The following is a 57,140-nucleotide window of genomic DNA, read 5'->3' on the forward strand; positions in this document are numbered from 1 at the left end:
TCGGTTCCGGCTGGCGCCAGGCCGGCTTCCAGTTGACGTTGCCCGTCAGCGCGTTCTTAACGATGGAGAATGCCGAATAACGCATGCCAGTCCCAGTTCCACCCATCCTGTTGCAGTGCAATCGCAGCTCTACCGCACCAGCGCAAAAGACACAGTGCCAAATGCGGCACAGTCGGCAAAATTTCACGCGCGAATCTTGAAAAGACCGGTAAGGAATGCGGATGTATGATGCGCGTTCCGGACGTTGAAATTCAACGTCCGTGAAAAACTCGGAGACGATAGCCGTGGATGGCTGCAAGGCACAGGAAGCACAGATGCTCGACATTCTGGAAGGAGCGGCGGTGGCTGCGGGGAAAGCGATCCTCGACGTCTATCACGCCGGACCGGAAGTCAGCTACAAGGCCGACAGTTCCCCCGTCACCGATGCCGACGAGAGCGCCGAAAAGATCATCCTCGACATTTTGGCAGCCGCCTTCCCCGATATCCCCGTCGTGGCCGAGGAGGCCGTCGCTGCGGGCCACGTCCCCGATATCGAAGGAAAATCCTTCTTCCTGGTTGATCCACTCGACGGCACCAAGGAATTTGTCTGCCGCAATGACGATTTCACCGTCAACATCGCCCTGATCGAAAAAGGCGAACCGGTTGCCGGTGTCGTCTATGCACCCGCGCTCGGCATTCTCTATGCAGCCAACCGCAACAAGGCTAAAAAGGCCGTCGTTACCGGCCAAAACGATATCGGTCCGCCAACGATCATTGGCTGCCGCAGCCGTGGTGACCGGCTGGTGGCACTGGCAAGCAAGCATCACAATAGCCAGGAAACCGTCTCCTACCTGACCGAGCATGGCATCACCGATTATGAAGCGATCGGCTCTTCGCTGAAATTCTGTCTTCTCGCCGAAGGACTGGCCGATATCTATCCGCGGCTGAGCCGGACGATGGAATGGGATACCGCTGCAGGTGACGCCGTCCTGCGCGCCGCCGGCGGCGAAACCGTGACCATGGATGGCAATCCGCTCACCTACGGCAAACGCAACCAAGCATCCGACGCCGATTTCGCCAATCCGCATTTTGTCTCGCGCGGCAAGGACTGACTCCTGCCAGCGGCCCCTGTGGGGAATTGGCGGGCATACGCGGCCTTAATCTCCCTTTTAAAACAACGATACGGCAGCCTCCGCATCCCCTGCATTCCATCAGCGGCTACCCTTCTCCTCACCGCAAAGGAGAACGGACCCGATGAGCGAAACAACCGTCAACCTGGAACTGCCCTATATCCTGCCGTCGCAGGCTCAAAAGCACGTCACCCATAATGAAGCCCTGCAGCGCCTCGATGCGCTGACACAACTGACGATCATCGCTTCGCTCTCGACCCCGCCCTCGGATCCGCAGGAGGGAACGTGTTTCAATGTCACGGCATCACCCACGGCAGCGTGGGCCGGAAAGAGCGGCAAGCTTGCCTTCCGCCAGGATGGCGACTGGATTTTCATCACGCCGAAGGATGGCTGGCGCGGCTGGTTTACGGCCGAAGACAAGCTGAAGATTCACAACGGCACCGACTGGGCAACCTTCGACGCGATCGGCACGCCCGCGTTTCTCGGCATCAACACCGCCGCCGACAGCACCAACCGGCTCGCTGTCGCAGCCGCTGCCACACTGCTGACCCATAACGGCAACGGACATCAGGTGAAGGTCAACAAGGCGGCGGCGTTCGACACGGCAAGCCTGCTGTTCCAGTCGGGCTGGTCCGGCCGGGCGGAAATGGGGCTTGCCGGATCGGACGAGTTTGCCATCAAAGTCAGTCCTGATGGATCCACCTGGAAATCGGCGCTGGTGATCACCGGTCACGGACAGGTCAGCATGCCGCAGCGGCCATTGGCGCGTGCCACGCTCGGCGGCGGTCTGCAGATGCCGGCTTCCGGTTCGCAAACCGGCTTTTCCATCCTGAACATCAATCAGGGCGGCTTCACCCTCGGCGCCGCCGCCACGGGTAGCGGCAATCGGCTCGTCGTGCCTGTTTCAGGCCCCTATCTCATTTGCCTCGGCGTCGAGGCCAATCCGGCGGGCACCTTTTCCGTAACCGTTAAGGTCAACGGCACGACGGTTGTCGCCAGCATCAACGACAACGATGCGGCTGCCTCATCCTACGGCAACTGCGCCATCGGTATGGCGATCCTCAACGCCGGCGACTGGCTGGTGCTGGAACATACGGGAACCACACCGCTCGATTTTGCCTATGACAAGACCGAGCTGACGGTGGTGATGCTGTAAAACGCCTAGACCGGAACAGCATCATCCGTGGTCGCGACCGCCGATCCTTCCAGCGTGACTTCCTCGGTCTTTTCCGGCGGCTTGATGCGGAACCAGGCGAGGTAGAGCGCTGGCAGGAACAGCAGTGTCAGAACGGTACCGACGATGATGCCGCCCATCATGGCGTAAGCCATCGGCCCCCAGAAGATTTCCCGGGCAATCGGGATCAGCGCCAGGCTGGCGGCAGCCGCCGTCAGCATGATCGGCCGCATCCGGTGCTCGGTCGCCTCCTGCACCGCCTGCCAGGGCACAACGCCCTCGGTGCGCAGATGTTCGATCTGTACCACAAGAATGACCGAGTTTCGTATGAGGATGCCGATTAGCGCCAGAATGCCGAGAATGGCGACGAAACCCATCGGCGAATTGCTGGATAGCAGGGCGGCGACGACCCCGATCAGCGCCAGCGGCGCCACGGCGAAGACCAGGAATAGCCGTGAAAAACTCTGCAACTGGATCATCAGGATCGTCGCCATGACGAACAGCATCAAGGGCACGACGGCGGCAATCGGCGCCTGGCTCTTGCCGCTCTCCTCGACGCTGCCGCCGACATCGATCTTGTATCCGGGCGGCAGTTTTTCCGCGAACGCGTTCACCTCCTTGGAGAGTTGCGCGACGATCGTCGCCGGCTGTGTCGCATCGAGAATACCCGCCTTGACGGTGAGCGTCGGCAGACGCGAGCGGCGCCAGACGACTGGTTGCTCCATCTCGTAGCGGAAGCTTGCAACGGCGGCGAGCGGCACGGAGTTGCCACTCGCACCGGGAAGCTGCAGGTCGCGCAGCAGCTCGATCGATTGCCGCTCGGACGCCTTGGCGCGGGCAACGACATTGATCAGGTAGATATCGTCACGGACCTGCGTCACGGTCGTTCCGCCGACGATGCCGTTGAGTGCTGAGGCGATATCCTGCGAGGTGACGCCCAGTTGGCGCGCCTTGTCCTGCAAGACATCCACCTTGATGACACGTGCCGGTTCGTTCCAGTCATAGACGACATCGCCAAGCAGCGGATTGCGGCCGAGAACGCTGCCGAGTTCAAGTGCATGCTCGCGCACCTTGCCGATATCCGGGCCGCTCAACCGGTACTGTACCGGGCGGCCAACCGGCGGCCCGATATCCAGCAGTTTCACGTAGGCATCCGTGCCGACGAAGGTTTCCTTCAGGTACTTCTGCAGGTCGGCACGCAGCTTGTCACGAACCTCAAGGCTCTTCGTCACGATGATCGTCTGGCCAAACGACGTATCCGGCGGCTGGACATCGAAGGACAGAACGAAGCGCACGGCGCCCTGCCCGACATAGGTGGACCAGCGCTCGACATCGGGATTGCCGACCAGCTTGTCCTGCTCGAACTTCGCCATCTGTGCATTGGTATCGGTAATCGACGCATTCTGTGGCAATGACCAGTCGACGATGAGCTCAAGCCGGTCCGACGACGGAAAGAACTGCTGCTGGACCTTGGTCATGCCGAACAGCGACAGGCCGAAGACGGCTATCGTCAGCGCAATCGTCGTCCATTTCCAGCGCATGCACCAGCCAAGAACGCTGGAAAAAAGCCGCGCCAGACGGCCCTTTTGCTCATGGTGCTGTTTCATGGTTTTCGGCAGGATGGTGACGCCAAGCAGCGGCGCAAATACCACCGCGACGATCCAGGACACCACCAGCGAAACAGCGATGACGACGAACAGCGTGAAGGTGAATTCGCCGGCGGCGCTGTTGTTGAGGCCAACCGGAATGAAGCTGGCAACGGTGACCAGCGTGCCGGTCAGCATCGGAAACGCCGTCGACGTATAGACATAGGTCGCCGCCTTGCGCAGCGAGTCGCCCTCCTCCAGCCGCGCCACCATCATCTCCACGGCAATCATCGCGTCATCGACGAGGAGACCGAGCGCGATAATCAGGGCGCCGAGCGAAATCCGCTGCAGCGAAATGTCGAAATAGGACATAACGACGAAGGTAATGGCCAGCGTCAGCGGGATCGACAAGGCAACCACCAGCCCAGCACGGACCCCGAGGCTGACGAAGCTGACGAGAAGAACGATGATGACGGCCTCCGCCAGACCGCGGGTAAAACCGGAGACGGCCTCCTCGACGATCAGCGGCTGATCGGAAACCAGGTGAACACCAACGCCGACCGGCAGCTCCGCCTCGACCTGCTTTATCTTTTCCTCGACGTGATCGCCGAATTCCAGAAGATTGGCGCCCTGCTTCATGCCGATGGCAAGGCCGATCGCCGACTGGCCGTTGTAGCGGAACAGCGCCGATGGCGGATCGGTATAGCCCCTTGTGACGGTAGCAATATCGGTGAGGCGGAAGAAACGGTTGTTGACCTGCAGATTGACGGCGCGCAGGCTGTCTTCTGAGGAGAACTGACCGTTGACGCGAACGCTGACGCGCTCACCCTTCGCCTGTACGACGCCTGAAGGCGCAATCGCGTTCTGGGCCTGCAGCGTGGCAACGACATCATTCTGGTTGATGCCGAGTGCTGCCAGTTGCCGTGTCGAGAATTCGAGATAGATCACCTCGTCCTGCGCCCCGACGATATCGACTTTGCCGATATTCGGAACCGTCAGGATTTCGCGGCGCGCAGTCTCGACATAATCGCGCAATTGCCGCTGGGTCAGCCCGTCTGAGGTAAACGCGTAGATGTTGCCAAACACGTCGCCGAAGCGGTCGTTGAAGGAAGGCCCGACAACGCCGGACGGGAACTGGCCGTGAATATCGCCGATCATGTTGCGGACCGTCACCCAGATCGACGCAACATCCCGGGCCTTCGTCGTGTCCTTCAAATTGACAAAGACGAGTGTTTGCCCCGGCGTGGTGATGCTGCGCGTGTAGTCCAGCGATTCCAGTTCCTCGAGCTTGCGCTCGATCCGTTCCGTCACCTGGCGGGTGGTTTCCTCGACCGAAGCGCCCGGCCATTGCGCCGAGATCGTCATGGTCTTGATGGTAAAGGATGGATCTTCCTCGCGGCCAAGGCTCAGGTAGGAGAAGAAACCAAGCAAGCCGAAGACGATCATGAAATACCAGACCATCGATGCGTGATCGAGCGCCCAGTCGGACAGGTTGAATTTCTTCATGACTGCGCCTCGTCTTCAATCTTGATCTTCTGGCCGTCCTCCAGGCTATGGACCCCTGCCGTTACCACACGCATGCCGGCATCGATGCCGGAGGTGATGACGACCACATTGCCCGTCTGCGGCCCGGTGACCACTTCGCGGGTCTCGACCGTTACGCCGCCCTCATCGACCACCCAGACATAGGATTTTCCGTCACGCACGAGGATGGCGGTTGCTGGCAGCACCAGTTGCTCGACAATAGCTTCTTTGAGCGTGGCGGTGATCGTGGTGCCAAGCCGGAAAGCTGCCGGTGGATTTTCAAGCGCGATCTTGACGCGGCGCGTGCGTGTTGCCGGATCTGCTGCCGGTGCGACCTCACGGACAAGGCCGCTAACCGTTATCGCTGGATCGATCTGCAGGGAAACAAGGAATGGCGTCCCCACATGCAAAAGCGCATTGCCGTCTGGAACGTCCACCACCGCATCCCGGGCATCCGGCCGGGCAACAGTCACGACTGCCGCACCGGCGGCGACCACTTGGCCCACCTCCGCCCCGGTCTCGGTCACCACGCCGTCGAAGGCGGCCTTCACCTGTGCATAGGAGAGTTGCTCCTCAGCTTTCAGCAGCGCCGCACGCGACTGGACAACCGACGCTTCCGCCGCGGCACTCGCCTGTTCGGTACTTTCCACCGACGCTTGGGTTTCCGTACCGATCTTGAACAGCGCCCTCGTGCGCCGCTCGACCGAAACGGCATTGGCAAGCGTCGCTTCCGCATTTGCCAGATCGGCACGGGCCGACCCGACGGCAAGCTCAAGCGCTGTTGGATCGAGCGCGGCCAGAAGCTGGCCCTGCGTCACGGTATCACCGGTATCGACATCCCGGGCAACCAGCAGGCCCGTCACGCGAGGGCCGAAGTTGGTCTGGACCTTTGGCTGCACGGTGCCCGCGAAGCTGGGAGCAGGCAGCCGTTGCAGCACAACGATTTGCGAAAGCACCGGGCGGATTGCCGGTTCAGCCTGCTCTTCCTTTTCCTGGCAACCGGCAAGTATTAGAAATGCGCATGGCGCAACGAGCAGGCCGAGGGATATCCGGTTCATTTCGCCCGCTCCTTGATCACATAGACGGTCTGGCCGGGGCGCAGCATCTTTCCGCCTTCGGTCACCACGGCCTCCCCGTTGGACAGGCCTTCCGCAACAAGCACGCGGCCTGTCTCGTAAGATGCCACCTTCACAGGCTTGCGGCTAACCGTGTTGTCCTTGTCATTGACCACCCAGACGGCCGGTTTTCCATCCAGCGAGGACAGCGATGTCCATGGCAGCACGACCAGCTTTGACGGCTTGGAGCTGGCAAATCCGGTCACCGGCGCGCCGAGCGTCATGCGATCAGGCGTCGTGTCCATGGCAATCTTGACGCGAACGGTTCCCGTTGCCGTATCGATCGTCGGCGAGATCTCACTGATCGTTCCCTCAGTTTTGACGGAAGGATCACTGACGAGCGCCAGCTGGATTTTCGGCTCCGCGGGCTTTTCGAACAGCAGCGATTCATAAACGTCGAATATTGCATCGCGGGGACCATCCCTTGCGACGGAAAACATCGTTTGCGCGGCCTGAACCACCTGACCCGTCTCGGCATTGCGTGCCGTGACGATCCCATCCGCATCAGCCTTCAGTTCGGTATAGGAGAGCGCGTCCCGGGACGTGCCGAGCAGCGCTTTCGAAGATTCAAGCGATCCTTGCGCCGTCTGCAAAGCGGTCTGTGCCTGATCAAAGGCTTCCTGCGTGGTGGAATTCTTCGCCAGCAGCGATTTTTGCCGTTCAAACGCAGCGGAAGCCTGCCGAACCTGCGCTTCGGCAGCCCTCACAGCAGCCTCCGCGGCCTCGACATCGGCCTTCTGTTCGCTCGGATCGATGCGCGCCAAAACCTCGCCGGCGGAGACATGCGAGCCGACATCCGCGAGCCATTCCGTTATCTGGCCACTGACGCGGAACGAAAGATTGGTCTGGACATGAGCGACAACCTCGCCGGTCAGCGTCACTGTCTGCCGGTGATCGGCAAATTCGGCAGTCTGCACCCGGACAGTGATTTTTGCCGCTTCCGGCTGTTTCGTTTCGCCCTCGCAGGATGTCAGGGCCAAGGCTGCGAACGATGCCAACCACCATCCGGATCGGCGGAGTTTTCGTTTCTCACTCATCTGCGCCCGCTCATTCCGATATTCAAGCTGAACCATTTATTGTGGCCCCTCAATATACGCGACCCACCCCAATGACAAGCGGATGGGATCGACGGAAATCATTCGTTACAAGATGAGCAAGCATGCTCCTCGCTGCATTGACGGCAGTAGGGAGGCTATGCGGATTTTTTACATAAGCATAGCGAAAACCGCAGGTTGAGACCCAAGGGGAATGGCTATGCGGGAAAATGCTTGCCGGGGGGAAAGGTCTAGCGCCGGTTGGCCAGTCCCGCGCCGAGAAGACCAGCCACGGAGCTCTCGTTGAAAGGCTTGGTAATGCGGGATATGTCGCGCAGTTCGGGGGGAAAGACGAAGTCGTCGCCGTAACCGCTGACAAAACCGAAGTCTATGGCCCGCTCGATGAGGATCGTGGCGAAGTCGAAGCTTGTTTGAGTACCCAGATTGACGTCGAGAAGCGCAAAATCGAAAGACTTCTCCTCGATCAGCGCCTGCGCCTCGGCAACATTTCCAGCAATGTCGACATGCTCAATGCCGATCGACTTTAAAACATCCTCGGCGTCCATGGCGATAATGAAGTTGTCTTCGAGCACCAATACACGCTTGATCGAGACTGGAATTTCCGTGAGCGTCACCGATAAGTCCCTGTCCGCGAATCGCCTGCACCATTCGAGCGCAAGCCCTGAAACCAACACGTATGACAACGAAGCGGTCACGGCATTTAAATAAGACACGTACCGACGCAATTGGGCAACACCCCACTCAGATAAACGGGCGGTGCTGCTCACGATACCCCTCCCAGCCCGAAATCTTCATCAGCCCGTCGTCGTCCAGAATATCACAGCCGCGGTCGGCCCAGCGGATGAGCTTGCGCTCGCCGAGCTTCTTCAGCGTCTTGTTGGTGTGAACGATGGAAAGCCCGAGTGTATCGGCCACATGCTGCTGCGTGATCGGAATGGAAACACGTTCGCCCTTGAACAGGTTGCTTGCCTTGGCGCGTTGATAGAGGAAGGCCAGCAAATAGGCGGCCCGTTCGAGCGCTGACCGCCGGCCGATGCTCAGCAGATTTTCGTCGAGGATTCGTTCTTCCTGCGCAGCAATCCAGGTCAGGTCGTAGGCAAGATCCGGATAGTTGCGGTAGAGTGCACCAAGCTTGTCACGCTCGAAAACGCACAGAGTGACTGGCGAAAGCGCCTCGACCGAATGCTGCATTTCGCCCATCAGGCTACCCTGCAGGCCGATCAGGTCTCCCGGCATCATATAGTTGAGGATCTGGCGGCGGCCATCATCGAGCATCTTGTAGCGAAAACCCCAACCGGACAGAACCGTAAACAGATGAGCGCTATGCGACCCTTCCACCAGGATGGTGGTTCCCGCGTCGACCGCCAGTTCTCCAGTCTTGAAGTTGGAAACGAATTCCAGTTCATCCGGCTTGAATTCGCGGAAATGCGGAAGCGCCCGCAAAGGACATTGTTCGCAAGGCGTCTGCCGGCTGTTCCGGGTCTTCGATGTGGCCATTGGGTTCCTCTGCGCAACGCCCGGACGGAAAATCAGGGCAGTGAATTCCTGTAAAAATTAGGGCCGCCTGTCCTTCCGGCAAGAGGACGGCCCACGGCAATGGTGGACTTATCCCGCCAGCTTGCCTAGTTTTCCATCCATGACCATACCCTCGAAAACGAGATGGAAGCGATGAATCATCCAGCCTTTGCCAATCACCATGTTGCCGTCGTGACCGGAGCGGCGTCCGGGATCGGCCTGGCGGCTGCCAGGCGCTTTGCCGGACTTGGCATGAACGTTGTTCTCGCTGATCTACCGGGTGAGCGTCTGGACAAGGCCGCCCGGGAAGCAGCAGCCCTTTCCCCGCATGGGGCCGGAAGTGTCATTGCGATCGCGACGGACGTATCGAGCATCGACTCTCTCAAGGCGCTGGAAGCCGGAGCCATTGAACGCTTCGGCCGTGTACATGTGCTGATGAACAATGCAGGCATCCAACCCGGCAGCGCAATTTTGGGTGCACAGGATGCGTGGGAAAAGGTCTTCGCGGTCAATCTCTGGGGCGTTATCAACGGCTCGCGCGTCTTTGCTCCCGCCATGATCGCCCACGGCCAGACGGGCCTGATCATCAATACCGGCTCCAAGCAGGGCATCACCACTCCGCCTGGCGACCCCGCCTACAATGTTGCGAAAGCCGGCGTCAAAGCCTTCACCGAAGCGCTCCAGCACGATCTGCGCAACACGCCCGAGTGCCACATCACTGCCCATCTGCTGATCCCCGGCTTCGTCTATACCGGACTGACCGCAAACGGCCGCACCGAAAAGCCGGACGCAGCTTGGACGTCCCAGGAGACGGTCGACTTCATGATGCAAAGCCTTGAGGGCGGCGATTTCTACATTCTCTGCCCGGACAATGACGTGGCGCGCCCCACCGATGAAAAACGCATTCTCTGGGCGGCCGGGGATATCATCGAAAACCGCCCTCCACTATCGCGTTGGCATCCGGACTATGCTGACGCCTTCAAGGCCTTCCTTGTAAAGGACAGACCTGGAATCAGCTAAGACGGCTGCGATAGGTGCCCTTTTGGACGCCCATTCGGTGGACAATGTGTTTACGCAGAAGCGCTGGCACCGCACTCTGTTTGCTGCTTTTGTGCAGCCAAAGCAATGGATTGGAAGATATGACAAGCGGCATCCACCACATCACCCTGATCACGCGCAAAGTACAGCCGAATGTCGATTTTTATGCAGGATTCCTTGGCCTTCGCCTCGTCAAGCGCACAGCCGGGTTTGAGGACGCAGCACAACTTCATCTGCTTTACGGTGACGAGACTGGTTCGCCGGGATCGCTGGTCACATTTCTCGTCTGGGAGGACGGCGCACCCGGCCGCGTCGGCTATGGCCAGCCGAGCGAGATCGCCTTTGTCATTGCGCCGGAAAGCCTCGGCTTCTGGCTGACACGGGCGCTTCGGTACAATGTGGCGGCAACTGGCCCGACACATGAATTCGGCGAACCGGTCATCCGGCTGAAGGATCCCGACGGCGTCATCGTCAAGCTCGTCGGCAGCGATGCCGTGACCAGCCCCTCTCCGCATGTAACGGCCGATATTCCGCAGGAAGACGCGATCCGGCGGCTGCGCGGCGCAACCATCCTGACAGCCACGCCCGATGGCACAGCCGCTTTCGTGACGCGGCATTTCGGCTATGCCGAAGCGGACCGAACGGACGCGATCCAACGCCTTGTCTCCGATTCCGGCGATATCATCGATGTCCGCGATGCCGGCGGCTTCTGGACGGCGGCCCCCGGCACCGGCACCATCGACCATATCGCCTTCCGCGCCTCAAGCGTGGCGGCTGTCAAGGAGCTGCGCATGCAGCTTGAGGCGGAAGATGCGGGCGAAATCAACGCCCATAACCGCAAGTATTTCTATTCGCTCTATGTCCGCGAACCTGGCGGCACGCTGTTCGAATTTGCCACCGACACGCCAGGCATGACGGTGGATGAAAGTCTTGAGACCTTGGGAACGAAACTGTTCGTGCCCGAGCATTTTGGCGGAAATCTGCAGGACAACCTCGTCATGCTGCCGCAATTCGGCCTGCCCGGCGAGGAACGTTTCACGGAACGCGACCTGCCGTTCATTCACCGCCTGCACCAGGCGGATGATCCCGATGGCACGACATTGGTGCTCTTGCACGGCAGCGGCGCCAACGAAACCAGCCTTCTGCCGCTCGGCCGCCAGATCGCGCCGAACGCGCTGCTTCTCAGCCTGCGCGGCCGCAGCACCGAGGAAGGACACCCCCGGTTCTTCCGCCGGATCACGCCCTTCACCTTTGATCAGAAGGACATCGCCTCGGAAGCCGAAGCCTTCGTGGCGATGATCGAAGGGGCTGTTTCGGGCTACGGCCTTGATCGCGACAAGATGGTTTTCGTCGGCTATTCTAACGGCGCCAACATGCTGATCGCTACCATGCTGTTGCACCCCGGACTGATCCGCAAAGCGGCGCTGCTGCGCATGATGAACCCGTTGGAAACAGTACCGGAAGTGAATCTATCCGGCACTGAGATCCTGCTGGTAACGGGAAAGACCGATGGCTATTCCCGCTATGCCACACCGCTGGAGGGCGTGTTGCGCGACGCGGGCGCAACACTTGCAACCGTCACCCTGGATGCCGGCCACGAGATTGGTCCGATGGACGCAGACGCGGTTCGCGATTGGCTGAAAACGATCGGGGGCTGACGCCCCCGCACGGCCTTACTTCGATTTTTCTGCAACATAGCTGGCGAAGGCCTCAACAAAAGCCTTCAGCCTCGCCTTCGCCTCATCATCGGTCAGATGGCCTTCCTTGTCGAACAGCGACGCCGCCTTCGGCAGTATCAATCGCTTGCCGGACCAGAGATCCGCACCAAGTGTGCGCAACACGGACAGCCACGCGTTCTGGCTGAGCAGCGTCCCAAAAGGTCCAGGTGACGTCCCGGCAATGGCAAAAGCGCGTCCGGCAAACACATTCGGCGCACCGGTCATCGACGAACTGACCCAGTCGATGGCGTTCTTGAACACGCCGGGCATCGAATTGTTGTATTCCGGCGTGAACAGGATGACACCATCTGAAGCGGCGATCTGATCCTTCAGCAATTGCACGGCCTCCGGCACGCCTTCACGCTCGACATCGGCATTGTAGAGCGGAATGCCTTCGATGGTGCCGGATGTAAACGCCACACCATCAGGCGCAAGCGTCAGAGCCGATTTCAAGAGAGCAGTGTTGAACGACGCCTTTCTCAGGCTTCCGGAAATGCCGATCAGTTTTGTCATGCGGGAGAATCCTTCCATACTTTGCCGGAAGAATGCTGCGAAATGCAGAAAAGTACAGACAAAAAAGCCGGGAGTTTTGCTCCCGGCTTTTGTTGTCGTTAGACCAGCGGCTTCAGCCGGGCCTCGATCTGGACACGCTTGTGCTCCAGGAACGGCGGTAGCGACAGGCCTTCGCCCAATGTTTCCATCGGCTCGTCCACGGCGAAGCCGGGGCCGTCGGTGGCGATCTCGAACAGGATGCCGTTCGGCTCGCGGAAATAGAGCGAGCGGAAGTAGAACCGTTCGACCTCGCCGCTCGACGGAAGGCGGAAGCCCTCGAGACGTTCGGTCCATGCGTGCAGCGCAGCCTCGTCCGGTGCGCGGAACGCGACGTGGTGAACGGCACCGGCTCCCTGGCGGGCCGTCGGCAGGCCGGGCTGAACAGCAACATGCAGTTCGGCGGCCGGGCCGCCTTCGCCCATCGAAAACACATGCACCTCGCCATTGCCATCCGGCGACGGGTACTGGCGCTGCTTCGTCATGTTCATCACCTGCTCCAGCACCAGTTGCGTATTGGTGATATCCGGAACGCTCATGGTGATTGGGCCAAGACCCTTGATCTGGTGTTCGGCTGGAACCGGGCTGCGATCCCAGGGATGCGACGGCGCAAGCCCACCATCGTCGATCAGGCGGAACCGCTGGCCCTCGCCGTCTTCAAAATCAAGCGACAGGCGGCCGTCGATCTCGATGACATCGCCGGACGCGACGCTCAGTTCGCCGAAGCGGGCCTTCCACCATTCGATGCTCTCCGGGCTGCCGACACGAAGACCGGTGCGCGAAACACTGTGAGTACCGCGGGTTTCGCGATTGACGGGCCAATCGAAGAACGTCAGGTCGGTACCCGGCGTTGCCTCACCATCGGCATAGAACAGATGATAGGCGGTGGTATCGTCCTGGTTCACGGTCTTCTTGACCAGACGCATGCCGAGGACATGCGTATAGAAACGCACGTTTTCCTTGACGTTCGCAGTGATCGCGGTGAGGTGATGAATTCCTGTCAGTTGCAAGCTCATGGCTGCCTCCATTCGTTATGTCTGGAGCGAATATCGGCTGCATGAGCTGTTTTATAAAGATGCCCTGCGCGGACAGAACGTTCACAATATGTGAACGATGATTTGGGCCTTGCTGCATCAAGCCGGTTTGGACAGGTGTCAGGCTTTTAACCCTGAGCCAAAACATCAGTCGCCGGATCAGGCGCGATGCGTGAGGTCGGTGAGATAGGTATTTTCGGTTTTCGAGACCTGAAAATCGGCAGGGTTGATGCTCGTGAGCATCAAGGCCTCGCCGTGTGGAAGTGCCTTTGCCAGCAGACTGCCATCGGGTGCTGCGATCCGCGACGATCCGGCGAATGTAAATCGGTCATCCGCACCGTGATGATTGATGTAGGCGACGAAAACCTGATTTTCGAAGGCGCGTGTCTGGATCATGTGATCGGCAATGAAGGTACCGGAGTAACCGGCCGGCAACGCCGTCGGCACCAGCACCGCATCCGCCCCCGCCAAGGCAAGACGGCGGACATTTTCCGGGAACTCGACATCGTAGCAGATCAGCATGCCGCATTTGACACCACGGTGATCGAACAGGACGGTGCCCGGTTCGGGAGCCGCAAACAGCCCCCGCTCGTAATCACCATAAAGATTGGACTTGCGATAGATGACGGGGGCCGCCGGACCATCCACATAAACGGCACTGTTGAAGACCGTGCCCTCTGCCCTCTCGGCGAAACCTGCAATGATCGCGATGCCAAGCTCCGTCGAGATCGACTGCAACCGCCGTACCAGAGGTCCGTCCACCGGCTCCGCCAGTTCGCGAATTATATCACCGGCGCCGTAGCCGGTAAGCCCGAGTTCGGGCGTGATCAGCAGGCTTGCACCTTTGGCCGCCGCGTCCCGCGCCGCCTGTTCGATGCGGGTGAGATTGGCGGCGATATCGCCGCTTTCCGATTTCATCTGCAAAGCGGCGATGGTGATCATGTGTCGTCCGATGACATGGCGCCGAGCAGTTTTGGCAGATCGCCGAACCGCGCGACAAGGGAGAAGATGATGGCGGCGGTCGCCACGAACAGGATCGTCACGGATGCCATGGTCGGCGTGTAGCCATAGCGCAGGGCATTAAAGATCTTGATCGGCAGCGTTTCCATGGTGAAGCCGACGGTCATGTAGGCAACGATATATTCGTTGAGCGACAGCACGAAGGCAAAGGCATAACCCGACACGATATAGGGCAGGATCAGCGGCAGCACGACCGTGCGGAAGATCGTCTTGTCATCGGCGCCCATGGTTGCGGCGGCCTCGACCAGCGAGCGGTCGATCGCGGTAAAACCGAGCGACAAGGTCACCAGCGGCAGCGTCACGAAGAAGATCGCGTGGCTGACGACGGCCGTCCACGGCTGGCCGTAAAAACCGGTCGTCGCCCAGAACGTCAAAAGGCCAAGGGCTGTGATCACAGGCGGCAGCGTAAACGGCGCGATGCCAAGAAGCTGAAAGATGTTCGCCCAAGGCGCGATCCGCCGCCAGAGAAACCAGGCGAGCGGCAAGGCGATCGCAACGGCCAGAGCCGCCGACAGGATGGCGAGCGTCAGCGAGGCAAACAGGGCGTTGCGCCACTCCGGATTGAGGAAGATTTCGCCGTACCAGGACAACGAAAACCCCTTCGGCGGGAAGGCCAGCGTCTGCTTGGCGTTCACCGACACACCGGCAACGACGATCATCGGCAAGGCCAGAAACAGGCCGATCAGGAAGAAATAGACTTTGCTGAGCGCACCGGTCATGCGGCTTCTCCCTTGCGTCCGGCAAGAACCGTTAACGCAACAAGGCCGAGCGTCACCAGCACCAGGAACACCGCCATTGCTGCCGCAAAGGGCATGTTCGACTGGTAGATCGCCTGATCGGTGATCAGCACCGACAGCGTCCAGTGCTGCGGCCGGCCGAGAAGCTGCGGCAGGAGGTAAGACCCGAGCGCGAAGATGAAGACCATGATCAGTGTTGCGGTAATGGTGTTGCGCAGCGCCGGAACGACGACCGTGAAGAACGCCTTGATTGGCGAAGCGCCCAGCGTGCGGGCCGCTTCGGTCAGGGTCGGGTCAAGCCGCACGAGGGCCGGATACAGCACCAGGACGGTGTAGGGAAAGGCCTGATAGACCATGCCGGTCAACACCGCTCCGAAACTCGGCAAAAGAGCTTTCGCCTCGCTCATGATACCCGCCATGACGAGCAGGTTGGTAATCCCGGCAGTCCGCGAAAACAGCGTCGACCACGCAAAGCCGATGATGACTTCCGACAGCGACAGAACCGAGAGCAAAGCCACCAGCCAGACGATCTGCACTTTCCGCGTCATGCGGGTCAGAAGATAGGTGAAGGGAACGGCAAGCAAGACGCAGCAGATCGCCACCGTCACCGCCAGCATCAGCGAGAAGCCGAGCACGTTGGCAAAGAACAGGCTGAGAAAGCGCTCATAATTGGCGAACTGGAAGGCAGGTACATAGAAGCCGCCCTGCTGGCGCTGGAAGAACGAGACGGCAATCATCGTCGCGAACGGCACGACGAAAAAAACGATCAGCATCATCGCCGGGAAGAACAACGGGCCGTAATCGCTAAGTTTTTGCGGGGCTTCGCGTCTCATTTGGCCAGCACCACGCAGACGTCCGGCAAAAGCACCACGCCGACCGGCTGACCGACGGTGACATCGGGGCGGGCGCGCGGCGTCGAGACTGCAACGAGCTGACGGCCGGCAATATCCACAAAGGTTTCGATCGTGCCGCCGAGATCGCGCACGAAGGTGACGGTGCCGGACAGCGCGCCATTGCCGGGTGCCGTCAGATGCACGTCTTCCGGCCGGATCGACAGCGTCGCTTTGCGGACACCTCCCCCGAGAGAAACGCCGGACACCGGCTGGCCAAGAACGGTGACGCCACCAGTGCTGTCGGCTTCCGCCTCGAGAAGATTGGTCGAGCCGATGAAGTCGGCAACGAACGTGTCGGCCGGACGGCGATAGATCTCGATGGGCGAAGCGGCCTGGCGGATTTCGCCGCCCTTCATGACGACCACCGTATCGGCCATGGTCATCGCTTCGCGCTGGTCATGGGTGACGACGATGGTGGTGATGCCGAGCTTCTGCTGCAGCTGGCGCAATTCTACCTGCATCGCTTCGCGCAGCTTAGCGTCGAGCGCCGACAGCGGCTCGTCGAGCAGGAAGAGTTTGGGCGAGATCGACAGTGCCCGGGCGATCGCGACGCGCTGGCGCTGGCCACCGGAGAGTTTTGCTACCGGCCGGTCGGCATAGCCGGAAAGGTGGATCATCGACAGAAGCTCATCGACACGCTTCTTCTGATCTTCCTTCGGCACGCCGCGAATGCGCAAGGGGTAAGCGATGTTCTCGCCGACGGTCAGGTGCGGAAACAACGCCAGCGACTGGAACACCATGCCGAGATTGCGCTTGTGCGTTGGAACATGGGTGATGTCTTCGCCGTCAAGCCGGATCGCGCCGCCGGTCGGCAGGTCGAGGCCGGCGATCATCCTGAGCAGCGTGGTCTTGCCGCACCCGGACGGTCCGAGCATGCAGACGAACGTGCCATGCGGCACCGTCAACTCGACATTGTTGACCGCGGTGAAAGTCCCGAATTCCTTCGTGACATTGTTGAGGGCGAGGCCTGACATTGTTTTTGCTTCTCAAACATGGTGGTTAGAAAAGCCCCTCACCTAACCCTCTCCCCGCAGGCGGGGAGAGGGGATGACGGAGCACTCCGCATATCCCTTCTCCCCGTAAACGGGGAGAAGGTGGCCGAAGGCCGGATAAGGGGCTTTCCCCCTTCAACCGACGATCAGTTCGGTCCATTTCTGGTTCAGCCAATCCGACTTCGTCTGGTAGAGATCGTAGCGCGGAATGATCGGCTCGATGTCGGACGAAACGGCTGCGAATTCCGCATCCGTCAGGTCCATCAGCTCGCGCTTCACCGTCGGCGACGTGCCGACCTTGCGCGACAGCAATGCCTGGATCGATGGCTGGCTCATGTAATCGATGAAGACATGTGCTTCCTCGACCTTCGTCGATGCGCGCGACAGCGCCCAGCAACCCGAGTCCTGAATGCCGCCTTCCTTCGGGAAGGTCGAGCGGACAGGATTGCCATCGGCAGCGGCAAGGCCGGTGACGTCATGGTAATACTGGCCCATCGGGATTTCGCCCGATTTCAGCGCCTGCTCGAACTGGGCTTCATCACGATACCAGAGGCGAACGTTCGGCTTGACCTCGGCCAGCTTGTCGAACGCCTTCTGCACGCCTTCTTCGGTATCGAGCGCATTGGTGCCGCCGAAGAACGTCTTCGCCGTCACTTCGAGCAGGAACGAGTTGGACACGAGCGCAAGAAGGCCGAGCTTGTCGGCGTTTGCCGGGTCCCAGAATGCCTGCCAGGATGTCGGGGCTTCCTTGTAGACGTCGGTATTGGTGACAAGCGTGATGTACCAGGAAACGGCACCGATACCGGCAACACGGCCGTCTGGATACTTGTTGACAAAGCGGTCGATCAGGTTGGAGCCGTTCTTGATCTTGGCCATGTCGAGCGGCGCCCAGAGATCGGTCGCCTGGCCCTTCAACATCGCCACCTGCGACATCATCGAGACGTCGGCCGGAGCCTGACCCGCCTTGGCGGCCTGGTCCAGCTGAACCAGCCAGGCTTCACCGGTCGGCTCGGCAATCGCTTCAACGGCAATGCCGGTTGCCTTGGTGAAGTCCGGGAAGATGTTCTTGTCGAACGAATCCTTGAAATAACCGCCGTAGACGCCGACCTTCAGCGACTTGTCCTGCGCACGCAGGATCGACGGCATCGCCAGCATCGATGCACCGGCAAGACCGGCGCCGAGTACGGCACGCCGGCCGATGGGCTGCTTGAGAAAATCTGTCATCATGGTTCTCCTGTTTATGCCGGTGCCGCTTTTGTGGCTTCCGGTCTGTTCCCAAGTTTTGGTCCGGCTTGCAAGCCCCGGACCATGGTTTGATCAGTGTTTTAAAGCACGAAGTTCGAGCATCTTTGCGTAACGCGTCAGCGGAAAGCACAATGCGAAATAGATCAGCGCCACAAAGCCATAAACCTTGAACGGTTCGAAGGTCGCATTGTTGATCGCATTCGACGTTCTGACCAGCTCCTCAAAGCCGATAATCGATGTCAGCGCGGTGCTCTTGATCAGCTGCACCAAAAAACCGACCGTCGGCGCCCGCGTCATCGCAAAGGCCTGCGGCAGGATGATCAGCCGCAATTGCTTCAGATAATGCAGGCCAAGGCTGCCTCCGGCATCCCATTGCCCGACCGGCACCGCCTGCACACCCCCACGCCAGATTTCCGCCAGGAACGCGCTTGCGCAGAGTGTCAGGCCCAGCACCGCCGCCGTCCAGGGTTCGATACGCAAGCCCAGCAGCGGCAGGCCAAAAAACAGCAGGAACAGCTGCATCAGAAGCGGCGTGCCTTGAAACAGGCCGATGTAATATTCGGCAAACCGCTGCACCCAGAGCCGCTTGGAAATGCGCATGAACAGGATCAGCAAGCCGACGATGGTGCCGCCTGCGAAGGCAACGGCGGACAACAGGATCGTCCAGCGCGCCGCCAGCAGAAGATTGCGGATGATGTCCCAGAGGGTGAATTCAATCACGACACGCCTCCGGAGAGGAAGCGGTTACCGCCGGCGACAAGCAGGCGGCGAAGGCCGATACTCATGGCGAGATAAACCAGCGTGATGACGAAATAGGTCTCGAACGCGCGGAATGTCCGGGCTTGCAGCAGATCCGCCTCATAGGTCAGTTCGCGCACGGCGATCTGCGAGACCACGGCCGATTCCAGCATCATGATGACGATCTGGCTGGTCAGCGCCGGATAGATCACCTTCAGCGCCTGCGGCAGCACGATCTTGATGAACACCAGGCGCGGCCGCAGACCGAGCGCAAGTGCCGCCTCGCGCTGCCCTTTCGGTACCGCGTCAAGACCGGCACCGACGATCTCCGTCGTATAGGCCGTCATGTTCAAGGTCATCGCAAGAATGGCGGCGGCTACCGGATCAAGGCGAATGCCAAGACTTGGCAGCCCGAAGAAGATGAAGAACAATTGCACCAGAAACGGCGTGTTGCGGATGAGCTCGACATAACCGGCGATCGCGCGGCGCAGCCACGCATGACGGCTGCGACGTCCTGCGGCACCCAAAACGCTGAGCACGATGCCGGCAACAGCCGACACCGCGATCAGGAAAAGCGTCATGGCCGCGCCGCTGGCGATCAGCGAAACCGCATCGCCCAGCCAGCCAAAATCGAGCACATAGCCCAAAGGATCAATCCTTCAGGTTTTCAGGATTGAGCGGCACTTTCAGCCATGCTTCCGAACTTGCATTCAGCTTGCCGTCGGCCAGCATCTTGGCAACCGCATCGTTGATCGCCGTCTTCAGGCGGTCTTCGCCCTTGTTCAGCGCCAGATGCGAGGGCGAGGTCAGAAGCTGAAACTTCTGTTCCGGCTTCAGGGCTTCCTGACGGGCCAAAACCTGGGCACCGACGTCATTGCCGACCACCATCAGTTCGGTCTGGCCGGAGATGAAGGCCTGGATCACCGAGTTATAGTTGTCGAAACGCTTGATATCGGCATCCTTGGGGGCTGCTTCCGTCAGCGAGGTGTCTTCCAGCGTGCCGCGGTTGACCGCGATGCTCTTGCCGGCAAGATCTTCCTTGCCTTTCACTTCCGTTGCAGCCGGGCCGATCACGGCGATGTAGTATGGCGCATAGGCGGCTGCGAAATCGATGACTTCGGCGCGTTCCTTGCTGAAGCCGACGCTGACCAGCATATCGACGCGCTTTTCGGTGAGGTACGGAATGCGGTTCTGACCGGTGACCGGCACCGGATTGAGCTTCACTTTCAGGCTGTCGGCGATGTATTGCGCGACGTCGATATCATAGCCCTTGAGGCTCATATCGGCGCTGGCCGAGGAAAAAGGCGGGAAATCGGCGAAGACACCGACGTTGAGCACGCCAGCTTTGGTGATGTCGTCGATGGCATCGGCATTGGCAGCCGATGCGAAGCCGAGAACAGCGCCGCTGAGCATCAGGGCGGCGGTCAGGCCGGATTTGAAAGTCGAGAGTTTGGCCATTGTATTCCCCTTTGTGATTTTTGTTTGCAATAGGCACGGCTGAGTGTGTGGCGTCTGCCCCTCACCCCATAATCGGGACGAGGGAAATGTTGGTTGCTGCCTCTTCTCCCCAGCGGGGAGAAGTGCCGAGCGTATGCGAGGCGATGAGGGGCCGCGCATCGAGTATCGAGCGGGCCGCCCCCTCATCCGGCCCTTTGGGCCACCTTCTCCCCGCAGGGGAGAAGGGAAACGTCTCTAATCCCGCGTGCCGTTGACGAACGGGCTGAACACCATCAGGCTCAGGATCTCGAACAGGACCTGCGAGCCAACATGCGCGGTATTGGTGGTCGAATCGTATTGCGGCGCCACCTCGACGACATCGCCGCCGACCAGATTGAGACCCTTCAAGCCACGGATCAGCTCCAGCACTTCGCGGGTGGTGAGACCACCGATCTCCGGCGTACCGGTGCCCGGCGCAAAACTCGGATCGACGCTGTCGATGTCGAAGGAGAGATAAGTCGGACCATCGCCGACGATCTTCTTCGCCTTCTCGATGATCGCCGGAATGCCCATGCCGGTCACTTCCTCGGCATGAACAACGGTCATGCCGGACTCGTAGGAGAACTCCCACAGATATTCCGAGGAACCACGGATACCGATCTGGATCGTCCGGGTCGGATCGAGCACTCCGTCGAGCACTGCGTTGCGGAACGGCCCACCATGGTGGAACTTGGTCAGATCGTAGGCGCCGCCGGTGTCGCAATGAGCGTCGATATGAATCATGCCGACCGGGCGCTTCTTGCCGACGGCCTTCAGGATCGGATGACTGACCGAATGGTCGCCGCCGACAGAAAGAGGAACCACACCGGCATCGACGATCTGGTTGATGCGCTTTTCGATGTCGTCATGGCTGAGTTCCAGCCGGTAGCGGCTCTGGAACGGCACGTCGCCAATATCGGCGACGCGCAGGTCATGCACCGGCGCGCAGCCGAGAACGTGGTTGTAAGGACCGATGCGCTCGATCGTGCGCATGGCGCGCGGCCCGAAACGCGAACCCGGACGATTGGTGACACCGAGATCCATCGGCACGCCGACGATGGCGACCTGAAGATTGCCGAAATCCGGCTCATTGGCATCAACAGGCATATGCGGCGCCATCAGGAAGGTCGGAACGCCCGAGTAAGGCGCAAGACGGGTGCCGTTCTTGGAGAAGATCTTGTCGGCCACCTTGCGGAAGGTCGGATCGAACATCTCGCCGCCATGGGCTTCGCCGTACTTCGCCTTCAGTTCGTTGAGCTTGCTGTCATCCCACGCCATGTCCGCTTGACCTTCTGTTGGGCCTGGAAGACGTGCGATTTTTGGGCGAGTTGGCGAGCGTAAAATGAGACTGCTCGTGGCGCCTAAAGCCGGAAAACCGCCGTTGTTTGCCAGCGATGGTACCGGATGCATGTTCCCCAGGCTTTTGCCTTTGTTGATCTCATTAGGAAACAAATTGATTGGAAAATCAATTGACATTGTTATAGCTTTTGATGTGAGAAAAACTAACATCGATTTCGATGCCGTGGAGCGCATTTTTGTCCAGCCGCCTGCCCCCGTTGAACCCCTTGCGCGCTTTTGAAGCGACTGCCCGGCGTGGTTCGGTTTCGGCAGCAGCCCGCGAGCTCAACGTTACGCATGGTGCGATCAGCCATCAGATAAGAGCGCTGGAACTGTCCTTCAACGCCGCTTTGTTCGAGCGCGGCGGCAAGCGGTTGAAACTGACCTCGCAAGGTGCGCTGCTTTTGCCCGCCGTCACCCATGCCTTCGAGGGCATTGCCGCCGCCACCGCCGCGATGACCCGGCCGACCACCAGCGGCGAGCTGCGCATCGTCTGCGTGCCCGCACTTTTGTCCTTCTGGATGATCCCGCGCCTGCACCAGTTCACCGAACAGTTTCCGGACGTGCAGCTGACGCTGATCGCCTCCAATGACGCCGCTAATCTGTTCTCCGCCGATGTCGATATCTGCCTGCTCTATGGCGACGGCAACTGGCCGGACTGCTGGGCGCGGCTGTGGAGCCGGCTGGAACTGTTTCCAGTGGTCAGCCCCACGCTTCTCAACATGCGGCCGTTGCGGTCGCTACGCGACCTGCGCGATCACGTCATCCTGCACGGTGACGACGGGCGCGAATGGAACACCTGGCTTGCAGCAGCCAACGGCATCGATATCCAGCGTGGCCGCCAGCATTTCATGAGCGACGCCCGGCTTTCGACCGAGGCCGCCCTGCATAATCAAGGCGTAGCGCTCGGCGATACGATTACCGCCGGCAGCCTGATTGCCAAGGGTGAACTGATCGCCCCGTTCGATCTCACCGTTCCGGCCAACGATGCCTTCTATGTCGCCTGCCGCAACGAGGTGCGCGCGGCCCCGATCGTCAAGGTCTTCATCGACTGGTTGTTTTCCGCTCTTGAAAACGACCCGATGCCGGAGTTACAGACCTCGGCACGCACCATCATCCGCGCCCGCACCCACAAGGTCAGTGCGCCGGAACGACAATCCGCCAAGGACAGCTTTCAGCCGGTATCCTCTCCCGCCCGCAACAGGCGTCCGGAACCCGCGCCGAAACGCCGCGCCAAATCTTAAGAATAGCCAAGCCTTATAACCACAGGACAAGCCGATGCCGCATTTCAACCCGCTGATCGCCAAGCTCTCGCCGCCACCGGTGCCATCCGTGCTTGCCTGGGCCAAGGAATATGATGGGTCGCGCGGACCGCTGATCGATCTCAGCCAAGCCGTTCCCGGTTATCCCGCTCATCCGGACATGTTGAACTGGCTGGGTGAAGCCGCCGCCTCCCCCGCATTCACCGGCTATGGCGCGATCGAAGGCGAACAGGTTTTGCGCAGCGCCTATGCGGAACATGTTTCCGGCCTCTACAATGCCAAAGTCAGCGCTGGTAACATCCACATCACCTCCGGCTGCAACCAGGCCTTCATCTGCACGGCCATGGCGATTGCCGGTGCGGGCGATACGATCCTGATGACCAACCCCTTCTATTTCAACCAGCAGACGACGCTGGCGATGCTCGGCATCGGTATTGAACTGGTGCCTTGCGACGCAGGCAGCGGTTTCCTGCCAGATGTCGATGCCATTGCCGCAGCGTTGAAGCCTGGCATTCGCGCGCTGGCGCTGGTGACGCCAAACAACCCGACCGGCGCCGTCTATCCACCCGCGCTGCTGCGCCGAATCTATGACCTTTGCCGCGCCAACCGCACATGGCTGATCCTCGACGAGACCTATCGCGACTTCCTGCCGGAAGGCAGCGATGCACCGCACGATCTTCTGTCTGTCAAGGGGTGGCAAAACAGTCTCGTCTGCCTCTACAGCTTCTCCAAATCATTCTGCATCCCCGGCCATCGGCTTGGCGCCATCACTGCCGGACCGGCCATGGTCGAGCAGGTTGCCAAGATCATGGACAATCTACAGATCTGCGCTCCGCGCTCGGCCCAGGCAGCCGTTGCCAAGGCCATTCCCGCACTTGGCGAATGGAGAGCGGGCAACCGCGCCGAGATCGCCACCCGCGCCGATGCGCTGAAAGAGGTGATGAGCAAGCTCAAAGGCTGGAAGCTGCAGGCGATCGGCGCCTATTTCGCTTACATCCGCCATCCCTATCCGGATATCCGTTCGGAATTCGTCGCCGAAAAACTGGCGAAGATCGCTGGCGTCGTCTGCTTGCCGGGTGATTATTTCGGCGAAGGCCAGGAAGGCTATCTGCGCTTCGCCTTCGCCAATGCCGATGCGCCGACCATCCTGAAACTCGAGGAACGGCTGTCGGGCTTCAACCTGCCGGGAATCTGATCAGCGGAAAATCAGCCCCGGCGGGCGATGAGGATACCGGCAAGCACCACCGCTCCGCCGATGGCCTGCATCAGCCCGACCGGCTCGCTGAGCAACAGCCACGCGAGTATTGCCGCCACGACCGGCTGTAACAGCAGCGTCAGCGATGAAAACGCCGGCGGCAGGAAGGCCAGCGCATAGATGATCAGCCCCTGCCCGCCCGCATGGCTGATGAAGGCAAGGCCAAACAGGATCGCCCAGCCGAACAATGCGGTCGGCATGAAACTCGCCTCGAAGAAGAACGCGATCGGAAGCATGCAGACGGCGGCCGATCCCGTGCTCCAGATCATGATCCGGTTGGTGGAGAAGCGGCTGCGCAGACGGCCGATCGACAGGATATAGCCGGCATAGAAGACCGCAGCCAATGCCGCCGTCGCATCACCCGCCAGTTGGCCGTCACCGAGCGCTGCCGGCCCGCCCTTCAAGATGACGACACCCGCGAGCGCTGTCGCAAGACCCGCAATGAACACACCACTGACATGGGCGCGAAACAAAAGCCATGAGCCGAGCGTGACAAAGATCGGGGCCAGATTGGCAAGCAACGTCGCATTGGCAACCGATGTCATGTGCAGCGCCAGATGCCAGGCGGCGAGATCGACAGCGAGAAAGACACCCGGCAACACAAGCAGAGCGTAATCCGCCAGTCCGGCGGGACGTTGATCGGTCACCGTATTCCCGGCCGTCCTCGACCAGATCACAAGCGGCAGAAGCGCCAGCGCCACTCGCCAGAACGCCGTCGCCATCGGCCCGACTTCCGAAAGGCGCACGAAGATGGGCGAACCGCCGATCGCAGCGCCACCGATCAGAAGGGCAATCAGTGCAAGCCGGTTGGCAGATGGCGAGGCCGTGGAGGATACGGGAAGTGCGGTGTCTGACACGAAAGCTGTCCAATAAAACGGGCGCAGCACGTGCCACACCATAGGGCCCCGAAACTATCAGAACGGTTCGCGGGGAAACAGCAACTTCCATACATGGAATGATCAGAAACGGTGAACTTAGGCCCGCAGACGCTGCGTCTGCGGGCATCGGCTCAAATCAGACGAACGGTCTCAGGCCGCATCCGGCCGGTGAACCGTCTTCACCTCGAGGAAATCCTCCAGCCCGAACATGCCACCTTCGCGGCCATTACCGGATTGCTTGTAGCCGCCGAACGGGCTGCCATAGCGATGCGGCCCACCGTTGATATGGACCATGCCTGCGCGAAGCCGCGAGGCGACGCGCTCGGCACGCTTGGGGTCACCCGTCTGGACATAGGCGGCAAGACCGTAATTGGTATCGTTGGCAATCTCGATCGCTTCTTCTTCTGTCTCGAACGGCATGATGGCCAGCACCGGACCAAACACCTCTTCGCGGGCGATGCGCATGCCATTGTTGACATCGGCAAAGATCGTCGGCTTGACGAAATAGCCGGTCTCAAAACCTTCCGGCTTTCCGGCACCGCCGACGAGAACGCGCGCGCCTTCGGCGATGCCCGCCTCGATCAGCGCCTGCACCCGGCCGAACTGAACGTCGCTGACCAGCGGCCCGATATGGCTGCCTTCCTTGGTCGGATCGCCGACTTTGGCTTCTTTACCCACCCGCGTGGCGATTTCGACAGCCTTGTCATAGACCGACTTCTGGACGAGCAGGCGGGTCGGCGCATCGCAGGACTGGCCGGAATTGTTGAAGCATTCCAGCACGCTGCCTGCAACGCGGTCTTCGAGATCGGCGTCTTCGAAAACGATGTTCGGCGACTTGCCGCCCAGCTCCAGCGTCACGCGCTTGACCGTTTCGGCCGCATCCTTACTGACGGCGATGCCGGCGCGGGTCGAGCCCGTGAACGACATCATGTCGACGTCCTTGTGCTTGGAAAGGGCCGCACCGACATTCAGGCCATCGCCATTGACGAGATTGAAGCTACCGGCCGGGAAGCCAGCCTCATGCACCATCTCGGCATAGAGCATCGCGTTCAGCGGCGTGAATTCGGACGGTTTCAACACGCAGGTCGAGCCGGTCGCAAGGGCGGGAACGACCTTCAGCGCAATCTGGTTGATCGGCCAGTTCCATGGTGTGATCAGCCCGCAAACGCCGATCGGCTCGCGCAGCATGACGTCGCCGTTCGGCAGCACTTCGCGCGTATGCAGACGCTTCAGGGCATCGATGAAGCCCTGGAGATGGCCAACGCCAACATCGGCCTGCTGCTCGGTGCTCATGGTGATCGGCGCGCCGAGTTCCATGGTGATGGTCTGCGCCATCTCTTCATAGCGGCGCTTGTAGATGGCCAGCAGCTTTTCCAGAAGTACCAGCCGCTCTTCCGTCGTCGTCCGGCTATAGGTGGCAAACGCCTTCTTGGCGGCGGCTACAGCGCGATCGATATCGCCTGCCGTTCCCATGGAAATAACCGCAACCGGCTTTTCGGTTGCAGGGTTCAGAACCTCGAGATCATTGGCAACCAGCGGAGCGACCCATTCGCCGTTGATGTAGAACTTGCGTTTATCGAGCATGCTTCTTGTCCTTCCCGTCAGATCGTCTTCTGTTTTTCGTTGAGCCAATCGCTGATCAATTGGCGGTAGCGTTCACCGCTGAAGCTTGGAAAATGACCGCCATGCACAATGCGGACGGGGATTTTCAACAGGCGCTCCATCGAGGAGAGATAGTCTCCGGCGTCGGAATGATAGGTATCCTCGATCAACGGGCCGTCGTAGAGAATATCGCCGGAGAACAGAATTTCGGTCGCCTTCTCGTAAAGCGCAATCCCCCCGGGCGAATGACCGGGCGTATGAATGACCTCGAAAACCCGGTCGCCGAGATCGATCACATCGCCATCTTCAAGGATGCGCGTCGCCGGCGCTTTCTTCACCGCATAGCATTTCGAGCAATACGGCTCCGGCGGCAGCGCATCGAAGATTTCGTCGGTGACATAGGGATCGGCAAGCGTGTTTTCCCGCGTCGGATTGGCGAGCAGCCCGGCCTCGGCCGAGTGCACGGCGCGGCATTCGAACTCGTGATGGCAACCGATATGGTCGAAATGCGTGTGGCTCGCGACAGCGATCAGATCGCGCCCTGTGACCAACGGCACATGTTCCCTGAGCGAGACGACGCCCATGCCGCTATCGACCAGCATGTCGCGGTCCCGGCCGCGCACATGCCAGATGTTACAACGGTAGAATTCCTGGATGAACGGCTCGGAAATGGCGGTGACATCGTCATCGAGACGCTTCACCTGATACCATTTGTCCGCGCTGATGCGTTGCATGTTCAATTCCTGCTCTGGGGCAAGGCTACGATATCGGCGAGACTGACCGCAAGGGGGACGATCTGGCCGTCAGCCACCGCTGCGGATTGCGGCATATGCGCCACGATGGACAGATCCGGAGCCTTCGCCGGTTTCAGATGGCAGCGGTAATGCGTGCCGAAAAAGGCACTGCCGGTGACCTTGGCCTCCCCCAGCGGCACGACCGGATCGTCGGCCTCCCCCGCCCGGCGAAAATGTTCCGGCCGGATACAGAGCACCACCCGCTGGCTGGAAACCAGCACTGAAGCCGTAAAGCTAGTGATCGGCAGCGCTATCGAGCCAACCGCCGTTTCGACGAGAGCAGACGCCGCATCGACGCTTTTCACTTGGCCCGGGATGAAATTCACCTCCCCCATGAAACCTGCGGAAAAGACCGAACGCGGCCGCATGTAGATATCGGCGGGCGGGCCAAAGTCCTCGATCCGGCCCTGGTTCATGACAACGATCCGGTCGGCGATCGCCATCGCCTCTTCCTGATCGTGGGTCACATGCACGAAGGTGGTGCCGACCCGCTTCTGGATCGCCTTCAATTCATCCTGCATCTGCCGGCGCAGTTTCAGATCAAGCGCCCCCAGCGGCTCATCGAGCAGCAGCACATCGGGATCGACGGCAAGTGCGCGGGCTAGGGCGACGCGCTGGCGCTGGCCGCCTGAAAGCTCATGCGGCTTCTTGTCGGCGGATGATTTCAGGCCGACAAGATCGAGAAAGCCGAGCGCCTTTTCGTCCCTCTGCGCCCTTGCCACGCCGCGCATCCTGAGCCCAAAGCCGACATTGTCGCGCAACTTCATGTGTGGAAACAGCGCATAATCCTGAAACATCGTCGTCGTCGGGCGCTTTGCCGGCGGCACGCTGGTCATGTCCTTGCCACCGATCATCACCTTGCCTCTGGTCGGAGACTGGAAGCCACCAAGGATCGACAGCAATGTGGTCTTGCCGCAGCCCGACGGGCCGAGCAGGACAATAAACTCACCGGCCTTGATATCGAGCGAAACGTCATTCAGCGCGGTGAAGGCGCCAAACGTCTTGGTGGCGTTATGAACCGAAACCGCAGCGGTCATGATTTTTTCGTCCTTCCGAACAGGGTCAGTTCCAACACCGCCAGCACCGCGACGGATACAAGGAAGACCAGCGAGCCGATGGCGTTGGTTTTGGGGTTAAGACCGGAGCGTAGCAGGCTCCAGATTTCAACTGGCAGCGTCACGTCGAAGCGCGACAACAGGAACGCGATGATGAACTCATCCCAGCTGAAGGTGACCGACAGGAAGAATGCAGCAAGGATCGACGGCATCAGCATCGGCGCGGTCACCAGCACCATCACCTTGATATCGCTGGCGCTGAGGTCTCGTGCAGCGCGCTCGATGTTGATGTGATGATCGCCCATCGAGGAATAGATGATGGCAAAGCAGAGCGGCAGGTTGATCACCACATGGCCGATCCCGACAGTCCATAGCGACAGTCTGATGCCGAATGTATTGAGCACCGTCAGGAGCCCGAGCGCGATGATCAGATAGCTGACGGTCATCGGCGCTATCAGCAGACCGCGCTGCAACGCCGAACCCGGCAGCTTGTAACGAGCGAGCGCATAGGCCGCGAGAAAACCCAGCAGGCAGGCGATCAGCGACGAGACGATGGCGACAATGAAGGAGTTTCCGAGCGCCGCCATCAGCTTGCGATCGGCAAAGACAGCCTCGTACCATTGCAGCGAAAAGCCGTTGAACGGCGGCACCGGCAGGCGGCCATCCTGAAAGGAGAACAGCACCAGCACCGCAACCGGAAGGAAGATGAAGCCGTAGATCAGGCCAGCATAGGCATATGAGGCGATCCTGGTCATCATATCGCGCATCTCAAGCCCTTTCGATCTTCAGCCAACGGGCGCAGAGCACATAAGCTGCGGTTACGGCCAGCATCAAGATGATCGACAGCGCCGCCGCCATCGGGAAATCCGCCCGGCGGCCAAGCTGCAGCATGACGATCTGCGGCAAGACCAGCTCGTTGTTGCCGCCAAGAATCTGCGGCGTGACATAGTCACCGATGCAAAGGACGAAGGTCAAAAACGCACCGGTCATGATCCCCGGCAATGTCAGCGGCAGGATGACATGCCAGAAGGTCTGCAGCCCATTCGCGCCGAGATCGGCCGCCGCCCGGCGATAGTTCGGCGAGAGCTGGATCAGATTGGCGTAGATCGTCAGCGTCAGCAGCATGACGAAGAAATGCACGAAGCCGATCACCGTTGCCGTCCGGTTGCTGGCGATCTCCAGCGGTTCGGCCACAACACCAAGCGTCATCAGCGTCTGGTTGATCACACCGTTCTTCGACAGCACCAAGAGCCAGGAATAGGACCGCACCACATAGGACGTCCAGAACGGTAAAACCGCCATGATCAGCGCCAAACGTTGAAACCGTTTCGGCACCCGCTCGGCGATGATCCAGGCGAGCGGGTAGGCAAGAAGCACCGACAGCACCGTGACGATCAGGGTGATTTCGAGCGAATTCATAAGTCCCTTGAACAGTGAATCCTTGGCAAAAAAGGCGATGTAGTTGTCGAGATTCCAGGCGCGGACGATCTGTCCGCTCTCCCGCGACCACAGGCTCATCGCCGCCATGAACAGGAACGGCAAGACGAAGAAGGCGATCGTCCACAAGAGTGCCGGCGCGACAAAACCCCAGGCCTTGCGGCGTTCGGTATCTTCGAGGGTGATGGTGGACATGATAATAGCTCCAGTGCCGGAATAGCCCCTCATCCGGCCTGCCGGCCACCTTCTCCCCGTCAACGGGGAGAAGGGAGATGCCGAAATCTCTGTCGTCCCCTCTCCCCGCAAGCGGGGAGAGGGCTAGGGTGAGGGGCAATGCTTGCGCAGTCTTGTTACTGCTGCATCATGTCCGTCCAGGCATCCTGCATCTTCTGGTCAAGCTCGGCGCTCGGGATCGGATAAAGCTGCGTCTTCTTCAGATATTCGGCCTGGTCGTTCCAGCGCAGCGCCGCTTTCTGGGCGTCGGTCAGGTGCTCGCCGGCCTTCATGTTGGCGGGCATTGCCCAGTAGCAGGACGAGGTCGCCAGCCGCGCCTGCCCTTCGGGGCTGACAATATACTGGACGAATTTCAGCGCCAGATCCTGTTTCTTCGATGCCTTCATCACGCCAATCGATTGTGCCCAACGGACCGCGCCCTGATCCGGCACCGTCCAGTCGAGGTTGGGCTTTTCGCCCGAGAGTGCAGCGGTAATCCATTCGCCACCGCCGACGAGAATATCGACCTCACCGGTTGCCAGCGCCGTCTGCGACGAGACGACGTCGCTCACTTGCTTGGAGACTTTCTTCATCTCCGACAGCTTTTCGGTGATAGCCGGCATGTCCGCGTCGGACAGCTCGGCGGTCTTCTTGCCAAGGCCAAGCGCCACAAGGCCGATCATCGGGAGATAATAATCATAGAGCGCGATACGGCCCTTGTACTTGTCTGACCAGATGACCGAGAGGTCCTTCATGTCGGCGGGATCGACCTTGGTCTTGTCAAAGGAGATCGTGTTGTAGCCAAATTTTTCGGTGACGGCGTAGGTCTTGCCGTCCTTCATATTGTTGGCTTCCATCCGCACTTCCGGGAAGATATCGGCCGTCGGCAGCTTGTCGGCGGGAATTTCGGCAAGAAGATCAAGACCGACGGCGCGCTGGACATCGACGCCGTCGATGACGAGCACATCCCAGTCACCTGGCTGCGACTGTTCGAGGATCGACAATGCCGCGCCGGTTCCCTCGTAGTCCTTGAGGTTGACCTTGACATCATTGGCCTTTTCGAACGGCTCGACCAGCGCCGGGTCCGTATGATCGCACCAGACCAGGGCATTCAGTTCTTCGGTCGCAAACGCCGGTGCAGGCGCGGTGACGGTGGAGACGGCAGCGAGCGAGACCGCAGCCACGGAAGAGAAAAATCGACGCGCGAAAGCGCCATTCACGGAAGTGATCATCGCGTTGCCCTCTGGTTTACAGCGCTCATTGCGGCGCCTTCACAAAAAGATTGAATGAATTCAATTTTTAAGTCAATGTCATTTTTGAGGACATTCAAAAAAAGGAAAAAGGCGGCATGACCGGGCTTCGTGCACGACAGAAAGCCGATAGGAACCGGCGCATTTTGCAGGCAGCGACAATCCTTTTTCGGGAAGTTGGTTATGACAGCGCCCGCATCGAAGATATCGCCGAGCGCGCGGAAGTCTCGGTGGGCACGTTCTACAATTACTATCAGAACAAGGGCGATATCCTGGTCGCCGCCGTGTCCATGGAAGTCGAGGAAGTGCTTGCAGCCGGTAAAGCGATCGTTGACAGCCCGCCCGAGACCGTTGGCGAGGCGCTGAAAGTCCTGATTGGTCAATATTACGATCATTCCCTTGTCTATCTCAGCAAGGAAATGTGGCGCACCGCCATGGCGATCTCGATCCAGCAGCCGGAGAGCCCGTTCAGCCGGCGTTATACGGAGCTCGACGGCCGGCTCTGCGACCAGGTCTCGACGCTGATTGCCAAATTGCAGCGGCGTGGCGGTGTCATGCCGGGTATCGACACGGCCGCCACCGGCCAGATGTTCTTCAACAATCTCAACATGATGTTCATCGAATTCGTCAAGGACGAGGCGATGACGCTCGACGCACTGAAAGACATCGTCAGCAGGCAGAACCGGCCGCTGGCAACACTGATCAGTAGTCCGAAACTACAATAACAATCAGGATATCAGGGATGGAACATACAGACACTGCGGTCCTTACAGCTGCCGACAGCCTCGTCGAGGCCTTCTCGAAACATGACCGCGATCGCTATTTCGCGGCCTTTTCAAAGGACGCGACCTTCATCTTCCACAATCTCGATCGCCCGTTGAGAAGCCGCGCGGATTATGAAGCGGAATGGGCGCTCTGGGAACGCGACGGTTTCAAGGTTCTCTCCTGCACCTCCAGTGATCGCAACCTCCAGATGCTCGGGAGCGTAGCGATTTTCACCCATGATGTTGAAACCCGGGCGGAATTCGGCGGTAAAACCATCACAAGTCAGGAACGGGAAACGATCATTTTCGAAAGACAGCCGGACGGCAAATGGCTCGCCGTCCACGAGCACCTTTCCCGCGCCTCCTGAAAATCCAAAGCCCCTGCATCCAGAGGGATCAGGGGCTTGATACAAACATCGATGTTATGCTGTCTGTTAAACTCAGATCGCGCCGCAGACCATTGCGGTCACAAACAGGAAGGCAGCGGCCAATGCAGTGGCCTGCGCTGCCATCGTCCAGGATAAATGCGGCGCAGAATGCGCGCCAAAGCTCACCGGACTTTTCTGCATGACTGGTTTCGAACCTTGCATATTGTCCTCCACGAGAGTGTTGCAGATGTCTGCCGCCATCACGGCCGCAGCGCCATACGTTTTCTCCGTTATTTTACACCAAGTTTATAGATATTATTTTCTGCTTTTGGCGCCCCGCAGGAAAAAACCAACCCAAAGGCCCGTCTCCACCGGATGAAAGCCACCGCGTTCTCAATGTCCCCTCTCAAGCGCCCTCTGCTGGACAAGCCGGGACCAGCGTTCGCTGAACCACGGCGTCAAAAGGGAAACATCCGCCTGACTGTGCGGTTTGGTCAACGCACCGTCCGTCTCGGTGGATGTCCATACCTTGAAGGTCGTCAACTCATGCTTGCCGAATGTCTGGATCAACGGGATATCGGCTGCATCGCGGCCGCGCGCCACGGCAATACGGCCAATACGCGGCACATTGTGGCGGGCATCGAACGTATACCAGCGATCATCGAGAAACACCTCGAACCACGCATTGAAGTCCATCGGTGCCGGATTGTCCGTTGCGCCAATATCGCCCATGTAACCGTTGACGTAACGCGCCGGCATGTTCATGGAGCGGCAGAGCGTCACGGCAAGGTGCGCATAGTCGCGGCACACCCCTGCCCTTTCCTCATGTGCTTCCATCGCGGTGCGTAGCGTTGCCGTGTAGCCGTAACTGAAGGTCAGGCGCTGATGCACGTAGTCGCATATCGCCTGAACACGCGCCCAACCGGGCTCGATTTCACCGAAAAGGCGCCAGGCAAGCGCACCGAAACGGTCGGTTTCGCAATAACGGCTGGCTGACAGGTAGGGCAGGCATTCGGGTGGCAGTTTTTCGACCGGCACAGCCTGAGCCCCTCGGTTCACGGAATCTGGCCACCCGCTATCCTTGATTACTGCATCATAGGTCAAGCGCAGGCCGCCTGCGGGAACAACCATCCGCATACAGACATTTCCGAAGGGGTCGGTAACCTCTCCCATTTTTATCACCGGATCGGAAATCGGCCCGCACTCGCTGACGATATCGTGCCGCCTTGTGCGATCCACAGACAAAAAGGTCATCATAGGGGTCGGTTGACTGCAATTGATGCCTATTTCGTAACCCAACCGAATAAACATGTGCCACCTCCACCACACGGCAGGAACGGACATGCCACCGATTTGTTCCGGTTTCAGATTCGCAAAAATGGCCGGGCGCGCCTCCCGCGCAGGAACACGTCCACACCGTGTCCCATGCCTCCAGACAGGCCGCTAGACGACCAGCATCGCCCGCAGATCATTGACATTGGTGCCAGTCGGGCCGGGCACGAACAGATCACCGCTGGCGCTGAATGCGCTCCAGGCATCGTGGCGGGCGAGATGATCGCGGGGATCGGCGCCCGCCGCCCCCATACGGCTCACAGTTGAACCGTCGGCAAAGGCACCGGCATTGTCCTCCGACCCGTCAATCCCATCGGTATCGGCCGCCAGCGCATGAACACCCTCGACACCGTCGATATCCAGCGCAAGCGAAAGCAGGAACTCACTGTTGCGGCCGCCCTTGCCATAGGCATCGCCCGCAATCGTTACCGTGGTTTCGCCACCGGACAGGATCACCACCGGCTTTGAGAACGGGCGGTTGCGCAGCGCAGTTTCCCGGGCGATGGCGGCATGCATCCGGCCGATATCGCGGGCTTCCCCCTCGATCGCATCCGACAGGATCACCGCCTCGACGCCCAGCGCGCGCGCTTTCGCCGCTGCCGCCTCCAGCGAGACGCTGGCTGATGCGATGACATGGTGCTGTTGATTGCCAAATGCCGGATGATCTGGGGTGGGTGCAGCGGCCTGCTCCGAGCGCAGATGCTGCATCACGGCTTCCGGCAGTGTCATGCCGTAACGGCTGACAATGGCCAAAGCCTCAGCAGGCGTGGACATATCGGGAATCGTCGGGCCGGAGGCAACAAAGGCCGGATTGTCGCCGGGCACGTCGGAGACGATCAGGCTGACGACCCGCGCCGGTGCAGCAGCAAAAGCCAGCCGCCCACCCTTGATGCGAGAGACATGCTTGCGCACCACATTCATCGCCGAGATCGGCGCGCCGGACGCAAGCAGGGCCTTGTTGACGGCAATTTCGTCAGCCAAGGTCAGACCTTGCGGCGGCGCGGGCAACAGCGACGAGCCACCACCGGACACCAACGCCACCACCAGATCGTCCGGTGTGAGCCCCTCGACCAGCCGCAGCAGCTCCGCCGATCCGGCAAGCCCAGCCTCGTCCGGCACCGGATGGGCCGATTGCAGCACGCGGATGCGCTCGCACACGGCGATCGGACCATGACGCGCAACGACAGCGCCCTCCAGTGGCCCATCCCACAGGCTTTCGAACGCCGCTGCCATCTGGCTTGCCGCCTTGCCTGCGCCGACGACGATCGTGCGCCCTTTCGGCTTTTCCGGCAGGTGGGCACGGATGGCGGCAAGCGGATCGGCTGCTTCGACGGCCGCCTCAAACAAGCTCGTCAGGAAGGCACGGGGGTCAGCAATCATCAAATCAGCCTGCAATCTCGAAATCATAAACGAAGACACCATCGACGCCGCCCTCGGTCGCGGCAACGATCCGGCCGCCCGCCTTTTCATGCGCCGGATGGACAAGATAGGCATCGCGCGCCGCCGCATCGGCAAAATCGATGATAAACCCGCTGTTATAGCCCTTGCCCAGGCCTTCCGGACTGACATTGGGACCAGCGGTAAAACTAAGATAGCCGGGAACCAACGCCTGCAGCGCGGCGATATCAGACAGGATCGACTGCCGCTCGGAATCAGCAACGGCTGACTGAAAGCGGATGAAGACACAATGGCGGATCATGGCAGGCTCCTATCGGATATCGGCGCGCGCCCGCGGCCGTTGATCGTTGCGCTCATGGCTGAAGATGGTGGCCGGAAGCGGTTGCCGCTCACGGATAATGTCCGAACCCTTTTCGCCCATCATGATCGTCGGCCCGTTGGTATTGCAAGAGGGAACGCGCGGCATGACCGAACTGTCGCAGACGCGAAGCCCCTCCAGTCCATGCACCCGCAAATCCAGCCCGACGACGGCGTCAGCACCGGTTCCCATCTTGCAGGTCCCGACGGGATGATGATCGGTCTTGGCATTGGCGCAGCCGTATTCGAACAACTCGTCATCGGTCATCACTTGCGGCCCGGGCAGTCGCTCGGCCATGATGTAAGGTTTCAGCGCCTGCTGCTGGAAGATTTCGCGGGCGATTTTCAGGCCTTCCAGCGACATCTTGCGATCATGCGGATCGCTCCAGTAATTCGGATCGATCAGCGGGGCGGCCGCCGGATCGGAAGACGACAGCCGGACGGTACCGCGCGAACGCGGATGCAGATAGGCGGAATTCAGCGTCACGCCGGCATTCTTCAGTTTCTCGACACCGGCCTCGATGCCGGAGCCGAGCCCCAGATGGAACTGGATATCGGGTGAGCGTGCATTCGGATCGGCATACCAGAAGCCGCCGGTCTCAAACAACGATGAGGCGACCGGACCGGAGCGGAACAGCACATATTGTAGACCGGCCCAGACGGTGCGGTGCAGTTTCGCGACGCCGTCATAGGTATGATCGCCGGTGCATTCGGAAATGACAAAGAGGTCGAGATGATCCTGAAGATTGCTGCCGACACCCGGCAGGTCATGTTTCACATCGACGCCGACAGAACGCAGATGATCGGCCGGGCCGATGCCCGATTGCTGCAGCAGTTTCGGCGATCCGATAGCCCCGGAAGAGACCAACACCTCGCGTTCGGCGCGGATGGTTTCCAATCCCTTTGCAGTCGCGACCTCGACGCCAACTGCGCGCATTCCCTCCAGCACAATCCGCGTCACCCGCGCGCCGAGCCGGACGGTCAGGTTCTTGCGATCCCTGATCGGGTTGAGATAGGCGAGCGACGCCGACGAGCGGCGGCGGTTGCGCTGGGTCAGCTGATAGAAGCCGACGCCTGCCTGCTGCTTGCCATTGAAATCGTGATTGTAGGGAATGCCAAGCTCCTGCCCCGCGCGGATATAGGCATCGCAGATCGGCAGCCCTGAGACCGGCATGGAGACGCCGAGCGGTCCGCCATAGGAATGGTAATCGTCGGCAAAACGCTGATTGTCTTCCGAGCGTTTGAAATAGGGCAACACGTTGCGGTAATCCCAGCCGGTGCAGCCGTCCTCGCTGGCCCAGAGATCGTAATCGGCCGCATTGCCGCGCGTATAAAGCTGCGCGTTGATCGACGAGCCGCCGCCGATCACTTTGGCCTGCGTATAGCGCAGAACCCGGTTCTTCATGTGCTTCTGCGGCACGGTCTCCCAGCCCCAGCTGGCGACACCCTTGGTCATCTTGGCAAAGCCAGCCGGCATATGGAACAGAGGATTCCAGTCGCTGCCGCCAGCCTCGAGCAGCAGCACCTTGACATCTGCGTCTTCGGTCAGCCGGTTGGCAAGCACGCAACCGGCCGGTCCGGCACCGGTGATGATGTAGTCATAGGTCATGTCGTCGTCCTTAAAACGTTGTCGCCTTGCGGCGATCTCAAACGGGGCAAGCCGTCTGCTCCCTCTTCTCCCCAGCGGGGAGAAGTGCTGAGCGCAGCGAGGCGATGAGGGGGTGTCGCCGCAAACTCGCGTGTGCTTGGCTCCCCCTCATCCGGCCCTTCGGGCCACCTTCTCCCCGCTGGGGAGAAGAGGATTACGCCCTGCCCTTCCCAGCCAAAATTCACTACAATCGCCCGATCGAAAGCCCACCGTCGGCATTGATCACCGAGCCCGTGGCAAAGCCGAAGCTGCCGTTGGCCAATGCCGCGACCATGCGGCCAATATCATCCGCCTCGCCCCAGCGTTTCATCGGCACCAGCCCGCCATCTATCAACGCGTCGTACTTGGCGGACACGCCGGCGGTCATATCGGAGCGGATAATGCCGGGGCGAACCTCGAACACCGAGATACCGGTATCGGCCAAACGCAGCGTCAGCCCTTGCGAAAACGATGCAAGCCCCGCCTTGCTGATGCAATAGTCCAGACGCTCCGGCGAACTCATCACCGCCGATACGGACGTGATGTTGATTACCGAACGCGGCCCGCGGGCACAGCCCGCCAGCATCGCCTTCACCACCGCCTGAGTGAAAAACACCGTACCACGCAGATTGGTGCCGATGATCGTGTCGAAGTTTTCCGGGGCAAGCTCAAGGAAATCGCCCCGCACCACCGATGCCATGCCGGCATTGTTGACGAGGCAATCGATCCCGCCGAATTCTGCCAGCACCGCATCGACCGTCGCCTGATGACCGGACAACTCGGAGAGATCCCCTTTCAGAAAAATCGCCTTGGCGCCGAGCGCAGCAAGCTCCTCCAGCACACCCGAGACCTGATCGGCATCGCCGATACCGGTGATGGCAATGTCGAAACCGGTTTTCGCCAGTGCCCTGGCGATGCCGAGACCTATTCCGCGGCGGCCGCCGGTGACGATGGCGACAGGGCGTTTGTGATTGCTCATGCCGCCAGATCCTTCGCGATGATGTGATCGGCTACACGCAGCGCCTGTGCGGCAACCGTCAGCGCCGGATTGACGGCGGCCGATGTCGGCAGGCAGCCGCCATCGACAACATAAAGGTTCGAGTGATCAAAGGCCCGGCAGTACGGATCGAGCGGCGCAGACGCCGGGTCGTTGCCCATGCGCACCGTGCCGCATTGGTGCGACGGTGTGCGTTTGTCGAACGGTTGGGACAACACGATCGGATAACCCGCCGCCTTGAAGTGGGCGCGCATCTTCGCCTCAAGCCCGGACAGTGCCTCCATGTTGGAGCGCCGCCACTGCATGATGATGCCCTTGCCATCGACCATGATGCGGCTTTCCGGATTCGGCAGATCCTCTGTCATCATGTACCAATCGATGGCGTGGCCAGCCATGAAATCGAGGGCGAAGCGCGGTGCGTAACGTGGCGCATTGGCCTTGAGGATGTCTCCGTTGATCTTGCCGAGCAGCTGGACATTGCCCAGCGGCAAGCCATCACGCCCACCGGTGAGGTAGTAGTCGTTCAGCATCAGCGTCTTCTGGTAGACGCTGTCGTTGCGCCGGAACGGGTTGATGGCCAGCATGGCGCTGCAATTGTGGTTCATGAAGTTGCGGCCGACCTGATCGGAGCGGTTGGCAATTCCCTTGCCATCGCCGGAGCGCAGCAGGATCGCGGCGGAATTGATCGCGCCGGCCGACAGGATCACCAGCTTCGGGGACAATCGTTTCCTCTCGCCTTTGTGGACGTAGTGGATCGCCTCGATCCGCCCGCCTGGCCCGGCTTCCAGCGTCTCGACATAAGCGGAGGTGATCAGCTCGATATTCGGGTCCTTCAGCGCGACGGCAAGCGGCGCGGTCTCGGCGTCCTTCTTGCCCTTGCCCGTGTTGGGAAAGCCATCCCACGGCGTGCGTCCGCCGGCCAGCCAGGTGTCGATATCGACGCCGAGCGGCAATGTCGCCGGATGCAGTCCCTGCGCCTTCAACTCGGCGCGGGCGCGGGCGATTGCGGGCTCGTCCGGTACCGGGCCGTGAGAATAGGGCGTCGAGTGCGCAGGTTCCGTCGGGTCCTGACCAAGCTCGCCGCGCACCGCAAACAGCCGTTCCGCCTTGCCGTACCATGGTTCCAGTTCCTCGTAGGGAAAGGGCCAGGCCGGCGAGACACCGCCGAGATGCTGCATTTCGGTAAAGTCCTCGGCGCGGTAGCGCAGAAGGACCGCGCCGAAGAGCTTGGAATTGCCTCCGACGAAATAGAAATTCCCTGGATTGAACGCCGTCCCGTCCGGTTCGCGCCACATCTCCTTTGGCCGGAAGTGTCCATCAACGAAGATGGATTTATAGCTGCGCGTTTCCGGCGTGTCGGGAAGGCGCTCGCCGCGCTCGAGGATGGCGATGCGTGCGCCCGACCCGGCAAGCGCCGAAGCGACCGTCGCTCCGCCGATGCCGGAACCGATGATGACGATGTCGGGCTGGTTGACCATGACGGAACTCAGCCGATGCGCTGCTGGTTTTGCGGGTCGAAATACACCGCCTTGTCCAGATTGAAGGCCAGTCTTGTATTCTGGCCGGGCGCGATACGGGCGTCGGCGCGCAGACGCGCCACCACTTCCTTGCCGCCAAGTTTGGTGACTGCGAACGTGTCCGAACCGGCTGGCTCCACCACTTCGATCAAGCAATCGCCTTCCACCAGAGAGCGGGCGTTGCGATCGGCGCCATCGGGATCGGTCAGCGCTTCCGGCCGGATACCGAAAACAACCTGCTTGCCGCTATAGGCGGCAAGGCCAGACACCTGGGCGACCGGCAGATGCAACGGCTCAGCATCTGGTCGAACCAGCGAGACACGCAGATCATTGCCGCCGCCCTCCACCGTTGCGGTCAACAGGTTCATCGCCGGCGAGCCCATGAAATCGGCGACGAACAGGTTGGCCGGATTATTGTAGATTTCGGCAGGCGTGCCGAATTGCTGCAGGATGCCGTCCTTCAGAACGGCGATCTTCGTTGCCAGCGTCATCGCCTCGATCTGGTCATGCGTCACATAGACGATCGTCGTCTTCATGCGCTGGTGCAGGCGCTTGATCTCGGTGCGCATATCGACGCGCAGCTTTGCATCGAGGTTGGACAATGGTTCATCGAACAGGAAGACCTGCGGATTGCGCACCAGCGCTCGGCCCATGGCGACGCGCTGGCGCTGACCACCGGAAAGCTGGCTGGGCTTGCGGTCGAGCAGATGGCCGATCTGCAACATGTCGGCAACCTGCTTGATAGCCTTGTCACGCTCGTCTTTCGGCACGCCACGGATTTCCATGCCGAAGGCGATGTTTCCGGCCACCGTCATGTTCGGATAGAGCGCATAGGACTGGAAGACCATGGCGATGTCGCGCTTGGAGGGATGCAGGCCCGCCACCGACTTGCCGTTGATCGAGATTTCGCCTGACGTGATCGGTTCCAGCCCAGCGATGGTGTTGAGCAAGGTCGACTTGCCACAACCGGACGGGCCGACCAGCACCAGGAAGCCGCCCTCGTCGATTTCCAGATTGATATCTTTCAGGATTTCCAGCGAGCCGTAGGACTTGCGAAGGTTTGTGATTTTCAGAAAGGACATGGCTTTAACCCTTCACGGCGCCGGACATCAGGCCACGGACGAAATAGCGGCCGGAAACGATGTAGACGACAAGCGTTGGCAAGGCGGCAAGGATCGCGCCTGCGAAATGGACGTTGTATTCCTTCACCCCGGTCGAGGAAGAAACGAGATTGTTGAGCGCCACCGTCATCGGCGTCGAATCCGCCCCGGAGAACGATGCCCCGAACAGAAAGTCGTTCCAGATATTGGTGAATTGCCAGATAACCGAGACGACGATGATCGGACCCGACGATGGAAGCAGGATGCGCCGGAAGATCTGGAAGAAGCTGGCGCCATCGATCTGTGCGGCCCGCACCAGTTCGGTCGGAAACGCCTCATAGTAGTTGCGGAAATACAGCGTCGTGAAACCGAGACCATAGATGACGTGCACCATCACCAAGCCAGGGACCGATCCGGCAAGACCGAAGATACCCAGCATGCGCGCCATCGGGATCAGGACGATCTGAAACGGGATGAAGCAGGACAGAAGCAGCATGCCAAAGAAGATGCCGGAGCCCGGAAACCGCCACTTGGTCAAGACATAACCATTGAGCGCACCGATGATCGTCGAGATCGCCACGGCCGGCACGACCATCAGGATCGAATTGATGAAGAAGGGACGCAAGCCTGTCGGCTGCACACCGATCTGCGCCGTCGACCAGGCGGAGCGCCAGGGATCCAGCGTCCAGCTCATCGGCAGGTTCAGCATGCCGCCTTGGCGGATTTCGTCCAGCGGCTTGAAGGAATTGACCAGCATCACATAGAGCGGCAGCAGCGAATAGGCCGCAAACAGGATCAGCACGGTATAGATCAGCGCGCGCGTCAGGCGGCCGGAAGAAATGGCGTTGTCAGGGCTCTGGACACTCATGCGCGCTTCTCCCCTTTGATTTCGGAATAGAGGTAGGGGATGATGATCGAGAAGATCATGGCCAGCATGACGATGGCCGACGAGGCGCCAATGCCCATCGAATTGCGGGTAAAAGTGTAGGAATACATGAAGGTTGCAGGCAGTTCGGTCGCCTGCCCCGGCCCGCCGCCCGTCAGTGCCACGACCAGGTCATAGGCCTTGATGGCGAGATGGGCGAGCACGACGAAGGCCGACAGGAACACCGGACGCATCAGCGGAATGATGATCCGCCGGTAGATCGTCGTGGTCGAAGCGCCATCGATCTGCGCCGCCTTGATGATTTCGTTATCGACGCCGCGAAGACCGGCCAGGAACATCGCCATGATGAAGCCGGTGGATTGCCAGACGGCTGCGATCACCACGCAATAGATCGCGTAGTTGCGATCCTTGATCCAGTTGAAGGTAAAACTTTCCCAGCCCCAGAGATGCATGGTGTTTTCAAGGCCGATGCCCGGATCGAGAAACCATTTCCAGGCCGTGCCGGTGACGATGAAGGACAGCGCCATCGGGTAGAGATAGATCGGCCGCAGCAAACCTTCGGCGCGGATCTTCTGATCGAGAAGAATGGCAAGGCCCAGACCCAGCACTGAGCAGATGAGAATGTAAAGCGACGCGAAGATCGCCAGATTGGAAATTGCCCGCCACCAATGCGGCAGAGCCCAGAGCTTGGAATAGTTGCTCAATCCCACGAAATTGTAGGACGGCAGCATCTTGCTGTCGGTGACCGACAGATAGCCGGTATAGACAATGAAGCCATACACGAAGACAATGACGATCAGAAAGCTTGGGGCAAGTACCAGTTTTGGCACAAGGTCCTGCAGCCGGCTTCGGCTATCCATAGCGAATACCACCGTTGTATGTGAATTGAATAAAGCAAGATGCCCCTCACCCTAGCCCTCTCCCCGCATGCGGGGAGAGGGGATTACAGAGGTCGCCGCCCGGTCCTTCTCCCCGTTACGACGGGAAGAAGATGCCCGAAGGGCGGATGAGTGGCATTATTCGCAGAACGATTACTGCGCAGCAGCAACAGCGGCCGGCAGTTCCTTGACGGCTTCTTCGGGGGTGAGTTCACCGTTGAATTCGCGTGTCACGACGTCGTAGATCGCATTCTTGACAGCAGCCGGATTGGCATGGCCGTGAGCCATGGAACCGAACAGCTTGCCGTTTTTGTCGGCGTCGGCGAGATCGGCGATGGCCTTCTTGCCGCAAGCGTCGAACGCTTCGTTCGATACGTCTGTACGGGCCGGAGCCGAACCCTTGACGACGTTGAAGGCCGACTGGAAGGTCGGGCTTTCGATCGCAGCGGCCATCTGCATCTGGGCCGGAACCTTGTCAGCGGCAACCTTGAACATCGCGAACTGGTCGGAGTTGAAGGTGACGGAACCCTGTGTTTCCGGGTAACGCATGCAGACGAAGTCGGTGCCGGGCACCTTCTTTGCCTTGACGAACTCGCCCTTTGCCCAGTCGCCCATGAACTGCACGCCGGCCTTGCCTTCGATGACCATGGCAGATGCCAGGTTCCAGTCGCGGCCGGAGAAGTTGTCGTCCACATAGGAACGCAGCTTGGTCATGCGCTCGAAGGCGGTCTTCATCTTGTCGCCGCCAAGAGCTGCCGGATCAAGATCGATGAAGGCCTGCTTGTAGAAATCGGTGCCGAGCGAAAGAACGACAGCATCGAACAGGGTCGCATCCTGCCACGGCTGGCCACCGGCTGCGATCGGGGTAATGCCCTGTGCCTTGAAGTTATCAAGCAGAGCGACCAACTCGTCCCAGTTCTGCGGCTCCTTGCCACCTGCCTTGTCGAGGGCTGCCTTGTTGATCCACATCCAGTTGGTGGAGTGGACGTTGACCGGAGCGGCAATCCAGTGACCGTCGTATTTGGAGAATTTCTGCAGGGCGGCCGGAATGACCTTGTCCCAGCCTTCCTTGCCGGCGATTTCGTCGAGATTACCAAGCGCGCCTTCCTTGGCCCAGTCGAGAATGTCGAAGCCGAGCATCTGAACGGCCGTCGGTGCATTGCCCGAGGTGACGCGGGCGCGCAGCACGGTCATGGCTTCCGTACCACCACCACCGGCAACCGGCATGTCGGTCCAGGAAATACCCTTGGTTTCCAGATCCTTCTTCAGGACGTCCAGAGCGGCCGCTTCGCCGCCGGATGTCCACCAATGCAGAACTTCAACGCTTTCAGCAGCCTGCACGGCAGAGCCGCCCATCACCGCGCCACCCGTCATCATCAATGCTGCAATTGCTGTCGTCGTCATAAACTTGCGCATCGTAGTCCTCCCGTTTGCAAGTCGGATAGCGGGAAACTCCTCCCCCGCCGTTGAATGCCATCCCCGCTCAAACAGGGAAGCAATTGGTCTGCGGTCTCCACCGCCGGTTCATTTAAAACGTTATAAATAGGCTCAAGTCAAGCACCGCACACCATAGCCAGACAATTCGAATTAACACTTTGAATTCCAGTGTTTATAAGCCGTGAAATTAATGCCGCACCGCCGCAAATCCTTACTAGCAATGCGCATTTGTAACGTTTGCATAAACACACATTGCGCATGTGTGCGTCTGACGTTACAAAGACGCCTTGTCGTCGCCTCAAGGGAGTATTTCATTGGTTGACACTCCCAAATCCGCCGCTGCCGAAACGAGACCGAAAAGCGGCAAGCCAACGCTGCGCACCCTCGCCGATCTCACCGGCTTTGCCGTGACGACCGTGTCGCGGGCACTCAGCAATGCACCGCAGATTTCGGCCGAAACCCGGCGCCGCGTGCATGAGGTGGCGGCAGAAATCGGCTACCTTCCCGACCGGGCGGCGCAGCGCCTGAAGACCGGCCGAACCAACGTCATCAGCGTTCTTCTCGACCCGCACGAGGAAATCCTCGGCTACGGCACCTCGCTGATGCTCGGCCTTGCCAAGGCGCTGACCGATACGCCCTACCACATCATCGTCACGCCGAATTTCATGAACGACAGCAATCTCGATGCGGTGCGCCACATCGTCCGCAACAGTATGGCTGACGGGCTGATCTTCTCGCGCACCGAACCGTTCGACCCGCGCGTGCGCTTCCTGCTCGAAAACGATTTTCCCTTCGTCTGCCATGGGAGAACGGAGCTTTCCACCCCTCACCCCTATGTCGACTATGACAATTTCTCCTTCGCCTACGAGGCAGCCAAGCGGCTGATTACGCGCGGCCGGCGAAAGCCGACGATCATCCTGCCGCCGAAGCGCATGACCTTCTCGCAGCACCTGATGCACGGTTTCATGACGGCTGTGCGCGAGGCCGGCGTCGCTTACGAAATCCCCGAAGAAATCCATCTCGACAGCCCGATCGACCATATCCGTGACTTCATCAGCCGCCGCGCCGGGCAACCGGACGCGCCCGACGGCTTTGTCTGCGGCGGTGAGGTTTCGGCGCTGGCGACGATCACCGGCATGAGCGATCACGGACTGGCGCTCGGCGTCGAATATGACATCGTCGCCAAACAGACCTCGAAACTGCTGGTCAACATCCAGCCCAAGGTTGAGACGATCTATGAGGATCTGACGGATACCGGTGAACAGATGGGCCGCGTCCTCATGGCTCGGATTGCTGGAACGAACACGGCCGACATGCAAGTCATGCTGAAGCCGACGATCAATTTTCCGGCAACGTGAGACCTTGAGAATGAGGCCAGTGCCCTGTTCCAAACTCGAATTCAGCTCCATGCCCCCTCCCCTCCTCTCATCGCCTCTGCTCAAATCTCCCTTATGAACGCGGCATCCACCAGCCGGTGCGGCCGCCGATATGCATGTTGAGCGTCTTGGTCTCGGTGTAATCTTCCACCGAATGGCGGCCGAGTTCGCGGCCAAGACCGGACTGGCGGTAGCCTCCGAATGGCAGCTCCGAGGCCCCATCCATGAAGGTGTTCATCCAGATCGTTCCGGCCCGCACCTTCCGGCCAACCGTCAGGCAAGTATCGAAATCGCGGCTCCAGACACCGGCCGACAGACCGTAATCGATCGAATTGGCAATCCGGATCGCCTCCGCCGTGGTCTCGAAGGTCAGCACCGAAAGCACCGGACCAAACACTTCTTCCCGCGCCACGGCCATGTCGGGCGTGACGGACGAGAGAATGGTCGGTGACATGAACTGGCCCGAGCCGAGATCAAGTGCGGCGCCGCCATGCGAAACCTTAGCCCCATTGCCGGAGGCGGCCGAAACGTAGCCAACGATCTTGTCCAGATGCTGCGGCGTAATGATCGCCCCGACCTGGGTTTGCGGATCGAGCGGATCGCCGACCTTGACCTTCGCCGAAAGCGCGGCGACACGGGCAATCACGTCCTCAGCGATCTCCTTGTGAACGATCAGCCGCGAACCGGCATTGCAGCATTCGCCGGCATTGAAATAGGCGCCGAACACCGCCGCATCGATGAAATCATCGAGATTGGCATCCGGAAAGACGATCTGCGGGTTCTTGCCGCCGAGTTCCAGCGAAACCTTCTTCAGCGTCTGCGCGGCATTGGTCATCGTCAGCTTGCCGATACCGGTCGAGCCGGTAAAGGAGACCATTTCGACGTCGGGATGCGAGGTCATGATCGCGCCGACATCCGGGCCAGTGCCAGTGATGATGTTGACGACGCCTGCGGGAACACCGGCTGCTTCGAGGATTTCGCCCAGCACCAGCGTCGATCCGGACGTGAGTTCAGACGGCTTGACCACCGTCGTGCAGCCGGCCGCAAGCGCAAACGGCAGTTTCTGGCTGACGATCAGGAAGGGGAAATTCCACGGTGTGATGATCGAGACCACGCCAATGGCTTCGCGCAGGACGACACCGAGCGTGCCATCGCCGAGCGTATTATAGCTTTCGCCGTGCAGATCGCGCGCAAGCGCTGCGGCATAGCGCCAGATATCGGCGGCGCCGCCAAGTTCGGCCTTGGCCTGGCTGATCGGCTTACCGCTCTCGATACAATCGAGATAGGCCAGTTCATCGGCACGCGCCGCGATCATGTCAGCAGCGCGAAGCAGCACAAGCGAACGCTCCGATGCCGTCATGCGCGGCCAAGGACCATCGTCAAATGCCTTGCGGGCTGCAGCGATAGCACGCTCCGCATCCACTTTCGTCGCAGCCGGATAGCGGCTGACGGTGACGCCATGACCGGGCGCCACGCGCTCCAGTGTCCGGCCCTCGGCAGCATTGCCCCATTTGCCGTCAATCAGCATCTGGAAGTCGCGCACCTTCGTGTCAGTCAAAGCCTTGGGCTTCACCAGAACCGTCATTACCATTCTCCCTTGAATTCCGCAGGGCGTTTGCCGCTAAAAGCCGCAACGCCCTCTTTCATGTCACCGGTCTTGGCCGCCAGGATCGATCCCAGCGCTTCCACAGCCGTTCCGTTGTCTTCGCCATTGGCGGACGCGATCATCAGCTTGCAGATTTCCAGTGCCGCCGGACCGCGCTTGGCAATGCGCCCGGCATAGTCCTTCGCCGTATCCCGCACCGTCCCAGTCGCCACGACGGCATCGACCAGCCCCAGTGCCTTCGCCTCATCGGCCGTAAACATCTCGCCGCCCAGCACCATGCGCCGCACCACTTGCGCGCCAAACCGCCGGACCAGACGCTGTGTGCCCGACCAGCCCGGAACCATACCGAGGCTCGTTTCCGGCAGGCCGATCTTCACCTGCTTTTCGGCAATGCGGATATCCGCCGCTGCCGCCAGTTCCAGCCCGCCGCCAAGTGTGTGGCCATTGATCGCGGCAATCACCGGCATGCGCAGGGTCGCCAGCCGCTCGAACACACGGTGGCCGAAACGCACCCAGGCGTGACCGAATTCGTTGGGGCTCATCGCCCCCCAGGCCTTGATATCGCCCCCGGCCGAAAAGGCCTTGCCCTCGCCTGTCAAAATGACGACGCGGATGGTCGCATCGGCCTCGACCGTATCGCAGGCTGCCGAGAGTGCCTTCAGCATGTCGATATCGAAGGCATTCAACTTGTCCGGCCGTGCAACCGTGAGGATGGCGATCGCCCCCTCGGTCTCGATACGGATGCGTTCGTCAGCCATGCGCCGCTCCTTCCAGCGTCCGAACCGGCTTTTGCGGCAACGTCAGCCCGATCGGCGCTTCATGAAACAGCGCCGCATCCATGACCTTCAACTTGTCAGACACGATCAGCGGGAATTCCGACTGGTCGAGAATATGGGTCTGCAGATCGACACCCGGCGCGATTTCGGTGAGCATGATGCCTTCAGGCGTCAGCTTCATCACGCAACGCTCGGTGACATAGGTGATATCCTGCCCCTGCTCAACGGCGCGGCGGCCGGAGAAGGTGACGTGTTCGACCTCGTTGACCAGCTTCTTCAGCTTGCCCTCTTTTTCGATCACCAGCTTGCTGTCGGTCATCGAGAGCTTAGCCCCCGCGTTGAACATGCCGGAGAAGACGATCTTCTTTGCCCGCGCAGTGATATCGACGAACCCGCCCGCCCCTGCGGTCACGTGTGGCCGGAAGGACAGTTTCGAGACGTTGACCGAGCCGGATTTATCGATCTCAAGAAACGACAGAAGCGAGGCATCGAAGCCGCCGCCCTGAAAATAGGTGAACTGGTAAGGCGACGGCATGAAGGCGTCGGCATTCGAGGCGCAGCCGAAGGCGAAATCAAGCAGCGGCACGCCACCGACCGCCCCCTGCTCAATCACCCAGGTGACCGAGCCGTGCAGGCCCTCTTCTAGCAGGATACGCGGCACATTGGCCGAAATGCCGAAGCCGAGATTGACGCAGGATCCACCCTGCAGTTCCTGCGCAACACGGCGGGCAATGACCTTCTGAATATTGAATTCCGGCACCCGAAAACTGTCGAGTGGCCGGAAGATTTCGCCTGAGATCGCCGGATCATAATCCGTCAGCGTCGTCTGCTTCTGGTCGGGATCGACGATGACATAATCGACCAGCATGCCGGGAACCCGCACGTCATGCGGCTTCAGCGAACCGGACTTGGTGATCCGCTTGACCTGCGCAATGACAATACCGCCATTGTTTCGAGCGGCCAGCGCCTGGTCGAGACCGCCGAGATAGGCGCCTTCGTGCTCATAGGTCAGGTTGCCGCGCTCATCGGCGGTGGTTGCCCGGATGATCGCCACCTGTGGCACGATCGCCTTGAAATACAGCCAGTCCTCGCCCTCGAATTCCATCTTCTTGACGACCGGTTCGGCCATGGCCGACGCATTCATGGCACAGCCTTGGCGCGCGGGATCGACGAAAGTGTCGAGACCGGTCTTGGTGAGCACCCCCGGACGCTTTGCGGCCGCTTCCCGGTGCATGTCGAACAGCACGCCGGAGGGGATGTTGTAAGCAGCCACTTCGTTGCTACCAATCATCTGCCAGATCAGCGGCGGCTCGGATGTCGAGGGGCCGGAGGGATAGGAGCCGCCGATGATCTTTTTCAAAAGCCCTTTCTTGGCGATGTAATCGACACCCTTGATGCCGCTCATGTCACCCGCGGCAATCGGGTGCAGTGTCGTCAGATCGCGCGGATGGCCGGTCGCGTCAAAACGCTCTCCGATCGCCTTCAGCATCAGGTCCGGGCAACCGAGCCCACTCGACGACGACACAGAAACGGTCGCGCCATCGGGGATCAAAGCGGCGGCCTCAGCCGGGGTGATATGCTTGCTCATAGACAGAACTCTGTTGAAATCATCATGGTCTTCAGTTGCGGCTGGCCCCCTCTTCTCCCCAGCGGGGAGAAGGTGGCCCGCAGGGCCGGATGAGGGGCGGCTGCCTCGATACTCGATACGCGGCCCCCCTCATCGCCTCGCTCCCGCTCGGCACTTCTCCCCACTGGGGAGAAGTGGGAAGCTGCTATCACCTCCCCCAGGAAAGCATGCAGCCGCTCGACCGTCTCGCCAATCATGGCCTCAAAGCCCCGTTTCGACAGCGACGGCATTTCCGGTCTGCGCCGATTTCATCACCGCCAGCCCCGTCGCCAGCGACCAGATGCCATCCTCGCCGCCACAGAGCGGCTTGCCCTTGCCAGCAATGGCGTTGTCAAAGGCAGTCAGCGTGTTTTCATAGAGATTGCGGTGGTCGAGCGGCAGCTCCGTTTCACCCTCGACATTGCGCAAGGTCACCGTGCCAACCGGCTTCTGGCTCATGCAGTTGCGGGCGATCAGTGATCCGTCCGAGCCATGCACCTCAAAGCCGGTAACTGCATATTTGGTGGTAAAACCATCATGGAACTGAGCAATCAGGCCTGATTTGAACCGCAGGATACCCATCGCCGCATCTTCAAGCCCTGCCTTTGCCATGCCGCCATATTGGCCAAGCGCCACCGCCTCGACCGGATCGTCGCCGAGCACGAAACGCAGCGTATCGGTGTCATGCACGGTAATATCGAGAATGACCCCGCCACCCGCTTCTGGCTTGTCCAAGCGCCAGCCCTGCAGATGCGGCGGCAGGTAACCGGCATGGCAGACGCGGGCCGCCAATGGCTTGCCGATCTTTCCGTCGGCAATCGCATCGCGCATGGCACGATGGGTTGCGGCACCGCGAAGGTGATGATTGGTCGCCATGACGACACCGGCATCCCGTGCCACCTTGACCATGGCATGGGCATCGTCAAGGCTCATCGCCAGCGGCTTTTCGCAGAGAATATGCTTGCCGGCCTTGGCCGCCGCAATCACCTGGTCGCGATGCAGTTCATTCGTGGTGGAAATGTAGACGGCCTGAACATCAGGATCACCAACAAGCTCGTCAACACTGGTCACCGATTTTGCAATGCCGTGGTCTGCGGCATATTTGGCGCCGCGCTCGGCGCTGGTGCTCATCACCGAAACGATCTCGCCACCAACGGCGCGGATCGCGTCGATTACCCATTCATGGGCAATCGTGCTTGCCCCGATCAAACCCCAACGTGTCATAACAAGGATAGCCTTTCCCGCTTGTCGATGGCGGCACCACAGCTTTGGCGTACGACCAGCCGCACCGAACTGACGATCGCTTCCGCATCGGCCCGTCCGGCATTGATCTGTTTCAAAAGAAGCTGCGCCGCCCGGCGCCCCATGCCCTGCGGATCAACCGAAATTGTCGTCAACGCCGGCACCGCCGTCTGCGCCTCGATCACGTCGTCGAAACCGATCACGGCAAAATCCTCACCTGGATCAAGACGATGGGCGCGCAAGCCGTCGCAGACCCCGAAAGCGACCGCATCGTTGAAACACACTGCCGCCGTCGGCCGCTCGCGGAGCAGCAACGCCCGCTCGATGGCAGCGACGCCCCCTGCCCGCGACGGCGCCGAGCTGACCACAAGTTCGTCATGAAGAGCTAGATCCATATCGGACAGCGCGTCGCGATAACCCTGCAGCCGCTCATTGAAAACGGCCGTATCGGGAAAGCCGCCGAGGAACGCGATACGGTGATGGCCAAGCCCGGCCAGATGGCGGACGGCATCGCGCATGCCGGCATGATTGTCGGAGATCAGCGAGGAAACCTTGGCGCCGGTAACCTGCCGGACGACATTGACGACGGGAATACCGCTCGCCACCAGCGGCTTCAGGTCATTGGCATCTGTTCCACGCGCCGGCGACAGGATCAGCCCGGAAATACCGTGCTCACGCATCGAGGATATTACCTCACGCTGGCGGTCGACGCTTTCGGCGGTATTGGCAAGAAACTGCACGTAACCGGCCGACTGCACGACCATATCGACGCCGACAGCAAGCTCGGCGAAGAAACTGTTGGTCAGGTCGTTGACGACGATACCGATGATCTTCGATTTGGAATTGGACTGGCGCAGGTTGGCGGCGCCTCGATTGTAGACATAGCCGAGATCGCGAATGACCGCATTGACCTTGGCGCGGGTGGCCTCATTGACCAGCGGGCTCGCCTGCAGCACGAGCGACACGGTCGACTTCGACACACCGGCGGCGCGCGCAATATCGATCACTGTCACCCGGTCTTTTACCACATCACCCTCCCGGCCAAGGTCTTCCACCTCAGCATGCATGCTCAAAATAATTGGAACGTTCCAATTTTGTCAAGCGGATTTCGCCAAACTCGATCAGGCTCCCCTTTATCCACAGACAGCGAAACCGGATCGAAGAACACAGAAATAGACAAGCCATTGATATTAGCTTGTTAATTTAAAACACGGCGCCTTACATACAACGACAAGAAACTCGACGTCAGTCCAAAAATCTACTCTCTGCGCATTCGAAGCTTCGGTTTGGCACGCAAATTTTCCTTGAAATTTGGAACGATCTAAATTATTCGGCTTTCAATATCCAAGGAGGAGCCCGCATGTCCGCCACCCTGTCGCTGCCACACGCCGATGGCTCGCTTGAGATTTACCGTTTGACGGGAACACCGGTCTCGCGGCCGAAAACGGCCCCCACCTTCAATCGTATCGCCTATGCCGCCGCGCACGTGGTCTCCGATCCATTGCGCGATCTCGATCCATGGGGCCGCCCGGCCATCGACTGGGAGCGGACGATGGCCTTCCGCCATCATCTCTGGGCTCTCGGCTTCAAGATCGCCGAAGCGATGGACACGTCGCAGCGCGGCATGGGGCTGGATTGGGCAGGCGCGCAGGAACTGATCCGCCGATCGCTGGCCGAAGCCCGCACGGTGCCGGGCGCCGATCTCGCCTGCGGTGCCGGAACCGACCACCTTTTACCCACCGATACACGCTCGCTCGACGATGTCATCCGCGCCTATGAAACGCAGATCGGCTTCGTCGAGCAGCAAGGCGGCCGCTCGATCATGATGGCCAGCCGCGCACTCGCCCGCATCGCCACATCGCCGGATGACTACCGCAAGGTCTATGGCCGCATCCTGTCGCAAACCAGGGACAAGGTTGTGCTGCACTGGCTGGGCGACATGTTCGACCCGCAACTGAAGGGCTATTGGGGATCGGAAAACTTCGAAACGGCGCTCGATACGGTCCTGTCGATCATCGAGGAGAACAGGGCGAAGGTCGAGGGCATCAAGATTTCATTGCTCGACAATGCTTACGAGGTCGCCCTGCGTAACCGTCTGCCCGACGATGTGCTCTGCTTCACCGGCGATGATTTCAACTATGCCGAACTGATCGAAGGCGATGGAAAGAAATACAGCCACGCCCTGCTCGGCATCTTCGATGCCGTGGCGCCCTCCGCCTCCAAGGCGCTGGCCTCGCTTGCCGCTGGCGATACCGCCACCTTCCGCGCGGTGATCGAACCGACTGTGCCTTTGTCGCGAAAAATCTTCGAAGCGCCGACGCAATATTACAAGGCCGGCGTGGTTTTTCTCGCCTGGCTCAATGGCCACCAACGACATTTCACCATGCCGGCTGGCATGCAGTCGGCCCGTGGCGTTTTGCACTATGCCAATATCTTCCGTTTGGCCGACAAGGCCAACGTGCTGGATATGCCGGATATGGCTATGGAGCGAATGAAGGCGTTTCTGGTGATGCAAGGGGTTTGAGGGCTTCGGCAATAGCAGACATTCCCCTTCTCCCCAGCGGCGAGTGACGAGCGGCTGCGAGTCGATGAGCGATGTCTTTCCGGAAGTGCTTTGCCATGTCGCCTGATCCCGAATGATGGCATTGAGGATGGGCGGCAGTTTGCGCGTGGTGGTGACGAGGCCATCACGAAAAGCATTGAAATCGGGGGGTTGGACAAGCTTTTCAAAGACGCGTTGTCCTGAGTGGTCGCTGGGCTTCGGGTTCTATCCCATGCCAAAACGCCCGGCATTGCTACCGGGCGCCTGGCCGCGGCGCATCAGGGAGATCAGTTGCGCCGGGAATTGAAGCCCGTATCGATATGCGGCTCCCAGAACTCCACGGATTCGCGGATCATATCGACGACGAGATGATCGGTCGGCTCGCGTTCGCGAAAGGAGAGTTCAAGGCAGATTTCGTTGTCGGTACCACCGCCACGGCGAACCGTGTCGAGCAGCTTTTCAGGCACTATCCGGCCGTCCTTGTTATGGACGGCAATGAACGGCCAGTGCCCTCCCTTGTTCATCGAAGACTGCTTGATGTGGATAATCGGCGATTCCTTCGGAAACGCCTCCGCCCAGGCATAGGGATCGATGTCGTCCGGATTGCTGGAGGTGACGTCACCGTGGTCGATATCGACCATCATCTTCATTGGAATCGGCAGGCCCGACTGCGCCAGCCGCCCGTCGAGCGCGCGGCATTCTGCGATCGTATGGCCGAACTCGCGGCCGACTGACATGGGTTCCCAAAACAGATAGGTGAGACCGGCAACCTTGCCATGCTCGGCCACTTCGGCCCAGCAATCGATGGCGATCCGCATCAGTTCCTCGCGGCGCGCTGGGTCGTCATAGTCCTTGTGGGTGAAGATGGCGAATTGGGTGCCCATGCCGGAAGCACCGAGTTCGGCGGAAATATCGGCAAAGGTCTTGAACCAGTCGATATAATAACGGCGCACATCGATATCGGGATGGCCGAAATGGTTGAGCCGTCCATAAGGCCCAGTCATGCCCGAAGTCACCTTGACGCCGGTTCGCCCGAGCGCCCGCTTGAATTGGCGCAGCTGCTTGACGATCGTTGCAGCCGGCCAGCCCGGATTGACGAACTCGTGGGTCAGCTGGACATAGCCAATGCGGATCTTCTCGGCGATCGTATCGATCAGGTCATCGGCCTCGGCGAAACGGTTGACCAGTGGATTGGTGTTGAGCGACAGCGTGAACGCCATAAGCCTTACCTCTCAGACCAGATGAATGCCGGCAGGATGAAATCGGGAACTGCGCCATGCTCGGCAAACAGCGCCTGGCGATCAGCGTCGGACGCGGTTTCGAGAATACCGGTCGTCACCAGGATCGATGCGAGCCCCGCCCCGGCGGCACCGGCAATATCGTGCTCGATGCTGTCACCGATGCAGCAGATTTTCTCCGCGAAAACGTCCCCCAGAAATTCACGCGCCGTTGTATAGATGTCGGCGAATGGCTTGCCGATCCAGCGCACGGTGCCCCCCAGATCTTCATAGAGTTCAGCAATACGCCCCGCCCCGAAGGCAGTACCGTCCTTCGTCAACATGATCTTGTCCGGGTTGGTGCACAGGCATGGCACACCCCGCGCGGCTGCGGGCGCCAGGAGCGTTTCGTAGAACGTCAGCGGATATGCATCACCTTCGCTTGCCGCCAAGAGGATGAAATCCGCATCCTCGCCGCGATCGGTCCGTGTCAGATCAAGCCCGTCCAGCGGTGAGGTATCGCCATCGCGGCTGATCAACAGACATTTGCGTGCGGTGTTTCCGGCCTCCTGCCGGATTTCGGCCTGAAGGATACGCCAGGCGACCTCGCCGGACGTCAAAAACCAGTCCCAGCTCTGCGGATCAAAACCAAGAGCGGCAAGGCGGCGGTCATTTTCCGCCGAACGTTTTCCCGAGTTCGACAGGATGATGATCATCTTGCCAGCCTGCTTCAGCCGCAGAAGTGTCTCCGCAGCGTGGGGATACGGCCCTTTACCATCCCGCAGCACGCCGAACTGATCGATCAGGAAGGCATCGAAACGCTCTTCGATCTCAGCTAGGCCCGATATTGTCAGTGGCCCGCCCTTCATAGCACGCCCGCCGCTTTCGCGCCGGTCAGGGCAAGTCGCGCCGTTCCCGCAGCCGCCTCTTCCGAAGCCACCGGCAGAAAGGCAATGGATATCTTCCGGTTGCGGATCGCCGTCCAGACCGCGTTCTTCGCACCACCGCCGACTGTGCGGATGGAACCCAAGGCCGGGCTGCCGAGCGACACCAGCCGCTGATAGGCTAAAGCCTCGACGCCCGCGATGCCCTCGAAGATCGCTTTCAGGAATTCGGCATCGCTTTGCGGCCGCGGCGTCATGCGCGGCTTCATCGCCGGGTCGTTGACCGGAAAGCGCTCACCATCCTTGATCAGCGGATAATAATCGAGCCCGGTATCCGTCGCCGGATCGATCTCCGCGGAAAGCGCTGCGATCCTCTCGTTGTCGAAATGGGCGGACAGCACCACGCCGCCGGTATTGGAAGCACCACCAGCCAGCCACATATCGCCGATCCGGTGGCTGTAGAGACCATATTCCGGCGCAAACAGCGGCCGGTCGGACAGCATCTTTACCGTGAGTGTCGTCCCAAGCGCGGAAACGGCATCGCCCGGCTGACCGGCACCGGTTGCCAGAAACGAAGCACAGCCATCCGTCGTCCCGGCGACGATGACGACATCATCCGCAAGGCCGAACGCACTCGCCGCCTCCTGGGAAATCCCGGCGATCGGTGCACCCGCAGGCAGCACGTCCGGGAGCAGATCGAGCCGCGCGCCCGTTGCCGCGATCCAGTCCGGCCAGCGGCGCGATACCGGATCGTAGCCGGTCTTCAGCGCGTTGTTCTCGTCGGAAACATCATAAAGCCCGGTGAAATGCCCGGCTAACCAATCCGCTTGATGAATAATCCGGAAAACGCCGGGAGTGGACTGAAACACCAGCGCTTTCGCCAACCCGGACGTCGCCCCATGCACCGCACTTTCCTTCGGCGCATGGGTGGAGATCCGGGCGAGAATATCCGCATCCTCGACCGGATCATTGTACATCATCGGCGCCGCCAACGGCGCGCCGTTTGGGCCGACTGGCAGCACGGTGCCAGAGGTGCCGTCAATCGCAATTGCCCGGACCCGTGTCCGGTCGATGGCACCAAGTACCTGCCCAAGCGCGGTCTGTACCGCTTGCCACCAAATCACGGGATCGCGATGGTCGGCGGAAAAATCGGCAAGTCTGGATGCCCCGGATGCGGCTATGTCGAAATCCGCATCCATTGCCACAGCGCGGGCGCCGGATGTACCGATATCAATACCGATCACCAAAGGCCTGTTTGCGGCACTGGTCATTGCAGCGTCTTTCCGGCCCGGTTCAGTTCCTGCCGGTATTTTTCCGCGTCCCACCCAAGCAACTCGGCATTCTCGGCATCCGTCAGATAGCGCAACCGCGCGCCTTCGTTGATACGGCCAAGGACGTCCGAGAGGCAACGGGCCATGGCCAGCGCGCCGGCCGTGACCTCCTTGGAGACCAGGACGCCCTTGCCTGGAAACAACAGTGCTGGCGGCACGGACACTCCCTCGCCGCGATGCCGTTCCTCGATCGCGGCGGCCGTTTCGCCGGGCGCTGCAACAAACGATCCGCGGCCGAGGAAGATGACATGGTCCGGATAAAGACTACCACCAGCGGCAATACGGCAGCTTGCCAGA

Annotated in this window: 55 protein-coding genes (2 of these 55 cut by a window edge); 11 read left to right on the plus strand and 44 right to left on the minus strand. The window is 60.2% G+C overall.

The window, feature by feature from the left end:
* Positions 1–85 carry the 5' portion of a sarcosine oxidase subunit beta family protein gene (locus ASD36_RS27530; protein WP_060505930.1) on the minus strand. 1,166 nt of this gene lie to the left of the window's left edge, so only the first 85 of its 1,251 coding nucleotides appear in the window; it begins with the start codon at positions 83–85; its stop codon lies beyond the left edge, outside the window.
* Positions 86–314: 229 nt separating this feature from the next.
* On the opposite strand from ASD36_RS27530, the gene cysQ reads away from it, so the two are divergent.
* Together cysQ and ASD36_RS27540 are read left to right on the plus strand one after the other, a co-directional pair.
* Complete coding sequence (cysQ, locus tag ASD36_RS27535; protein ID WP_060506087.1) at positions 315–1,091, plus strand: 3'(2'),5'-bisphosphate nucleotidase CysQ; 777 nt, start codon at positions 315–317, stop codon at positions 1,089–1,091.
* 142 nt (positions 1,092–1,233) lie between these two features.
* A complete protein-coding gene (locus tag ASD36_RS27540; RefSeq protein ID WP_060505931.1) occupies positions 1,234–2,265 on the plus strand; it encodes a DUF2793 domain-containing protein in 1,032 nt (343 codons plus the stop codon).
* A gap of 5 nt (positions 2,266–2,270) precedes the next feature.
* On the opposite strand, the gene ASD36_RS27545 is transcribed toward ASD36_RS27540, so the two are convergent.
* From ASD36_RS27545 to ASD36_RS27565, 5 genes are all read right to left on the minus strand, one after another.
* On the minus strand, positions 2,271–5,375 hold the full coding sequence (locus tag ASD36_RS27545; protein ID WP_060505932.1) for an efflux RND transporter permease subunit: 3,105 nt from the start codon (positions 5,373–5,375) through the stop codon (positions 2,271–2,273).
* Positions 5,372–6,451, minus strand: a complete 1,080-nt coding sequence (locus ASD36_RS27550; protein WP_060505933.1) for an efflux RND transporter periplasmic adaptor subunit — start codon at positions 6,449–6,451, stop codon at positions 5,372–5,374. Before ASD36_RS27550 ends, ASD36_RS27545 begins: the two co-directional genes overlap by 4 nt.
* On the minus strand, positions 6,448–7,506 hold the full coding sequence (locus ASD36_RS27555) for an efflux RND transporter periplasmic adaptor subunit (RefSeq protein WP_244482320.1): 1,059 nt from the start codon (positions 7,504–7,506) through the stop codon (positions 6,448–6,450). Before ASD36_RS27555 ends, ASD36_RS27550 begins: the two co-directional genes overlap by 4 nt.
* A 287-nt stretch (positions 7,507–7,793) precedes the next feature.
* Positions 7,794–8,330 carry a hypothetical protein gene (locus ASD36_RS31605; protein ID WP_244482322.1) on the minus strand — a complete coding sequence of 179 codons (537 nt, stop codon included), beginning with the start codon at positions 8,328–8,330 and terminating at the stop codon, positions 7,794–7,796.
* Positions 8,305–9,060 (minus strand): Crp/Fnr family transcriptional regulator, encoded by a 756-nt coding sequence (locus ASD36_RS27565; RefSeq protein ID WP_060505935.1) that lies wholly within the window; start codon positions 9,058–9,060, stop codon positions 8,305–8,307. The genes ASD36_RS31605 and ASD36_RS27565 overlap by 26 nt, the downstream gene beginning before the upstream one ends.
* A 171-nt stretch (positions 9,061–9,231) precedes the next feature.
* On the opposite strand from ASD36_RS27565, the gene ASD36_RS27570 reads away from it, so the two are divergent.
* Entirely contained in the window at positions 9,232–10,098 is an 867-nt protein-coding gene (locus ASD36_RS27570) for an SDR family NAD(P)-dependent oxidoreductase (RefSeq protein ID WP_060506089.1), read from the plus strand.
* 119 nt (positions 10,099–10,217) lie between these two features.
* Positions 10,218–11,774: a VOC family protein gene (locus tag ASD36_RS27575; RefSeq protein ID WP_060505936.1), complete on the plus strand. Its 1,557-nt coding sequence runs from the start codon at positions 10,218–10,220 to the stop codon at positions 11,772–11,774.
* 15 nt (positions 11,775–11,789) lie between these two features.
* Here ASD36_RS27575 and ASD36_RS27580 read toward each other — a convergent pair whose 3' ends face one another.
* The 11 genes from ASD36_RS27580 to speB form a co-directional block, all read right to left on the minus strand.
* Positions 11,790–12,347: an NADPH-dependent FMN reductase gene (locus ASD36_RS27580; RefSeq protein WP_060506090.1), complete on the minus strand. Its 558-nt coding sequence runs from the start codon at positions 12,345–12,347 to the stop codon at positions 11,790–11,792.
* 98 nt (positions 12,348–12,445) lie between these two features.
* Complete coding sequence (locus ASD36_RS27585; RefSeq protein ID WP_060505937.1) at positions 12,446–13,399, minus strand: ring-cleaving dioxygenase; 954 nt, start codon at positions 13,397–13,399, stop codon at positions 12,446–12,448.
* Between the two features lie 177 nt (positions 13,400–13,576).
* Positions 13,577–14,359: a carbon-nitrogen hydrolase family protein gene (locus tag ASD36_RS27590; protein ID WP_060505938.1), complete on the minus strand. Its 783-nt coding sequence runs from the start codon at positions 14,357–14,359 to the stop codon at positions 13,577–13,579.
* Positions 14,356–15,156: an ABC transporter permease gene (locus ASD36_RS27595; protein ID WP_060505939.1), complete on the minus strand. Its 801-nt coding sequence runs from the start codon at positions 15,154–15,156 to the stop codon at positions 14,356–14,358. The genes ASD36_RS27590 and ASD36_RS27595 overlap by 4 nt, the downstream gene beginning before the upstream one ends.
* A complete protein-coding gene (locus ASD36_RS27600; protein WP_060505940.1) occupies positions 15,153–16,007 on the minus strand; it encodes an ABC transporter permease in 855 nt (284 codons plus the stop codon). The genes ASD36_RS27595 and ASD36_RS27600 overlap by 4 nt, the downstream gene beginning before the upstream one ends.
* A complete protein-coding gene (locus ASD36_RS27605) occupies positions 16,004–17,041 on the minus strand; it encodes an ABC transporter ATP-binding protein (protein WP_060505941.1) in 1,038 nt (345 codons plus the stop codon). Before ASD36_RS27605 ends, ASD36_RS27600 begins: the two co-directional genes overlap by 4 nt.
* Positions 17,042–17,194: 153 nt before the next feature.
* Positions 17,195–18,283 carry an ABC transporter substrate-binding protein gene (locus ASD36_RS27610; RefSeq protein WP_060505942.1) on the minus strand — a complete coding sequence of 363 codons (1,089 nt, stop codon included), beginning with the start codon at positions 18,281–18,283 and terminating at the stop codon, positions 17,195–17,197.
* A gap of 93 nt (positions 18,284–18,376) precedes the next feature.
* Entirely contained in the window at positions 18,377–19,024 is a 648-nt protein-coding gene (locus ASD36_RS27615) for an amino acid ABC transporter permease (protein WP_060505943.1), read from the minus strand.
* Positions 19,021–19,689, minus strand: a complete 669-nt coding sequence (locus ASD36_RS27620; protein WP_060505944.1) for an amino acid ABC transporter permease — start codon at positions 19,687–19,689, stop codon at positions 19,021–19,023. The genes ASD36_RS27615 and ASD36_RS27620 overlap by 4 nt, the downstream gene beginning before the upstream one ends.
* 4 nt (positions 19,690–19,693) lie before the next feature.
* Positions 19,694–20,500, minus strand: coding sequence for a transporter substrate-binding domain-containing protein (locus ASD36_RS27625; protein ID WP_060505945.1), 807 nt, complete (start codon positions 20,498–20,500; stop codon positions 19,694–19,696).
* Positions 20,501–20,734: 234 nt separating this feature from the next.
* Complete coding sequence (gene speB / locus ASD36_RS27630) at positions 20,735–21,796, minus strand: agmatinase (protein ID WP_060505946.1); 1,062 nt, start codon at positions 21,794–21,796, stop codon at positions 20,735–20,737.
* A 64-nt stretch (positions 21,797–21,860) separates the two neighbouring features.
* Here speB and ASD36_RS30860 point away from each other — a divergent pair, with 64 nt between their 5' ends.
* Genes ASD36_RS30860 through ASD36_RS27640 form a run of 3 tightly spaced genes read left to right on the plus strand, consistent with a single transcriptional unit; the run spans position 21,861 to position 24,313 of the window.
* The gene (locus tag ASD36_RS30860) at positions 21,861–22,097 is read left to right on the plus strand and encodes a hypothetical protein (protein ID WP_156393926.1); all 237 of its coding nucleotides are present in this window, start codon (positions 21,861–21,863) and stop codon (positions 22,095–22,097) included.
* Positions 22,054–23,100, plus strand: a complete 1,047-nt coding sequence (locus ASD36_RS27635) for a LysR substrate-binding domain-containing protein (RefSeq protein WP_112834581.1) — start codon at positions 22,054–22,056, stop codon at positions 23,098–23,100. Before ASD36_RS30860 ends, ASD36_RS27635 begins: the two co-directional genes overlap by 44 nt.
* A gap of 34 nt (positions 23,101–23,134) precedes the next feature.
* Positions 23,135–24,313: an aminotransferase gene (locus ASD36_RS27640; RefSeq protein WP_060505948.1), complete on the plus strand. Its 1,179-nt coding sequence runs from the start codon at positions 23,135–23,137 to the stop codon at positions 24,311–24,313.
* A gap of 11 nt (positions 24,314–24,324) precedes the next feature.
* Here the strand turns inward: ASD36_RS27640 and ASD36_RS27645 are convergent, their stop codons facing one another.
* From ASD36_RS27645 to ASD36_RS27675, 7 genes are all read right to left on the minus strand, one after another.
* Complete coding sequence (locus ASD36_RS27645) at positions 24,325–25,170, minus strand: DMT family transporter (RefSeq protein ID WP_112834582.1); 846 nt, start codon at positions 25,168–25,170, stop codon at positions 24,325–24,327.
* 231 nt (positions 25,171–25,401) lie between these two features.
* The gene (locus ASD36_RS27650) at positions 25,402–26,835 is read right to left on the minus strand and encodes an aldehyde dehydrogenase family protein (RefSeq protein ID WP_060505949.1); all 1,434 of its coding nucleotides are present in this window, start codon (positions 26,833–26,835) and stop codon (positions 25,402–25,404) included.
* 17 nt (positions 26,836–26,852) lie between these two features.
* Complete coding sequence (locus ASD36_RS27655) at positions 26,853–27,587, minus strand: MBL fold metallo-hydrolase (protein ID WP_060505950.1); 735 nt, start codon at positions 27,585–27,587, stop codon at positions 26,853–26,855.
* 2 nt (positions 27,588–27,589) lie between these two features.
* Entirely contained in the window at positions 27,590–28,684 is a 1,095-nt protein-coding gene (locus ASD36_RS31790) for an ABC transporter ATP-binding protein (protein WP_060505951.1), read from the minus strand.
* Positions 28,681–29,469, minus strand: coding sequence for an ABC transporter permease (locus ASD36_RS27665; protein ID WP_060505952.1), 789 nt, complete (start codon positions 29,467–29,469; stop codon positions 28,681–28,683). Before ASD36_RS27665 ends, ASD36_RS31790 begins: the two co-directional genes overlap by 4 nt.
* 1 nt (position 29,470) lies before the next feature.
* Positions 29,471–30,334 (minus strand): ABC transporter permease, encoded by an 864-nt coding sequence (locus ASD36_RS27670; RefSeq protein ID WP_060506092.1) that lies wholly within the window; start codon positions 30,332–30,334, stop codon positions 29,471–29,473.
* Positions 30,335–30,489: 155 nt separating this feature from the next.
* Positions 30,490–31,584, minus strand: a complete 1,095-nt coding sequence (locus ASD36_RS27675) for a spermidine/putrescine ABC transporter substrate-binding protein (RefSeq protein WP_060505953.1) — start codon at positions 31,582–31,584, stop codon at positions 30,490–30,492.
* 116 nt (positions 31,585–31,700) lie between these two features.
* Between ASD36_RS27675 and ASD36_RS27680 the strand changes: the two genes are divergently transcribed.
* Complete coding sequence (locus ASD36_RS27680) at positions 31,701–32,327, plus strand: TetR/AcrR family transcriptional regulator (protein ID WP_060505954.1); 627 nt, start codon at positions 31,701–31,703, stop codon at positions 32,325–32,327.
* A gap of 17 nt (positions 32,328–32,344) precedes the next feature.
* Positions 32,345–32,734 (plus strand): nuclear transport factor 2 family protein, encoded by a 390-nt coding sequence (locus tag ASD36_RS27685; RefSeq protein WP_060505955.1) that lies wholly within the window; start codon positions 32,345–32,347, stop codon positions 32,732–32,734.
* Positions 32,735–32,806: 72 nt separating this feature from the next.
* On the opposite strand, the gene ASD36_RS27690 is transcribed toward ASD36_RS27685, so the two are convergent.
* The 11 genes from ASD36_RS27690 to ASD36_RS27740 form a co-directional block, all read right to left on the minus strand.
* Positions 32,807–32,995, minus strand: coding sequence for a hypothetical protein (locus tag ASD36_RS27690; RefSeq protein WP_060505956.1), 189 nt, complete (start codon positions 32,993–32,995; stop codon positions 32,807–32,809).
* 132 nt (positions 32,996–33,127) lie between these two features.
* A complete protein-coding gene (locus tag ASD36_RS27695; protein WP_347360145.1) occupies positions 33,128–33,772 on the minus strand; it encodes a transglutaminase family protein in 645 nt (214 codons plus the stop codon).
* 405 nt (positions 33,773–34,177) lie between these two features.
* Positions 34,178–35,449: a glycerate kinase gene (locus tag ASD36_RS27700; RefSeq protein ID WP_112834575.1), complete on the minus strand. Its 1,272-nt coding sequence runs from the start codon at positions 35,447–35,449 to the stop codon at positions 34,178–34,180.
* A 1-nt stretch (position 35,450) separates the two neighbouring features.
* Entirely contained in the window at positions 35,451–35,765 is a 315-nt protein-coding gene (locus ASD36_RS27705) for a Dabb family protein (RefSeq protein ID WP_060505958.1), read from the minus strand.
* A 9-nt stretch (positions 35,766–35,774) separates the two neighbouring features.
* Complete coding sequence (locus ASD36_RS27710) at positions 35,775–37,430, minus strand: GMC family oxidoreductase N-terminal domain-containing protein (RefSeq protein ID WP_060505959.1); 1,656 nt, start codon at positions 37,428–37,430, stop codon at positions 35,775–35,777.
* A 223-nt stretch (positions 37,431–37,653) separates the two neighbouring features.
* Positions 37,654–38,427 (minus strand): 3-ketoacyl-ACP reductase, encoded by a 774-nt coding sequence (locus ASD36_RS27715; protein WP_060505960.1) that lies wholly within the window; start codon positions 38,425–38,427, stop codon positions 37,654–37,656.
* The gene (locus ASD36_RS27720) at positions 38,424–39,923 is read right to left on the minus strand and encodes a GMC family oxidoreductase (protein ID WP_060505961.1); all 1,500 of its coding nucleotides are present in this window, start codon (positions 39,921–39,923) and stop codon (positions 38,424–38,426) included. Before ASD36_RS27720 ends, ASD36_RS27715 begins: the two co-directional genes overlap by 4 nt.
* Before the next feature lie 8 nt (positions 39,924–39,931).
* On the minus strand, positions 39,932–41,044 hold the full coding sequence (locus tag ASD36_RS27725) for an ABC transporter ATP-binding protein (protein WP_060505962.1): 1,113 nt from the start codon (positions 41,042–41,044) through the stop codon (positions 39,932–39,934).
* A gap of 4 nt (positions 41,045–41,048) precedes the next feature.
* A complete protein-coding gene (locus tag ASD36_RS27730; RefSeq protein ID WP_060505963.1) occupies positions 41,049–41,930 on the minus strand; it encodes a carbohydrate ABC transporter permease in 882 nt (293 codons plus the stop codon).
* Complete coding sequence (locus tag ASD36_RS27735; RefSeq protein ID WP_060505964.1) at positions 41,927–42,808, minus strand: sugar ABC transporter permease; 882 nt, start codon at positions 42,806–42,808, stop codon at positions 41,927–41,929. Before ASD36_RS27735 ends, ASD36_RS27730 begins: the two co-directional genes overlap by 4 nt.
* A 171-nt stretch (positions 42,809–42,979) precedes the next feature.
* Entirely contained in the window at positions 42,980–44,203 is a 1,224-nt protein-coding gene (locus ASD36_RS27740; protein ID WP_244482333.1) for an ABC transporter substrate-binding protein, read from the minus strand.
* 374 nt (positions 44,204–44,577) lie between these two features.
* On the opposite strand from ASD36_RS27740, the gene ASD36_RS27745 reads away from it, so the two are divergent.
* Positions 44,578–45,621, plus strand: coding sequence for a LacI family transcriptional regulator (locus tag ASD36_RS27745; RefSeq protein WP_347360146.1), 1,044 nt, complete (start codon positions 44,578–44,580; stop codon positions 45,619–45,621).
* A 91-nt stretch (positions 45,622–45,712) separates the two neighbouring features.
* On the opposite strand, the gene ASD36_RS27750 is transcribed toward ASD36_RS27745, so the two are convergent.
* From ASD36_RS27750 to ASD36_RS27775, 5 genes are all read right to left on the minus strand, one after another.
* Positions 45,713–47,224 carry an aldehyde dehydrogenase family protein gene (locus tag ASD36_RS27750; RefSeq protein WP_060505966.1) on the minus strand — a complete coding sequence of 504 codons (1,512 nt, stop codon included), beginning with the start codon at positions 47,222–47,224 and terminating at the stop codon, positions 45,713–45,715.
* Positions 47,224–48,003, minus strand: coding sequence for an enoyl-CoA hydratase/isomerase family protein (locus tag ASD36_RS27755; protein WP_060505967.1), 780 nt, complete (start codon positions 48,001–48,003; stop codon positions 47,224–47,226). The genes ASD36_RS27750 and ASD36_RS27755 overlap by 1 nt, the downstream gene beginning before the upstream one ends.
* Positions 47,996–49,609, minus strand: coding sequence for an acyl CoA:acetate/3-ketoacid CoA transferase (locus ASD36_RS27760; protein ID WP_060505968.1), 1,614 nt, complete (start codon positions 49,607–49,609; stop codon positions 47,996–47,998). Before ASD36_RS27760 ends, ASD36_RS27755 begins: the two co-directional genes overlap by 8 nt.
* Before the next feature lie 240 nt (positions 49,610–49,849).
* Positions 49,850–50,851 carry a Gfo/Idh/MocA family oxidoreductase gene (locus tag ASD36_RS27770; RefSeq protein WP_060505970.1) on the minus strand — a complete coding sequence of 334 codons (1,002 nt, stop codon included), beginning with the start codon at positions 50,849–50,851 and terminating at the stop codon, positions 49,850–49,852.
* On the minus strand, positions 50,848–51,897 hold the full coding sequence (locus ASD36_RS27775; RefSeq protein ID WP_060506095.1) for a LacI family DNA-binding transcriptional regulator: 1,050 nt from the start codon (positions 51,895–51,897) through the stop codon (positions 50,848–50,850). Before ASD36_RS27775 ends, ASD36_RS27770 begins: the two co-directional genes overlap by 4 nt.
* A 332-nt stretch (positions 51,898–52,229) precedes the next feature.
* Here ASD36_RS27775 and ASD36_RS27780 point away from each other — a divergent pair, with 332 nt between their 5' ends.
* Positions 52,230–53,393, plus strand: a complete 1,164-nt coding sequence (locus ASD36_RS27780) for a dihydrodipicolinate synthase family protein (protein WP_060505971.1) — start codon at positions 52,230–52,232, stop codon at positions 53,391–53,393.
* Positions 53,394–53,698: 305 nt separating this feature from the next.
* Here ASD36_RS27780 and ASD36_RS27785 read toward each other — a convergent pair whose 3' ends face one another.
* The 4 genes in view from ASD36_RS27785 to ASD36_RS27800 are tightly spaced (at most 5 nt apart) and all read right to left on the minus strand, a layout consistent with a single transcriptional unit that may run on beyond the window.
* Positions 53,699–54,631, minus strand: a complete 933-nt coding sequence (locus ASD36_RS27785; RefSeq protein ID WP_060505972.1) for a TIM barrel protein — start codon at positions 54,629–54,631, stop codon at positions 53,699–53,701.
* Positions 54,632–54,636: 5 nt separating this feature from the next.
* Entirely contained in the window at positions 54,637–55,497 is an 861-nt protein-coding gene (locus ASD36_RS27790) for a TIGR01459 family HAD-type hydrolase (RefSeq protein ID WP_060505973.1), read from the minus strand.
* Positions 55,494–56,783, minus strand: a complete 1,290-nt coding sequence (locus ASD36_RS27795; protein WP_060505974.1) for an FGGY-family carbohydrate kinase — start codon at positions 56,781–56,783, stop codon at positions 55,494–55,496. The genes ASD36_RS27790 and ASD36_RS27795 overlap by 4 nt, the downstream gene beginning before the upstream one ends.
* Positions 56,780–57,140, minus strand: the final stretch of a protein-coding gene (locus ASD36_RS27800) for a class II aldolase/adducin family protein (RefSeq protein WP_060505975.1). Its footprint extends 695 nt past the window's final position; only the last 361 of its 1,056 coding nucleotides appear in the window; its start codon lies beyond the right edge, outside the window; its stop codon occupies positions 56,780–56,782. Before ASD36_RS27800 ends, ASD36_RS27795 begins: the two co-directional genes overlap by 4 nt.

Source organism: Rhizobium sp. Root1334 (assembly GCF_001426665.1).
Lineage (GTDB): Bacteria > Pseudomonadota > Alphaproteobacteria > Rhizobiales > Rhizobiaceae > Pararhizobium.

What these genes read in the sequence shown, in the direction of transcription:
- cysQ (WP_060506087.1), top strand. Translation starts at nt 315, where the DNA reads ATGCTCGACATTCTGGAAGGAGCGGCGGTGGCTGCGGGGAAAGCGATC.
- ASD36_RS27540 (WP_060505931.1), top strand. Translation starts at nt 1,234, where the DNA reads ATGAGCGAAACAACCGTCAACCTGGAACTGCCCTATATCCTGCCGTCG.
- ASD36_RS27545 (WP_060505932.1), bottom strand. Translation starts at nt 5,375, where the DNA reads ATGAAGAAATTCAACCTGTCCGACTGGGCGCTCGATCACGCATCGATG.
- ASD36_RS27550 (WP_060505933.1), bottom strand. Translation starts at nt 6,451, where the DNA reads ATGAACCGGATATCCCTCGGCCTGCTCGTTGCGCCATGCGCATTTCTA.
- ASD36_RS27565 (WP_060505935.1), bottom strand. Translation starts at nt 9,060, where the DNA reads ATGGCCACATCGAAGACCCGGAACAGCCGGCAGACGCCTTGCGAACAA.
- ASD36_RS27570 (WP_060506089.1), top strand. Translation starts at nt 9,232, where the DNA reads ATGAATCATCCAGCCTTTGCCAATCACCATGTTGCCGTCGTGACCGGA.
- ASD36_RS27575 (WP_060505936.1), top strand. Translation starts at nt 10,218, where the DNA reads ATGACAAGCGGCATCCACCACATCACCCTGATCACGCGCAAAGTACAG.
- ASD36_RS27580 (WP_060506090.1), bottom strand. Translation starts at nt 12,347, where the DNA reads ATGACAAAACTGATCGGCATTTCCGGAAGCCTGAGAAAGGCGTCGTTC.
- ASD36_RS27585 (WP_060505937.1), bottom strand. Translation starts at nt 13,399, where the DNA reads ATGAGCTTGCAACTGACAGGAATTCATCACCTCACCGCGATCACTGCG.
- ASD36_RS27590 (WP_060505938.1), bottom strand. Translation starts at nt 14,359, where the DNA reads ATGATCACCATCGCCGCTTTGCAGATGAAATCGGAAAGCGGCGATATC.
- ASD36_RS27595 (WP_060505939.1), bottom strand. Translation starts at nt 15,156, where the DNA reads ATGACCGGTGCGCTCAGCAAAGTCTATTTCTTCCTGATCGGCCTGTTT.
- ASD36_RS27600 (WP_060505940.1), bottom strand. Translation starts at nt 16,007, where the DNA reads ATGAGACGCGAAGCCCCGCAAAAACTTAGCGATTACGGCCCGTTGTTC.
- ASD36_RS27605 (WP_060505941.1), bottom strand. Translation starts at nt 17,041, where the DNA reads ATGTCAGGCCTCGCCCTCAACAATGTCACGAAGGAATTCGGGACTTTC.
- ASD36_RS27610 (WP_060505942.1), bottom strand. Translation starts at nt 18,283, where the DNA reads ATGACAGATTTTCTCAAGCAGCCCATCGGCCGGCGTGCCGTACTCGGC.
- ASD36_RS27625 (WP_060505945.1), bottom strand. Translation starts at nt 20,500, where the DNA reads ATGGCCAAACTCTCGACTTTCAAATCCGGCCTGACCGCCGCCCTGATG.
- speB (WP_060505946.1), bottom strand. Translation starts at nt 21,796, where the DNA reads ATGGCGTGGGATGACAGCAAGCTCAACGAACTGAAGGCGAAGTACGGC.
- ASD36_RS30860 (WP_156393926.1), top strand. Translation starts at nt 21,861, where the DNA reads ATGAGACTGCTCGTGGCGCCTAAAGCCGGAAAACCGCCGTTGTTTGCC.
- ASD36_RS27640 (WP_060505948.1), top strand. Translation starts at nt 23,135, where the DNA reads ATGCCGCATTTCAACCCGCTGATCGCCAAGCTCTCGCCGCCACCGGTG.
- ASD36_RS27650 (WP_060505949.1), bottom strand. Translation starts at nt 26,835, where the DNA reads ATGCTCGATAAACGCAAGTTCTACATCAACGGCGAATGGGTCGCTCCG.
- ASD36_RS27655 (WP_060505950.1), bottom strand. Translation starts at nt 27,587, where the DNA reads ATGCAACGCATCAGCGCGGACAAATGGTATCAGGTGAAGCGTCTCGAT.
- ASD36_RS31790 (WP_060505951.1), bottom strand. Translation starts at nt 28,684, where the DNA reads ATGACCGCTGCGGTTTCGGTTCATAACGCCACCAAGACGTTTGGCGCC.
- ASD36_RS27665 (WP_060505952.1), bottom strand. Translation starts at nt 29,469, where the DNA reads ATGCGCGATATGATGACCAGGATCGCCTCATATGCCTATGCTGGCCTG.
- ASD36_RS27670 (WP_060506092.1), bottom strand. Translation starts at nt 30,334, where the DNA reads ATGTCCACCATCACCCTCGAAGATACCGAACGCCGCAAGGCCTGGGGT.
- ASD36_RS27675 (WP_060505953.1), bottom strand. Translation starts at nt 31,584, where the DNA reads ATGATCACTTCCGTGAATGGCGCTTTCGCGCGTCGATTTTTCTCTTCC.
- ASD36_RS27680 (WP_060505954.1), top strand. Translation starts at nt 31,701, where the DNA reads ATGACCGGGCTTCGTGCACGACAGAAAGCCGATAGGAACCGGCGCATT.
- ASD36_RS27685 (WP_060505955.1), top strand. Translation starts at nt 32,345, where the DNA reads ATGGAACATACAGACACTGCGGTCCTTACAGCTGCCGACAGCCTCGTC.
- ASD36_RS27690 (WP_060505956.1), bottom strand. Translation starts at nt 32,995, where the DNA reads ATGGCGGCAGACATCTGCAACACTCTCGTGGAGGACAATATGCAAGGT.
- ASD36_RS27705 (WP_060505958.1), bottom strand. Translation starts at nt 35,765, where the DNA reads ATGATCCGCCATTGTGTCTTCATCCGCTTTCAGTCAGCCGTTGCTGAT.
- ASD36_RS27710 (WP_060505959.1), bottom strand. Translation starts at nt 37,430, where the DNA reads ATGACCTATGACTACATCATCACCGGTGCCGGACCGGCCGGTTGCGTG.
- ASD36_RS27715 (WP_060505960.1), bottom strand. Translation starts at nt 38,427, where the DNA reads ATGAGCAATCACAAACGCCCTGTCGCCATCGTCACCGGCGGCCGCCGC.
- ASD36_RS27720 (WP_060505961.1), bottom strand. Translation starts at nt 39,923, where the DNA reads ATGGTCAACCAGCCCGACATCGTCATCATCGGTTCCGGCATCGGCGGA.
- ASD36_RS27725 (WP_060505962.1), bottom strand. Translation starts at nt 41,044, where the DNA reads ATGTCCTTTCTGAAAATCACAAACCTTCGCAAGTCCTACGGCTCGCTG.
- ASD36_RS27730 (WP_060505963.1), bottom strand. Translation starts at nt 41,930, where the DNA reads ATGAGTGTCCAGAGCCCTGACAACGCCATTTCTTCCGGCCGCCTGACG.
- ASD36_RS27735 (WP_060505964.1), bottom strand. Translation starts at nt 42,808, where the DNA reads ATGGATAGCCGAAGCCGGCTGCAGGACCTTGTGCCAAAACTGGTACTT.
- ASD36_RS27740 (WP_244482333.1), bottom strand. Translation starts at nt 44,203, where the DNA reads ATGATGACGGGTGGCGCGGTGATGGGCGGCTCTGCCGTGCAGGCTGCT.
- ASD36_RS27750 (WP_060505966.1), bottom strand. Translation starts at nt 47,224, where the DNA reads ATGACGGTTCTGGTGAAGCCCAAGGCTTTGACTGACACGAAGGTGCGC.
- ASD36_RS27755 (WP_060505967.1), bottom strand. Translation starts at nt 48,003, where the DNA reads ATGGCTGACGAACGCATCCGTATCGAGACCGAGGGGGCGATCGCCATC.
- ASD36_RS27760 (WP_060505968.1), bottom strand. Translation starts at nt 49,609, where the DNA reads ATGAGCAAGCATATCACCCCGGCTGAGGCCGCCGCTTTGATCCCCGAT.
- ASD36_RS27770 (WP_060505970.1), bottom strand. Translation starts at nt 50,851, where the DNA reads ATGACACGTTGGGGTTTGATCGGGGCAAGCACGATTGCCCATGAATGG.
- ASD36_RS27780 (WP_060505971.1), top strand. Translation starts at nt 52,230, where the DNA reads ATGTCCGCCACCCTGTCGCTGCCACACGCCGATGGCTCGCTTGAGATT.
- ASD36_RS27785 (WP_060505972.1), bottom strand. Translation starts at nt 54,631, where the DNA reads ATGGCGTTCACGCTGTCGCTCAACACCAATCCACTGGTCAACCGTTTC.
- ASD36_RS27790 (WP_060505973.1), bottom strand. Translation starts at nt 55,497, where the DNA reads ATGAAGGGCGGGCCACTGACAATATCGGGCCTAGCTGAGATCGAAGAG.
- ASD36_RS27795 (WP_060505974.1), bottom strand. Translation starts at nt 56,783, where the DNA reads ATGACCAGTGCCGCAAACAGGCCTTTGGTGATCGGTATTGATATCGGT.